Source organism: Sedimenticola hydrogenitrophicus, from assembly GCF_025175675.1.
In the GTDB taxonomy this organism is placed as follows: domain Bacteria; phylum Pseudomonadota; class Gammaproteobacteria; order Chromatiales; family Chromatiaceae; genus Sedimenticola; species Sedimenticola hydrogenitrophicus.
Genome location: NZ_JANIOA010000003.1, coordinates 1 through 57,671, shown reverse-complemented (window position 1 = coordinate 57,671; position 57,671 = coordinate 1). Strand labels below are relative to the sequence as shown.

The window sequence follows — 57,671 nt, the reverse complement described above, 5'->3', positions numbered from 1 at the left end:
CGCATTGACATAGAGCTCGCTGAGCAGGGTAAACAGTAGCCGACGATGTCGATGCAGTCCCTCCATTTCCTGGATATGGTTGATAAGCAGGGGGATGGGGTCGGTTTTGTTTAAACGACTACCGGGCAGGGTGATGGAAAACTCCAGCGGATCGCCCTCGGAACCCGCCGTTGTCGGCACGAATTCGCCTTTGATCGGCGCGCTGGAAGCAGGGGGGATCCGCCCGAGGCTGTTTTCTTTTTCCGCCCACCTGGGCAGAAGTTCTGGTACGCAGGGGATATCCGCAAGGCTGATATCGTCGTCCTGAGGGGCACCCGCACAGAACGCCGTAAGCGCACCGAGGACGCTGTCGAGGACCGACTTATCGGGTCGCTTATCGAGGAGTGCCTGTTCGAGGCGCGCCTTGCCAAAATAGGCATTGTCCCTGTTTCTCGCCTCGGTAACGCCGTCGCTCACCAGTAATATACGGTCGCCCGGGGTGATCCTGGCGCGGACAAACTGCTCCTGAAATTCCAATTCAGGCGCTATGCCAAGTGGGAAGGATTGCGAGCTGAAGCGCTGGCGGATGGTTCCGGACGCACCATCCAGAAGCAGGATGTCCGGCATGCCGCAATTTATTACTTTGACATAATCGAGATCGTGGTTGATGGCGATGAACTGGATGGCGAAAAACATGCCGGTCGGTAGCAGGCTGTAGAGTTTCTGGTTGATCCCCGAGACGATCTGCTGCGGTGAAAACCCTTTGGCGGTCATGGCGCGAAACACTTCCGCCGCCGGCAGCGCACCAAATGCCGCCGCAAGACCGTGTCCGGTGAAATCGCCCAACAGGATGTGAACGTTGCTGGACGGGGCATAGGCGCTTAACAACACATCGCCGTTGAATTCCTCGGCCGGCTTGATAATAGTATTCAGGCAGTCCCGTTTGATATTGTCCGCGATCACCGCACCGTTAAATACCGTCTCCGCCATTTCCTGGTCCATTCGCATCTGGCCATGCAGGCGCATGGCATCCGAATGGATCTGCCGCACCCGTTCGAAGGAGTGCAGCTTGGCTTGCAGCAGAATCGGCGATACCGGCTTGGTGAGAAAGTCGTGTCCTCCCAACTCGATGCAACTCGCATAGGCTTCTTCGTCCGTCTGTGCCGATAAGCAGATAAACGGGATGAACTTGCGGTCCCTGACAGAAAGCATTCGTCTCACCGCCTGATGGCCATCCTGCCCGGCGATTTCCTGGTCGATAAAAACGATGGTCGGTCTTTCGGTCGTGAAATAATCCAGCGCCACCTGCGGGTCGGCGGTCTCCAGCACCCGATAGCCGGCCGCCTCCAGGACCGGCCGAAGCGTTTTACGGCTCTGCGCTTCATCAATGAGCAATGCAGTCTGCCCGTCCCGTCTGCCTTGCTGACGCAGTGGAAAACATAGCTCAGGTATTGTCGGCATACGCGGTTACCTATACAGCCGGGAATAGATCGATGAGACCAGCGAAATACATGTGGCTGTATCGGCCTGGCGGGGGATTTCTTGACAGGAGTGCCGGATTACCCGCCTCGCTTCGGCCCCGGCGTAGAGCGGGTCGCATGGCGTGGCCAGGTACAGGTGGCCAGGCAGGCAAGCGCACTGGCGGCGGGCAAGGAGCGTTTCAGTCAATCCCGACAGACTCCGGGTCTACCCAAACAGACTGGAACTTATAAATACTGGAATATTGGCCCGTTATCGCCTGGCGGCGCTACGAACTAGGGCTAAGCATATATTTCCGCTATTTCTGGCGGCCTACACTAGTGCGGCAGCGCCGCAAAACCGCCGCCGTGTAACCGTGTATCGGCGGTGATTCCGGCATGCAGATGATCCAGGCGTATTCCGGGCCGCCGGCGATCCTGCTTGCGCTGCTCGTGGAGCGCATCGGGTGCCGTGGATGAGCGATCTCTTCTGTCCCGATGTATGGAGCGACGGAAGAATTTCCGCACCTCAACGCGCTTGTTTTTGAATATTTCGCCGTCGAGCCGGTGGATCAGGCTGAGGGCGGCCGACGCAGGGGTGACATGGGCGATGCCATGGTATTCAACCTGCCCGAGCTTGGGGTCCTCGATGCGGCAGATATCACAATGTCGAAGGGTTCCGAGCGGCGAAAATTGCAGCAGATACCACTTGGGATTCAGGGCCGAGGTAATGAACTGCATCAGGTCGAGCCGGGTGGTGGCATTGGGTAGCCTGCGAATGAAAATATCCATGATCCACTTCCTGTATGCGCGCTCTGGAGGTCACCGAATAATTAGACCATATTCTGGTCAAATCGATCCACTCCCGACATCGTCAGAAGAAAATTGCCTGTCCGGATACCATGCGGAATAGAGCAACGCCGGCCGGTAGGTCCTGTAAATAATATTACTACATAAGAGGTATACAGGGGACGGTCGGAGGTCGGCCGGGGAGGCGCGGCGACCGAAACATATCGGTCGCCGCCCCCATGATCCGGGTCAGCCCGCGGATCATCGTTTTCCCGGGTCAGTCCAGTAGCGGGGCGATGACCAGGCTGACAATCGCCATGACGTTGATGAGAATGTTCATCGAGGGGCCCGAGGTATCCTTGAAGGGATCGCCGACGGTGTCGCCCACCACAGCGGCCTTATGGACATCGGAGCCCTTGCCGCCGAAGTTGCCTTTTTCGATATGCTTCTTGGCGTTGTCCCAGGCGCCGCCGGCATTGGCCATCATCAGCGCCAGGAGCACACAGGCGAGCAAGGCCCCACCCAGCATGCCGCCGAGCGCCTCGGCACCCAATATAAAGCCGATGACCATCGGTGCCGCTACCGCGATGACTCCCGGCAGAATCATCTTCTTCAGGGCGGCCGTCGTGGCGATATCCACACAGCGTGCGCTGTCGGGATCGGCGGTGCCTTCCATCAGACCCGGTATCTCGCGGAATTGCCGACGGATCTCCTTGATCATATCGAAGGCGGCATCACCTACGGCGGTCATGGTGATCGACGCGATCAGGAACGGCAGGACGCCGCCGATGAACAGACCGATGAGCACATGCGGATTGTTCAGGCTGAGTGCGAAATCGGGTATGTTGGCGGAGACGGTCTCGACATAGGCGGTAATAATGGCCAGCGCCGCCAGTGCCGCGGCACCGATGGCAAAGCCCTTGCCGATGGCGGCCGTGGTGTTACCCAGCTCGTCCAGGGAATCGGTGATGGCGCGGGTGTCCGGACCCAGTCCGCCCATCTCGGCAATACCGCCTGCGTTATCCGCAACCGGCCCGTAGGCGTCGATCGCCATGGTAATACCCACCGTCGCCAGCATGCCGACGGCGGCGATGCCCACACCGTAAAGTCCTACCAGTGAGCTTGAGACGAAGATAATGGCACAGATGGTGAGGATCGGAATGACCACTGACTGCATACCGATGGCGAGCCCCGCGATCATCACGGTGGCCGGGCCGGTCTCACCGGCTTTTGCAATCCGTATGACGGGTTTGCCGGCAGTATAGTATTCGGTGACCAGTCCGATGATGATGCCACCGACCGCCCCGGAGAGTACCGCACCCCAGACGGCGGCGGATACCCCGATCACCTTGATCAATGCCAGGGAGGTGATGATAAAGAGGATCGTCGCCCCAATGGTGCCGATTCGCAACGCGACTTCCGGGCTCTTTGCCGAGTACTTGCGTACCAGCAGAATGCCCATGACCGAGCATATCAGTCCCAGCGAGGAGAGCGCCAGGGGCAGGAACATCAGGTCCGCCTGCTTGCCCAGTGGGTCGAGGAAGTCGGCCGTCATGGTGGAGGCGATGGCAATGGTGGCAATCATAGCGCCGCAATAAGACTCGAAGATATCCGACCCCATGCCGGCCACATCGCCCACGTTGTCGCCCACGTTATCGGCAATGACTCCGGGATTGCGTGGATCATCCTCCGGAATGCCCGCTTCGATCTTACCCACCAGGTCGGCACCCACATCGGCTGACTTGGTGAAAATACCACCGCCGACACGGGAGAACAGGGCCACGGTCGAGGCGCCCATGCCGAACCCGTGGATGGCATGGGCCGTTTCCGGATCGCCCCCGAAGAAGAGGTAGAGGGTACCAAGCCCAAGCAGGCCCAGCGAAGCGACCGAGAGACCCATAATGGAACCGCCGAAGAAGGCGATGGAGAGGGCTTCGGACGCACCCTTCTCGTGAGCCGCGGTGGTGGTTCTCACGTTGGCCTGGGTGGCCGCGAACATGCCGATATAACCGGCCAAAGCGGAGGCGCTGGCGCCCACGACGAAGGCAAATGCGGTTTTCACCCCCAGCATGAACAGCAGCAGTACCACAAGGATTGCCGAGAAGGCAGCCAACATTTGGTATTCGCGCCGCATGAAGACCATGGCGCCTTCATGTATCGCTTCGGCTATTTTGGTGACTTTTTCGCCGCCGGTCTCGTAGCGCATGACCAGCTTGTAGATTTTTAAGGCCACAAACAGGCCCAGTATCCCCAGTAATGGCGGTAGCAAGTTACTTAAACTCATTTCTCCCCTCGTTTTTTTTATTCAACATAAAAACAACTATCCGGGGTTAATGACAACGAGCGGCATTAACCCCTGAACAGACAGTCCTGACACAAGACGAATGGAACAACGGAACCGTACTGCTTCTGGTAACGCAAGATAAACTACCCGAATAGGCCAATTAATAAAAGCAATCAAGAGTATATCCGAATCCGTTTCTATTGACAGTCCCTTGGGAAGGTGAAAATTTGCGCTAAATCAACAGACCCGGCCGGCCCGTGGCGGAGTGCAGAGAGCACCCGGGGGAGGCGTTCGCCTCCCCCGGGTGGTTGCGGATCAATAGGCCGGTCTGGCTAGTTCTGTCAATAATCCCTGTTCTTCCTTCGGGTGACTGTTTTCCCAGTGGTCAACGTAGACCAGCTCCTCTAGTGGCAACCGCTCCCGCCAGCCGGCGCTCTTTAGTTCGGGCTCGCTGAAGAAGTGCTCGACGTAGCCCAGACAGAGATAGGCGACCGGGGTGACCTGTGCCGGCAGATTCAACAGTTGTTTGAGTTTTGACCGGTCAAATATACTGACCCAGCCGACACCGACACCTTCACTCCGGGCGGCGAGCCAGAGATTCTGCACCGCACAGACACTGCTGTAGATATCCATGGCCATATAATGGGTACGCCCGATGACAACCGGACCGGCACGTTCGCGGTCGCAGGTGATCACCAGGTTTAGCGGAGATTCCAGGATGCCCTCCAGCTTGAGTGAACTGTAGGTATGTCGTTTCTCGGCTGTTTCGAACATCGCCTCGGCTTCCCGGTTGGCTTCGAGGAACAACTGATGTACCTGTTGCCTGACCTCCCGGGAGCGTATCAACAGGAAATTCCACGGCTGCATGAAACCCACGGATGGCGCATGATGCGCCGCCTGTAACAGGCGGGCCAGGATCTCGTCCGGAATCGGATCCGGCTTGAACTGCCCCCGGACATCGCGGCGCGAGTAGATCGCCTTGTACAGGGCGTGGCGTTCGGCGTCACTGAAAACGTGCTCGAATTGGTGCTCAATAGATTGATTTTCCATCATATTCCCCTTGGCTGGAAAACCGAGGATAGGTGACCAGGTATCCTTCGTGATTGGGCTTCAGGCCGGTCTTCTGACTTAGGATCATCTTTATACAGATACCTTCCCGGGCAAGCAGCCCAGTGGCTGACCGCGTCCGCATGGACCGGTCCACCCGTAAAATCCCCATTACAGCGTTGGGCACGTAGCGGAGTCTCACCGCTTTCCCGATTCTCCCGGCCGCAAACCGGCCGGGCACCTGAAGTTGTATGGAAGCGGCGATTCTACAGGAATTGCGTTTCAAGTTTACCTTCGATTATTTGGCCTCCATAATGGGCGCTTTTTGATCCAGCGGGTAAGCATGGCGTGAAACAGCTGATTCTCGGGGGCGCCCGCTCGGGCAAGAGCGCCTTGGCGGAACGACTGGCAACGGAGTCGTCCAGTCGGGTGATCTATGTCGCCACGGCAGCGCTGGTAGAGGAAGATCTGGAGATGGAGCGGCGCATCAGGCGGCACCGTGAACGGCGTCCCGAGCGCTGGCAGCTGATCGAGGAGCCGTTGAATCTCGCCGCCACCCTCCGCCAGCACTGCACCGACGGACAACTGCTGCTGGTCGATTGCCTGACCCTTTGGCTATCCAATATCCTGCTGTTGGATGACGGCCGGCACTTTCAGGAACAGACCGAGGCGCTGTTGTCGGTAGTGCCGGATTTGCCGGGCGACCTGATTCTGGTCAGCAACGAGGTGGGGCTCGGCATCGTGCCGCTGGGCGAGATCACCCGGCGTTTTCAGGACGAGTCCGGTTGGCTGCATCAGCGCCTGGCACAGCTCTGTGACCGGGTCGTATTCACCGTGGCAGGCCTGCCACTGATACTTAAAGGGGAACCACTTTGAAACCAGACTGGCTGAATGACCCGGTAGCGGTACCGGACCGGACCTATAGCGATATCGCGACAGCGCGGCAACTGCAGCTGACCAAGCCGGCCGGATCGCTGGGCATGCTGGAGTCGCTGGCAATCCGCCTGGCGGTCCTGCAGGGCCGGGAGTCACCCCGGGTGGACAAGGTGTGGGTAACGGTGTTTGCCGGCGATCATGGGGTTGCCGCTTCCGGGGTTTCCGCCTTTCCCCAGGAGGTCACCGTACAGATGGTGGCCAATTTTTCCGCCGGCGGCGCGGCCATCAGCGTGTTGGCGGATTCCCTCGACGCCACCCTGGAAGTGGTCGATGTCGGTACCGTGGCCGAACCGGCGGATCTGCCCGGTGTCATCAGTCACCGCGCCGGGGCGGGCACCGCCAACCTGCAGCATCAGGATGCCATGACCCCCGCGCAACTGGCTATCGCCCTGGATGCCGGTCGTGCCGCGGCCCGCAGGGCATTGGCACAGGGGGCTGAACTGTTTATCGGCGGCGACATGGGGATCGGCAACACCACGGCGGCGGCGGCAGTCGGCTGCGCACTGCTGGAGGCCGAACCCGAAAAGCTGGCGGGGCCGGGGACCGGCCTCGACCAGCAGGGTGTCTCCCACAAGGTCAGGCTGCTGAGAGAGGCGCTGCAACGCTACGGGGACCTCACCCATCAACCCCTGGAGGCACTGCGTTGTCTGGGGGGGTTCGAGATCGCCGCCCTGGCCGGTGCCTACCTCTGCTGTGCCCAGGCGGGCTTGCCGGTGCTGGTCGATGGCTATATCACCACGGCCGCCGCGCTGGTGGCGGTACGCCACCGGCCCGAGGTGCGGGAGTGGCTGCTGTTTTCCCATCAATCGGCCGAGCCGGGTCATCAGTTGATGCTGCAGGCGCTGGACGCGCGTCCGCTGCTGAACCTGGGCATGCGCCTGGGCGAGGGCAGCGGGGCGGCGACCGCGGTGCCTCTGTTGCGTGCAGCCTGTGATCTGCATAACCGCATGGCAACCTTTGCCGATGCCGGTGTGGCCGGGGGATGAGTGTGCCGCGAGTGGATCCGGAAACGGGCGGTGGCCCGACCACGATCGATCTGATCCGTCATGGCGAACCGGAAGGTGGCGTGCTGTTTCGCGGCTGGCGTGATGATCCGCTGAGCGATCGCGGCTGGCGGCAGATGCGTGAGGCGACAGCCGGCCACGCCCCCTGGGACCGCATCATCTCCTCGCCGTTGTTGCGCTGTGCGCAGTTTGCCGCCGAGTTGAGTCACAAGGCGGGCATCCCGATGACAATCGATGAGCGCCTTAAAGAGATCGGCTTTGGTGACTGGGAGGGCCGCTCACCGGAGATCCTGTATCGGGAATCTCCCCAACTGGTGGGCGCCTTCTGGAATAACCCCGTGGACTGCCCGCCACCTGGGGGGGAACCGATGACCCGGTTTCAATCCCGGGTGGCATCGGCCTGGCGGGATATCCAGTCGCTGCATGAAGGCCAGCACCTGTTGATCGTTGCCCATGGGGGCGTCAATCGGATGATCATCGGCCAGGTGCTGGAGATCTCCCTGCGTCATCTGTTCCGGATAGAGCTACCCTATGCGGGAATCAGTCGAATCCGTATTGAGCAGGGCTGTCCGCGGCTGGTGTTTCATTGCGGATCAGCGGCCCCTGAAAACGATTGAATATATGATCCGGCAATTTCTCTTCGCATTACAGTTTCTGACCCGGTTGCCGGTTCCCGTGCCGGGTCCGCTGCCGGGTGAAGCGGAGCAGGGGAGAAGCCTGCTCTACTATCCGTTGGTCGGTCTGCTGATCGGGCTGTTGCTGATAGTCACCGACAGCTTGGCCGGCACGGCCGATCCTCTGCTGCGTGCCGTGCTGTTGCTGGTCGTCTGGGTGGTGGTGACCGGCGGGTTGCATATAGACGGGCTCGCCGATATGGCCGACGCCTGGATCGGCGGTCAGGGGAACCGGGACAGAACCCTGGAGATCATGAAGGACCCCACCTGCGGCCCCATGGCGGTCACTGGCGTGGTGCTGTTGTTGCTGGTCAAGCTGGCCGCGCTGCAGGCGCTGGCAACGCAGGGCGCCTGGGGCGTCCTTCTGGTGGCCCCGCTGCTCGGTCGGCTCAGTCTGATTGCGATCTTTCTCTACCTGCCCTATATCAGGCCGGTGGGCCTCGGTTCCACGCTCGCCGCGCATCTGCCGCGAGCGCAGGCCGTCCGGGTGCTGCTGGCCTCGGCACTCTTCTGTCTGGTGATATTGGGATGGTCCGCCGTGTGGATCCTGTTATCCTGCGCCGCGCTGTTTTATCTCTACCGCCAGGCCATCATGTCACGCATCGGTGGTTTCACCGGCGATGCGGCAGGGGCCCTCTGTGAACTGACCGAGGCGATGTCGCTGGTTGTGGCGGCCGTGCTGCTGTGAGTTTCGCGCTGATTCTGCCAGCGCTGTTGCTGGACTGGACGCTGGGTGAACCCAGGCGCTGGCACCCATTGATCGGGTTCGGCCGGATGGCGCACTCTCTGGAGAACCGCCTGAACAGGCGCAGCGGCAAAGCCATGCGGATCGCCGGCAGCCTTGCCGTTCTGCTGCTGGTGACGCCCCTGGCCCTGGCCGCCCATGGTCTCAGTGGCTGGCTGGGTCCCCTGTTCGATATCCTGCTGCTGTATCTCGCGATCGGCGCCAACAGCCTGGCGGGGCATGCGCGAGCGGTAGCCGAGGCACTGCAACTTCCCGACCCGGATGCCGCCAGAGAGCGGGTCGGCAGGATCGTTAGCCGGGATACCCAGGATATGCCGCACGCGGCCATCGTCAGTGCCACCCTGGAGTCGGTGCTGGAAAACGGCGCCGATGCGATCTTTGGTGCACTGTTCTGGTTTTTGCTGGCCGGCGCCCCGGGGGTGGTGGTCTATCGGCTGGTCAATACGCTGGATGCCATGTGGGGCTACCGTACCCCGCGCTTCCTGGATTTTGGCTGGAGTGCTGCGCGCCTGGATGACCTGCTGAACTGGTTGCCGGCCCGGCTGACCGCCCTGGCTTATGCCGTTGCCGGTGATTGGCGCGGAAGTATCCGCTGTTGGCGGGAGCAGGCCGGCATCCTCGACAGCCCCAATGCCGGGGTCGTGATGACGGCCGGGGCGGGTGCGCTCGGCGTGATACTCGGCGGTCCCTGTTGCTATGCCGGGTTGGTGAAAAACAAACCCCATTTCGGGACCGGGGCGGTCCCCGCAACGGGTGATATCTATCGTGCCATCGATCTGGTGCACAAAAGCCTGCTGTTGTGGGTGATTGGGATATTGATGGGAGGATGGCTGCTTGCTTGAGCATGGCGGGAGGCTGAGAGCTGCCGCGGAGGCCTATCGGATTCCGCTGGAGGAGTGGGTGGATCTTTCGACCGGCATCAATCCGGACGGCTGGGTCACCCCGCGGCCGCCCGATAAAGTGTGGCGGCGCCTGCCGGAAGAGGAGGACGGGCTGGAGCAGGCGGCGCGTCTCTACTATGGATGCCGCAGTCTGCTGCCGGCGGCGGGCTCGCAGCAGGCGATTCAGGTGCTTCCCGCACTCAGACCCGTTTCGAATGTTGGGGTGGTTGAGCCCTGCTACGGCGAACATCCGCACGCCTGGAGATACGGCAACCACCGGGTACGGATGATCGCCGCGGATGCGATAGAAGGCCGCATCGATGAGCTGGATGTGCTGGTTATCTGTAATCCCAACAATCCGGATGGCCGTGTTTTTACCCGGTCACAGTTATTGGCATGGCATAACAGGCTTTCAGCAAGAGGCGGCTGGCTGGTGATCGATGAAGCCTTTATGGATGCCACACCGGAACAGAGTCTGGCCGGCGTTACGCCCAGGGCCGGACTGATCATCCTGCGTTCGTTGGGAAAATTTTTCGGGTTGGCCGGGGTCCGGGTGGGATTTGTCCTGGCCGAAACAGCGCTGCTCGAGCGGATACGGGTGAAACTCGGTCCCTGGAGCATTGCGGGGCCGTCACGCTGGGTGGCTATCGGGGCGCTGTCCGACGAGGCGTGGCAGGTGAGGATGCGTGGTGAACTCTCCCTGGCCGGAGCCCGGCTGCAAACGCTATTGAGCCGTGCTGGTCTAAAACCCACGGGAGGGACATTACTGTTCCAGTATGTTAAAAGCGCGGCGGCCGATTCGATTGCGGATCGCCTGGCGCGCCACGGTATCCTGGTGCGACACTTCCCGGAGCAGTCGGCTATTCGTTTTGGACTGCCGGATGGAGAGCCGGCGTGGGATCGATTGGCGGATTGCCTGGCTCGGCGAGCTGAATGAAATCGCGCGGAGGAGATAACATGTCGGATTATTTTACAGCTCAGCACGAACTCGCGAATTATATTTCTTATATTACATAGAGATATATAAATGGCGAGAATATTGCATAAACGAGATTGACTGAAAAAATGGTTCTAAAATAATACAAAATCCAATTGTAGGATATCACTTACTCTGATTGTAGGGCTGGTCTCCAAGTGTACAAGGAATATCTTGCAAAAAGGGTAGTCCATAGGCTGATTTCATACTGACTGAGATTCGTGAAATGAGCACGCATCAGATCCGCAAGCGGACCGGTTTGGTTTAGGAAAGGGCAAGAGCATGAGAGTGGTGCTTTACTTTGTCGCCTTCGGTTTTTTGTTCGCATTCGTCATTCCGATGCTGGTCGGTAGCTTCATCGACGAGGACGATCAGGTTGCCCGGCAGCTGCGACAGGGTGCCGATCCAACTGCCATCATGGGGGGGACCGCTTCCGGCACAGCCGGTGATAGTTGCACAGCCGAAGGGTATCACTATCTGATGACGGGTGACGGTTATCCGTATGTTCAACAGCAAAATAGTCCGTACATAGCGGCACTTATAAATAATGATATCGTAATCATGATGGTCCACGAGAGTGACAATCTGGCTATACCGGTGTTGGCTTCAGGGCCGCTCCCAGAGGCGGTAGAGGGGCTTTCCGCTGTCTTGAAACGGTGTGTCCAGAGCGATACAAAACCTCGGGTTACCCCGCTGTCACTGCAGAATCGAGAGTGAATCCATTGCCTGATTAATGCCTGAAATCAGCCGGCGACAGGATGTTGCACGGGCTGCCGGGTCAGATTGTCCCCTGCCGAATCATGAATAAGCTTCCCTGTGCAAGTTTGCCGACCACTCCATGAAGAGCGGATATATGCGGATTTCAAGGGTGCCGGTCGCGCTAATATAGGCAGCGCTATGCCTTGGCTTGAATCGACCAGGCTAGGCATATCTCTCGCCAGGGTTTACTATTAGCAGGCGATAGAACGATTTTACCGGGGTATTCAAGGCAGAGTAATAATTCAACTGACACTGTTTTGCAGTTTTGCTGACACAAAACCCGGGTAGAGTAGAACAAAGTTCGCCAAGGAAAGAATAGAATAACCAGGGTGCAAGGGAGAATGTATGAGCGCTCAAGGCAGTCCTAAGATTACATTGATTCGGTCCGTGAATGAGCAGCCTATTTTACGGCATTCCGAATCCGAAGGTGTGTCTGCCGATGTCGTGACAAGCGACAAGATGAGTGTCTTTTCGCGCCTTCACTCGCTAAGAGGAAAGGTGCGGCTTTTCGGACACTTCTTTCATGCCCAGTTCCTCTTGCTCGCCGTAGTTGAATATCTCTCGTTTGTATCGGTATACCTGTTCGTGTCGCCCCTGCTGGATACCACCCGGCTTTCCTCTCCACTGGCCCAGCGTTGGCCGGAAGCGGCCTTCGCCGGCATGATTCTGGTCCTTGCCATCGCCTCCATGGGGCTGTACGACGCCCGCCAGCGGGAAGGTATCAAGGGAGCGCTGATCAGACTGATGGTGGCATGTCTCTCGGGTCTTCTGGCGATGATCCTGCTGGATGCGCTTTTTTCGCTGTTTACCACGGATGCCGCCTATATCGGCGAATTTGTTCTGCTGGCCATCGTCTATTCGATCGGGCTCAGAATCTACTTCTACAAATTTGTCGATGGTAATGTCCTGCAGCGGCGGGTCCTGGTCGTCGGGGCCGGCCGACGCGCCGCGTCCATCGATAAACTCAGGCGCAAGACCGATCAGCGGGGTTTTGAGCTGGTCGGTTATGTACGGACCTCCCCGGACGAGCCGGTTCAGGTGGGCAATCACAAACTGCTCGATATTGATGACGATATCCGCCATTTTGCCGTCGAGCATCAGATAGATGAAATCGTCATTGCACCGGATGACAGGCGCAGAAGATTGCCCCTTGAAGGCCTGATCGACTGCCGCATGAGCGGCATATCGATAACCGATTTGCTCGATTTTTTCGAACGTGAAACAGAAAAGATAAGGCTAGACCTTATCCAGCCAAGCTGGCTGATCTATGCGGAAGGTTTCAAGCGCAATATTCTCCGTTCCGTTGCCAAGCGGGCATTCGATATCCTGATCAGTTCGGTGATGCTGCTCATCTGTGCACCGCTGATGGCGCTGACGGCACTTGCCATTCTGCTGGAGGGCAAGGGGCGCGGGCCGGTGTTATACAGACAGGAACGTGTAGGGCGGGATGGGCGATGCTTTAATCTCTACAAGTTTCGCAGTATGCGCGCGGACGCAGAAAAGGATGGCGTGGCCCGCTGGGCGCAACCGAACGACTCAAGAATTACCCGGGTCGGTTCATGCATACGCAAATACCGCTTGGATGAGTTACCCCAGCTATGGAATATTTTTGTCAGCGACATGAGCCTGGTGGGCCCCCGCCCGGAACGCCCCGAGTTTGTAGAGCAGCTCTCTAAAGTGAATGCCCTGTACAAGGAAAGACACCGGGTCACGCCCGGGCTGGCCGGCTGGGCGCAGGTCTGCTACCCCTACGGAGCCTCCAGGAAAGACTCCATGGAAAAGCTTCAATACGACCTCTATTACGTGAAAAACCACGGCCTGTTGTTTGATTTCTACATACTGGTGCAAACAGCGGAGATTATTTTTTTCAAAAAGGGTGTGCGCTAGGAGTCTGTCGGACTTAACGCTGATCTACTGCGGAAAAGCCGGATTTGGCCATATTTTCCGATCTTTCTCGTTAAATAGGTCCACTATTCTCCTCGAAAGATCGAAAAATCTGGCTCAAACCGGCTTTCCCTCGCTACGATCGGTCAAGCCCGACAGACTCCTAGGCGTCTGTCACCCCTCATGGCTTGATATCGTATTTTTCCATCAGGCTGTAAAGTGTCGGGCGGGTGACGCCCAGAATCTTTGCGGTATCGGAAATATTTGCATCTGTATGGTTAAGCGCCCGCAGAATAGCCCTGCGTTCAGCCTCCCCACGAACCTGTTTTAAATTTAACGGCATCGCCTCCGCATCGGGCGCGACGAGCTCAAGGTCTTCCAGGGCTATCAGCGCGTTTTCCGCCATGATTACCGCCCGCTTTACCCGGCTCTCTATTTCACGCACATTGCCGGGCCAGTCATAGTGTTCGATAGCAAGAATGGCATTTTTATCGAAGCCGCTAATCTGCTGGTTATACTCTTTACTGAAGCGCTCAAGAAACGCCTTGGCCAATACCAGCGCGTCTCCCTCACGCTCCTTTAGTGCCGGTATTTTTATGGTCACCTCACTGATCCGGTAGTACAGATCTTCCCTGAAGCGGCCTTCTTCAATCAGCTGTTGAATATTCTGGTGGGTGGCACAGATGATTCGCACATCGATTGGGATCTCTTCGCGTCCACCGATGCGTTCCAGCACACGTTCCTGAAGAAAACGCAGCAGCTTGGCCTGAAGATCAATCGGCAGATCGCCGATTTCATCCAGAAACAGCGTGCCTCCGTTGGCGTATTCAATTCGACCCCGGGTCTGTTTCGCGGCGCCGGTGAAAGCCCCCTTTTCGTAGCCGAACAGTTCGCTCTCCAGCAGGTTTGCCGGTATGGCAGCACAGTTGATGGCGACCATCTTATGATCGGACCGCGGGCTGAGGTCATGCAGGGCCTGCGCAAAAAGCTCCTTTCCCGTGCCGCTGGCGCCAAGCAGTAGCGTTGTTATATTGGATGGTGCAACCTTCTCGATGGTCCTGCAAACCTTGATCATTTCCGGGCTGGTTGCAATGATGCCGTTGAGTGGGGTTCTGAACTGACCCTTCTGGAGTTTGATATTTTCCTGTTCCAATTCACTTACGTGGTAGGCGCGGTTGATTATCAACGACAGGATATCCGGTTCCACCGGTTTCTGGCAGAAATCGTAGGCGCCAAGCGCAATCGCCTTTACCGCATTTGTCCGGTCATTATCTCCCGTTACCACGATAATCTTCGTGCCCGGGGCAATGAAGAGTATCTCCTCCAGGGTTGCAAGTCCCTCGCTGACGCCGCCTGGGTCGGGCGGCAATCCCAGATCAAGCGTTACAACCGCGGGCTGGTGACGCCGGATCTGTGTAATAGCCTCTTCCCTGTCGCCTGCGATCAGCACCTCAAAATCATCGAAACACCACCGGAGTTGACTCTGTAGGCCAACATCGTCCTCAATGATTAACAGGTACTTACTCAAGTCCGTCACACGCTACCCCACTGTGGCTAGTCCGTTATTACTAAGGCACTCACGCAGGGCAGGGCGATACGAAAAATCGAACCTTCCCCCGGTGTACTTTTGACACTGATATCTCCGCTCAGGCTACGGATATACTCCCGGCTCTCATACACGCCGATCCCCATACCCGTCAGGCCCTTGGTGGAGTCAAAGGGGTGAAAAAGGCGTTGCTTGATGAACTCCTGATCCATGCCGGTGCCATTGTCTTCGACCTCCACCACGACCATATCCCCAGCAGGTGTCACGTTGATAATAACATGTCCGTCATTGGGTGTGGCATCCTGGGCGTTTTGGATAATATGGCCGAATACCGTCGCCAGCTGTTCCCTGTCTGCCCGGACAAAGAGTTTTTCCGGAGGCGGTCTGAGGAGAGGGGCGGGTTTTCCTGCAGCATGTGCGGTTGCCACTTCTTCCAGCAGTGCGCCCAGATTGATTCGCTGTGAAGTGTTGCCCCGCATACCGCTCTTCATCTGTTCCATCAGGTTGGTCATGCGCATGACCGAGTTTCTGACCGTACCGATCACATCATCTATGAATTCCGGCTTATGTTTATGTCGCTCGGCATTCGAAATGATCAGCGACTGTTGCGCAAGAATATTCTTGAGATCATGTACCACGTAGGCGGACAGCCGATTAAATGCCTCGAACTGCCGCGCCTGGGTCAGCGCCTTTTCGGAAAAATGCTGCGCCAGATGGCTGGCCGCCTGTTGACCGGCCATCTTCAGCAGATCCCTGTCCTCCCAATTGATGGACTGCTGTGACGTAGAGTGGGCGATGACAATGAAGCCAAAAATGCCGTTCTTGAACAGCAGTGGCACAACCAGCCAGGCATTCTGCATTCCAGTCAGCCAGGCGGGTGGAGTGAAGCCGCCATAAAGATCTGGATTCCTTTTGAATTCCTCCAGGTCAACCAGCCACTGATTCTTCTCCAGAAAGGTGCAGAGCGAGTCATTTTCCGCTGTGATCCCCTGCACCGGTTCGGGTATGTTCAGGCTGCTGGTGAATTCGTATCGGCCGTTGTCACGTCTGATCCAGAGCGCGCCCCCGGTGCTGTTGACCAGAGCCGACATCGCTCGCAGGATCCTGCCAGGTACCGCATCATCGCTATCGGCAAGCGTCTGGGTGAACCGCAGCCACTCCTCCCGGTAGTCATATTTGTAGTTGAAGAAGTGCTTGCTCAGGAAGACCCTGAGCTTGGCCCGTATGGTCCCGGAAAACAGGATAATAAGAAGCAGCGCACCGGTGCCGCTCAGGAACGCTATCTGCAGCGTGGAACCCCATGAGCCGCCGTAAAAGCGGATGTAATAACCTGCCGATGCCATCACCAACAGGTAAATCCCGGCCGCGATCAGGGTGACGGATTGAAAAACCACGTTGCGGGAGATGTAGATGTCCAGTGACCATTTGGGGTTGCGCGCTACCGAGATTGCTATCAGCGGGACCATTAAACCGTTGACTATACCCCTGGCATTCCACAGAGCCGGGTTAAGCTGCTTGAACAGAAGGGCATCCGCGAACATGAAAAAGTCATAGGAGAATATGCAGCCGATGCCGATGCAGAGATGCTTGATCGCCCAGCGTTGCTCAAGGGCGGAGTTTCTGAAGAGCTGCTCCAGCAACAGCAGGGCAATAATATTAAAGGCGACCCAAATTCCCAGTGTGGCATCATGGCCGATCAGGCCGGGGTTCGCTGTTAGCGTCCCGATCAGGGGAATGACGACCGTAATCACACTGGCTACGGCCAGAAAAGCGGTGAACAGATTTATCGGGGTGACACGCAACAGCCCGCTCAGCTTCTGACTGCTGTTGGACTGGACGCTTTTCAACAGGAACAGGCACCAGAAGGCATCCCGACCCAATTCCAACAGCTGCAAGATACCGGGAAAAGTTATGATGCGTAGCGCAGAGAGTGCGGAAATCCCCGCCCAGAGGCCGGAAAAACTGCTCGCCAGAATCAGCAATCGGCCGAGCGAACGGCCCCGCCAGGAGGTGATGAGCAGGCCCGTCAGCGCCGCAAAGGCTATAAAAGCAAATAGATAACTGAAGAATCCTATATTCAATGCAGCATGCTCTGGTTGTTTTAATTGCGATGCAGGGCAAGCGCAGCTGTGCTGCAACGGTGGTGCATCATCGTTTCAATTGTACTCCGGTGTCCGGGCGTAATTGAATACCCCGCGGAGTCGGAGGGGAGATAAGGAATTGTCACTCATGTTATCTTATTCCACTGGCCCCGGGGGGTGTTTGAAAGTACAATCTGCAGGATTATTAACAGCTTGTTATAAAATACCCAGGGCTGATCCACGGCACGCCCGGATGCCCCAGGACAGGGCGGCATCAGCAGGGTGAGGTAGGGCTAGAAAATGTCAGTATTCATGCAAGTTCGGGACGAACTTCGGGGCAATCCGCGTACCTGGTTGATTACCGGTGCCGCCGGTTTTATCGGTTCGAATCTTCTGGAAGAGCTGTTGCAACTCGACCAGACGGTGGTGGGCCTGGATAACTTTGCCACCGGTCATCGGCACAATCTGGAGAAGGTCCGTGGCCTGGTCAGTGACACACAATGGCAACGGTTTACCTTCCATGAACTGGATATCAGGAGCATTGAACAGTGCAGGATCGCCGCCGAGGGGGTTGACTATGTACTGCATCAGGCCGCCCTGGGCAGTGTCCCCCGCTCAATCAATGATCCGTTAACCACCAATGACACCAACAGTACCGGTTTTCTCAATATGCTGGTCGCGGCCAGGGATGCCGGGGTGAAGCGGTTTATTTATGCGGCCTCTTCCTCGACCTATGGGGATCATCCGGGCCTGCCGAAGCAAGAAGAACTGATAGGCAAGCCGCTCTCGCCTTATGCGGTGACAAAGTACGTCAACGAGTTATATGCGGATGTATTCGCCCGAACCTACGGCGTCGAGTCGATTGGTCTGCGTTATTTCAACGTGTTTGGGCCACGCCAGGACCCCAAAGGCGCCTATGCCGCGGTAATCCCGCGCTGGATAGAGGAGCTCTACCGGGGGGTTACCTGCCGCATCAACGGCGATGGTGAGACCTCCAGGGATTTCTGTTTCATCGGCAATACGGTGCAGATGAATCTGCTGGCGGCAACCACATCCAATCCGCAGGCAGTAAACCAGGTCTACAATGTGGCATACGGTGCCCGTACCACGCTGAATGAGCTTTTCAGCGAAATCAGGGAACGGCTTGCCAAGTGCTATGCGCGCGTCGCCGATGCACAACCGGACTATCTCGATTTCCGGGCCGGCGATGTCCGGCACTCGCAGGCGGATATATCCAAAGCGGCGTCGCTGCTGGGCTACTCCCCGTCCCACGATCTGCAGCAGGGACTGGACGTGACCACCCGCTGGTTTCTGGAGGAATTAGAGGCGGACGCCTGAAACGGACAATGTAAAAAAACGGACCTGGCTACACCGGTAAGGGCTAAAATTCTAACAGCTCCCTCTTTATCGAGTGCGAACCGGAAGAGTCGACTCAGGTCGCCATAATGACCGGCCCGCTGTAACGGGCTCAATAAATATCAGGAATGATGATGGACAAAATTGCAGTCGTGGGGCTTGGCTATGTCGGTTTACCGCTGGCAGTGGCGTTTGGTAAGAAGCGCGATACGATCGGTTATGATCTGGATGAGCGAAAGCTGACCAATTATCGGAACGGATCCGATCCCAGCGGCGAAGTCGAGCCGGAAGATCTGGCCGTTGCCTCCTACCTCGAATATACCAGTGATCCATCACGCCTTGTCGAGGCGTCAATCATTGTGGTGGCAGTACCGACCCCGATCGATCATGCCAGAAAACCCGACCTGAGCCCGGTTATCGGGGCTTGCCAAACGCTGGCTGCCTATCTCAAGCCCGGGGCCACTGTGGTATTTGAATCAACGGTCTATCCGGGCTGCACCGAAGAGGTCTGCGTACCGATTATCGAGCAAATATCCGGTATGCAGTGGGCCGGCCGTGACGGAACCGACGGTGGTGATCGCCATAGCGGATTCTATATTGGATACTCTCCCGAACGGATCAATCCCGGGGATAAGGAAAATCGGCTTGAGACCATTGTCAAGGTGGTCTCCGGAGATACACCGATTACCCGGGAACTGGTCGCCGAACTCTATGAAAGCGTTGTCACGGCGGGCGTATGCCGCGCCTCCACGATCAAGGTCGCTGAGGCGGCCAAGGTTATCGAGAACACCCAGCGTGACCTGAATATTGCCTTGATGAACGAACTGGCGATGATTTTCCACAAAATGGATATTGATACCGTTGATGTGCTTGAGGCCGCCGGTACGAAATGGAATTTTCTGCCATTCCGCCCAGGCCTGGTCGGGGGGCACTGCATCGGGGTTGACCCCTATTACCTGACCTACAAGGCAGAGGCGGTTGGCTATCACCCCCAGGTGATCCTTGCCGGCCGTAAAACCAACGACGGCATGGGCAAGTATATTGCCGAGCAGACGGTGAAGCGGATGATCCGTGCCGGTCATTCGGTAAATGGCGCCAAGGTGGTGATTCTCGGTCTGACATTCAAGGAAAACTGTCCGGACCTGAGAAACTCCCGGGTTGTGGATATTATCGATGAACTGAAAAGCTACAACGTCGATGTATACGTGACCGACCCCATGGCCGACCCGGAGGAGGCGGTCCACGAGTATGGCGTCCAGTTACATAGTTGGGATCAGTTGCCGCAGGCCCAGGCAGTGGTGCTGGCGGTAGGCCATAGTCAGTATCAGTCGCTCTCGGTAGCGGACTTTGCAGCAATCATGCATCAAGGTGCGGTAGTAATGGATGTGAAATCCAAGCTGGACAGAAGCGCATTCGCCAATGCCGGGATCGAGCTCTGGAGACTCTGATCCAATCCGGTCACACGGCGATATGCGGCAATGGCGAGGGTAACATCTGATCGCTGATCATCTGCTCCAGAACCGAATTGATCTCGTCCGGGCCGATGGAATGCAGACCTTCCGTCATCCCAAACAGAAGCATCTGACTGCAGATGAGATTGATCAGGCGCGGGATACCGTGGCTGTAGGTGTGAATGACCGGGAAGATATCATCCGCCAATTGTGGGTCGTTATCCCAGCCAACCTGGATTAGTCTGTGTCGGATATATTCACCCGTGCCGCGTTCATCAAGCGGTTCGAGGCAGAGCACGGCATTAACCTGTTGATAAAGCCGCTTAAGGGTTTCCGCGAGTACCAATTCACGCAACGGCTCTCTGCCAATAAGAAAAATCTGTATCAGCGGTTCCGATTGCCACCTAAGCTCCATCAGCCGCTCTATCTTGCGCAGAGCTTCATTCTCCAGATTTTGCGCCTCATCGATGAGCAACAGGAGACGTCGGCCGGCGTCGCGCATCCCCAAAAGCCGGGCCCCCAGTTCATCTATAATTTTCGACTCATCGCTGATCAGTGAGTCGACGCCGAAGCTGAAAGCGATCATCCTGATCAGGTCAGCAGATTGCAATTGGGTGGAGACCAGGTCTGCCGTGACGATATGCTCATCCTTGACCGAGTTGGTGAAGTCTCTCAGCAAGGCCGTCTTACCCGTTCCTGGCCTCCCGGTGACTAGTACAATGCCCTCGCCGCGACGCAATGCATAGAGCATGTAGGTTTTTGCCTGGATGTAACTGGCGTGCCTATAGATGGGTTTTGTGTTTGGACTGAGGCGGAAGGGGTCCGCTTCCAGATGATAGAACTTTTCATACATGGTTATGTTTATGGCAATGTCTGCCATCCTTGTTGTTGATACCGGCCAGCCCTTTTCCGCTTTCTGATACCCTGGTTAGTTGCTTCCCTGGCGAAATTTATTTCACACGGGTCCGCTGAGCGTAGCAGTTGACTCGCCTGTTGATTATACCCCAGGCATGCACTCTTTTACGGGTCTGCTATCCTGTTTACACAGCAATGTATTCGTGCCGTGTGGTTCACAGGACGTTATAGCAGTAACTGCCCCTACAGGTTAATACGCTAAATCCTGGAGTCTGCAGTTGTTCACATTGGAAGCTATTTCTTATTCGAACGTCCTTCATAATTTATGTGCCCGGATTTAGCCGGTATGATAAATATCACCCTAATGTACTATTGTATATATATAAGGTAACATACTGATTATCTGTAATTTGATCACATTTTTCCATGCCGTGAATTGATCCTGTTGTGTTGTTGAGTGGAATAGGGGATCCTGTGGCGGCAGCCGATTTATGGAGAGTCACCGGTCTTATCGCTTCCCGATTGGGATCTGCAACAATAGAACGAAGCGGTCGGGGAAAATAATGATTCAACAACGCGATGGCGTATGCCTGACAAAGGATTGATCGTGTCTTATGTATGAGTCTTTCTACAATCTGAAAGCCGAACCGTTCAGGCTGAGTCCGGATCATCGGTTCTGTTTCAGCCATAAAAGTTATGCCAAGGCCAAGGCATATATGCAGTATGCCATCCACAGGGCGGAAGGCTTTGTGATGGTGACAGGTAAACCCGGGACCGGTAAGACCACGCTGGTAAATGACCTGGTTGATGGATTGTCACAATCCAAGATCGTGGTGGCTACCATCGTCAGCACACAACTTGAGGCGGATGATCTGCTACGGCTTGTGGCATGTAATTTCGGACTTGACATCGATGCGCCGAACAAGGCGGTTGTGCTTCAGGGTCTCTCTGTGCGACTTCGACGTTTTCATGAAGAGGGCACCCGGGCACTGCTGATTATTGATGAAGCACAGGACCTCGCTGCTTCAGCACTCGAAGAACTCCGGCTATTAACCAACCTGCAACTGAACAATCAGCCGTTGCTGCAGATCTTTCTTATAGGCCAGGAAAATCTGCGTGACCTGATTCAGAAACCGAGTATGGAGCAGGTTCACCAGCGTCTGGTGGCTGCTTGTCATCTTGATTCACTAAATGAGCCGGACACCAAGGCCTACATCAGGCACCGCCTGGATCGTGTCGGCTGGAGGGATAATCCGACGATCGATGAGGGTGTCTACCCGCTCGTGTTCCAGTTCAGTAAGGGCGTACCGAGAAGAATTAATCTTATATGCAGCCGTTTCTTGCTCCACGGTTGCGTGGAGGAAAAACATCGTATCCGTGCCGCCGATGTAAGAACCGTGGTGGAAGAGTTGCAGCACGAGCAGTTGGCACCGGCCGGCTTTAAAGCGGAGCTGCCATCGCTGATGGATGATGAGGAGTCGGACCTGTATCCGGGTACGGATAATAATTCGCCAACCGCGCCTGCGATTGGGCGGACCGAAGCTGATGTGGCCATGGCAGATCGGGCTGCCGGGGAAGTCCCGGTCGCTACCGTACCGCCATCGGCGCCATCCCGCCAACAACCGCGCGACGGTGAGATCCCCCATATCTGCTCGCTTGAGGAACATACCGATCTGGAAGGGGGGCATTCTCCCGAGCTGACAGAAGACCCCGACGAGGATGTGATTCAGGAAAATTATTTCTCGCTCACCGATGCCCTGGACCTGCCTTCAGAGCCGATACCTATCCGCCAACCCGTTGAAGCAGTGGTTACCGAACAAGGTTATGGTGACCGGTTCGCCAAGGCGCAGCGTGATAAAATGACTGCCGACCCAAGGACTCACTATTACAACGAATATCAGGTCGACACCTATCCCCGCGGTGCCGCCGGCAGAAGGCGGAGTTTACTGGGTATAACGCTGCTGTTTCTGTTCATACTCGTTGCGGTATCGATAACGCTGTACGTGGTTCGTCCGCCGATAATTCAAGACAGTATAGAAAGAATTGAACAGAAAATCGGCGGCTCCATATCCAGCCGGAGTGAACTGGTGGCGGCGCTCACTCCGGACCGAAAACCGGCGAATATCAACACCAACAATAACAACGCGCAGGATAAAGAGGCGACGGACCTTACCAGGCAGGAAGGGGCGACGCTACCCGCGGAGAGCGTGCGGGAGACGGCTCCGCCGTTGCCCGCACGCACCCTTGTCGGTCAGACCGAACGCGACACACCGCTAGACGACAGGGTTGTCAATGAACAAAAAAAAACGGTGCCGGATATTGAGCTAAGTGTTATTTCCGCCCCTGCCATAGTGGATTCGGCTACGAATCCAGACAATTCCGTACCACCGAATCCGGATACGATGGCCGATACCCAGGTGCCACTTATCCCCGTTGCGCCGGCCCCTGTGGAACCCGGGAAAGTCGTCCCGGAGGAGCCATCGATTCCGCGCACACAAGCCACTGAACGGATTGCGGACACGGAGGAACAGCCCGTTATGGAGGGAGCGCCCACGGCGGGTGACCCGCTCCCCGTCGACAGTGTTCCGCCACCACCCGCGGATCAGCCGGCCTCCCTGGTAGCAGTGGACTCCATTACTGATGAGGGCTCCATCAACGGTGCGGTCAGCCCGGAGACGATACCGACCTCGTACGCTTTGCCGAAGAAGCGCGATGAGACCCCGCGCACGCGCGACAGCGACCGATTACGCTCCGATCAGCGCGCCCGGGAGACGGTCCGCCCCCCGGCTGAACAGGCCAGCGGACAGCGACCGGAGCAACAGGTTTTCTTCAGCAGCAACAGCATTGCCGTTGGAGAGGAGTATGCCGACCAGTTGTCCGAAGTGGTGGAGTGGTTGGAACAACACACCGAGGATACGGCCCGGATCATCGGCTATGCGGATAACAGCGGGAACCGCTATTATAATCTGGAACTCTCATTCAAGCGCGCTAACGCCGTCGCCGCCTATCTCGAAAAAAAAAAATTGCCAAAAGCCGCCTTTATGTTGAAGGACGCGGGGTTTATCCAGTGCTGAAAATCCCGGCCGACAATAGGGCAAGCGCACGACACATGCAGCGGCTTGTGAAGATAGTCATCGTCCCGCCGGGTGACTGAGCCGTCACCCATGTATGTTTTTGCACAATTCCTCCCTGCAGATACGAAAGGTAGGGTGGCGCGTGATATGGCATGAATAGAGCGTCAGCAGATGTTTTGCCGAAGTACCGCCAGCTGGTGACCGTCTACGAATCGGCGACGCGGGATCACCTGAAGAACAGTCTTGCGCGGATGTTTTCCGAGGTCGAACCCACGATGATCGATTTCGCCAGCAAGGCGGAGACGGATAATGCCCAGACACGCTTTTTTGACGCCATCAGTCACATACGTAACTTGAGCGGGGTCATCACGCGCAACTACTTGCACGCCCTGACAACTGGTTTCGGGGAGTTTATCAACGGCCAGCCGATTCATTATCCCAAACCGATTATAGAGACGGATAGTGCCGGTCAGATAGGCATTGTTGATGATAATGACCTGGAGGTGCACATCGCCATCCAGGCGATGATAGAGAAATCGAAAAATTTACACTACCAGTCGCTCTATCAGCTTGGCCAGCGTCTGGCGGTTATCCGCCAGGGCAGGAAACTCGCCCGACCCGATATTCCCGCCAGCCCAGACCATCTCGCGATAACCTTCCAGAACGTCGCCGCCGATTTTGCCCTGGAACATAAACTGTTGCTCATTCTCTACGTCCTGTTCGATAAGCGCGTACTGGGGAATGTCGGTGCATTATACGTGGAGATCAACCACCTGTTTTCCGAGGCCGGAATCTACCCGCATCTGGCGCCCATGGTTACCCTGATCCCGGGCAAAACAGAGAAACGACGCGGGCAGACATCGACCGACGAAAAAGCGGGGGAATCAACCCTCACGGAGTTTTTGCCGGCTGAACGTAGCGCGCCGTTGACCAATGAGGATTTTGCCATCGGGGCGGAGGTATTCCAGTCAATACTTTCGCTATTGACGGAGCGGCTCAAAGCCGATCCACGCTTTAAAAACCATCCGGAATATCGTCCGGACGGCAACCTGGCGCAGCTCAGAAGCAAGCCGGATCTGGTACGGGCGATTAACCAGCTTGATACGCCCAGACATTTGGACATGGGCGTGTATGCAACCGCCACGGCGGCTGCGGCGACGGCGGCCGATCGCAACGCGGTAACGATTGCAAACCTGCAAAAGCGGATTGCCAATGAACGGGAGGTAATCTACAGGCGGCTGGATACCAATACCATCCCGACGGCCGATCTGGACACGATAGAACTGGTCGGCATGCTGTTCGAACATGTGCTTGACGATCAGGATCTGGCCAGTATCACCAAGGCGCTTATTTGTCACCTGCACACGCCTTACCTGAAAGTGGCTATTCTTGATCAGAAGTTCCTGTCCAATCCTGAACATATCGCCAGAAAACTGCTGAATCTGGTGGTGAATGGCGGTCGCCGCTGGGTCGATGAAAATAATCTCGATGCGGGTATTTATCACACCATGCGCGACATGATTCAGACCATCATGGGTGATTTCAAGGATGACGTTTCAATATTTGAAAAGTTCCATGACGCATTCCTCGATCACCTGCGGGCACTGGAACATAAAACAAAAATACTCGAGGAGCGGACCAGGGAGGCCACCCAGGGCAAGGACCGGCTGGAGTACTCCCGATTGCGCGCCGATGCGGTGTTGCGACAACAATGTGCCGGGGTGCGGTTCCAGCCGGTGCTCTGGGGCTTTCTCTCATCGGTCTGGAAAAACTACATGACCCTGCTGCTGTTGCGGGATCAGAAGATAGAACAACAAAGGCAGTGGCGAACTGTCCTGATGGTGATCAACAGTATCATCAAACTGAATAACGCCTATGCGGATGCCCGTACGGCGGAGTGGCTGAAGCATGCCTGGCCGGGATTGAGGAAAAATATCGAGTCGGGGCTCAATTTTCTCGGCGACAACAATCCTTCGGAATATGTTGCCCTGCGTGAGGCAGTCCAGGGACTGCTGCAGGGGAGGGTGACCGCAGCCGTTGAGAAGGTGGCCGTCCGTTCCGACACGCTTGCCAGGGTTCATGCTGAAAAAACGGCGCTCAACACCGCGCACTCGAAAAGATTAGCGGCGTGCCGGGTGCAGGTGCAACAAACCGGTATCGGCACCTGGTTCGAAATCACCGCGCTGGATGGTAAACTACTGCGCGTGAAGAAGTCCTGGTTTAGCCCGATAACCAATAATCACATGTTCATTGATCGCTTCGGCTCCAAGGCCTTTATCCTCTCCACGGATGAGCTGGTCAAGCGGCTGGACAACGGGAACGTACGCATTATTACACCCAACCGGTACCCATTCGTTGATCAGACCCTGAAGAAGATCTACACGCTGTTGCGGACCGGAAAGTCTATCTCCGTTGTTGGTGACTGAAAGCGTTACGGTAATGTTGGGGTGAAATGCCGGTTTTACGCTTGAACAACTTCATAAATGAACTGCTGTCTTCATAACCCACATTCTGGGTAACCCGTTCAATCGGCATCCGGCTGGATTCCAGGATTTTTTTCGCCGCCTCTATCCGCAGTGACTGAAGGTAGGCGAGGGGCGTATCCCCCGTCGCCTGCTTGAACCGTCGCTTGAAGGTCCGGGAACTCATGCCAAAGCGTTCACCCAGCCGATCGATACTGATCTTCTCCGCCAGGTGAGCCTCCATCCACTGCTGGGCGGCGAGGACCGCTGCATCCTGGTGGTACTTCTGGCCCTGGCTGGTGGTGTACGGCGCCTGGGAGTGTTGCTTCCTCTCGATTACCAGCGCCTTGGCGGTCTGCACCGCAACGTCATGCCCGAAGTGCTGCTCAACGAGAAACAGGGAGAGATCCAGCCAGGCGCTGCCGCCCCCGGCGCACAACAGATCGATCTCATTGGTAATGAGCTGTTCCGGCCTGAGTCTTACCCGCGGGTAACGCTCGCGGAAGCGCTCCACATAGCCCCAGTGGGTGGTCGCCCGCTTACCATCCAGCAGGCCGGTTTCAGCCAACAGAAAACTGCCGGTGCAGCTGCTGACAATCTGGCTACCGTTACCGTGCATCTCCCGCAGCCAGGTGATGGCCGCGGCATTGTTTTCCAGCGTCCTGTCGATATTGGCGCCGATGGGCGGGATGAATATGATATCGCTCTCGCTTATTGCCGTGATGGCGGCATCCGGCTGCAGCGAGAGGTGATTCAGACAGCGAACCGCATGACCATCCTGGGATGCCAGTTGCACCTGAAAGCACGGCGCTGAAGTGGTTTCCTGAATCCTGTTCCAGGTAACCCCGACCAGGCTGAACAGATCCAGTACCCCGGTGATTACGGAGGAGAAGGCATAATCAAAGCAGTACAGGGTGATTTTTTTCATCGGGCAGCCATCATGGCATTAATAGCCAGTAAATTGTCATAAGTGACAATTGCACAGCGCGGCCAAGGATGCAATTCTTTGCACAGTGTAACTACTCGCCCGGTCTGTAAGTGATTGACCTGCCTTGTTGGCCGATCTTGATGGCGCCTCGAATCCGGTCCCTTTTTCAGATTCAAGCCTGCCCTTGTTTGAGCGAAGCGAGTTTGGGCAGGCGCTGAAAATGGGGCCGGATTCGAGGAGATAAGCCATCGTGTGAGGCCGGCAAGGCGGGCCAATCACCCCGTGAGTAGTTACTGCACTGTTTCTTTCCGCCAAGCAAGGTTACAACCCTGATCATGACAACCCCTTATCCCCATCTGCTTGAACCGCTCGACCTCGGATTCATCACCCTGAAAAACCGCGTCCTGATGGGCTCCATGCATACCGGACTGGAGGATAAAAAGACGGATTTCCCCAAGTTGGCGGCCTACTTTGCCGAGCGGGCGCGGGGCGGCGTCGGACTGATGGTGACCGGCGGCTTTGCCCCGACCCGGGCCGGCTGGCTGTCGCCGTTCGCCTCCAAACTGACCAATCGGCTTGAACTCGGCCGCCACCGGCTGGTGACCGACGCGGTGCACCGGGAGGGGGGCAGGATCTGCCTGCAGATCCTGCATGCCGGCCGCTATGGCTACACGCCGATCAATGTGGCGCCTTCGGCGCTGAAGTCACCCATCACCCCATTCAAACCCCGCGCACTCTCGGCCCGGCGGATACGCAAACAGCTCGACGGGTTCGTCCGTTGTGCCCGCCTGGCACAGCGCGCCGGCTACGACGGCGTGGAGGTGATGGGCTCCGAGGGATACTTTCTGAACGAATTCCTGGTCACCCATACCAATCGGCGCGACGATGCCTGGGGCGGCGCTTATCCGAATCGCATGCGCCTGCCGGTGGAGGTGGTAAAACGCATCCGGGCCGCGGTGGGCCGGGAGTTCATCATCATATTCCGGCTGTCGATGCTGGATCTGATTGAACAGGGCAGCAGCTGGGAGGAGGTGGTCACCCTGGCCCGGGCGATCGAGGCGGCCGGCGCCAGCCTGATCAATACCGGCATCGGCTGGCATGAGGCACGTATCCCGACCATCGCTACCATGGTCCCCCGCGCGGGCTTCACCTGGGTCACCGGACGCCTCAAGGGCGAGGTGGGGATCCCGTTGATCACTACCAACCGGATCAACACCCCGGAGGTGGCGGAAGCGGTGATTGCGCGGGGCGACGCCGACATGGTCTCGATGGCCCGTCCGATGCTGGCCGATCCCGCGTTCGTGCATAAGGCGGCGCAGGGCCGGGCCGATGAGATCAACACCTGCATCGCCTGTAACCAGGCCTGCCTCGATCATATCTTCTCCCATCAGCGGGCCACCTGTCTGGTCAACCCCAGGGCCTGCTACGAAACCGAACTCAACTATCCCCCCACCGAGCGGCGCAAACGCATCGCCGTGGTGGGGGCGGGGCCGGCCGGTCTGGCCTGTTCGACCCTGGCCGCCGGCCGCGGTCACGAGGTGCACCTGTTCGAGGCCGATAGTCGGATTGGCGGTCAGTTCAATATGGCCCGGCGCATCCCCGGCAAGGCCGAGTTCGACGAGACCCTGCGTTATTTCACTCGTCAGATCGAGCTGACCGGGGTGACCCTGCACGCCGGGCGGAAGGTGAACGTGGAGGAACTACTGGCCGCCGCCTATGACGAGGTGGTGATCGCCACCGGCGTCCTGCCCCGGACCCCGACAATCCGCGGGATCTCCCACCCCAAGGTGCTGAGCTATATCGATGTGCTGCGCGAGCGTAAACCGGTCGGTGAGCGGGTGGCCATCGTCGGCGCCGGGGGGATCGGCTTTGATGTCGCCGAGTACCTCACGCACGCGGAGACGGCGACGCCCCCGGAGGAGGTGGTCGATGCGTTTCTCGGCGAATGGGGCATAGACAAGAGCCTGGCCGCCAGAGGCGGCGTTGCCGGGGTACAACGGAAGGCGATAGTGCCGGGGAGAAAGATCTATCTGCTGCAACGCAAGGCGAGCAAACCCGGTGCCGGCCTGGGCAAGACCACCGGCTGGATCCACCGCACCACCCTGAAGCACCGCCAGGTGGAGCTGTGGGCGGGGGTTCAGTATGAGCGGATCGACGATCAGGGGTTGCATCTCCTGGTCGATGACAGGCTGCGGTTGCTGGAGGTGGATAATGTCATCATCTGCGCCGGTCAGGAGTCGCGAACGGGGCTTTATGAGGCGTTGCGGGAGCAGGGCGTAAGCGCACACCTGATCGGCGGCGCCAAACTGGCGGGTGAGCTGGATGCGAAACGGGCGATTCGTGATGGCGCGGAGCTGGCCGCGGTATTATGAGGAGTGCCCTTACGCCTCAAAGGATTTTAACGCATCGATATCCAGTACAGTGATGGCACCGTACTTCACGTCGACGATCTTCTCCGACTGCAGCACATGCAGCGCCTGATTGACCCGCTGGCGGGAGATGCCGGAGAGATTGCCCAGCTCCTCCTGGGAGATTTCCAGCTTGTAATGCATGCCGGGATAGAGCTCATGGTTGAACATGGAGGCGAGGGAGCGGGCGACCCGCGCTTCCGGCGACAGGAAACGGTCATACTCCATATAGCCGATAAACTGGCCGAGGCGCTCGTTGAAATGGGTGAGCAGGAAACGGTTGAAGCCGATGCTCTCTTCCAGCAGGGTGAAAAATGTCCGTGCCGGCATGAAGGCGATACGGGATTTGCGTAACGCGACAATGTCGTAGCGCCGCGGCTCTCGTTTCAGCAGCGAGCCTTCGCCAAACCAGCTGCCGGACGGGATGCCGGTGATAAAGGAGATCTGTTTGCCGGTGTGGGATTCACAGGAGATCTTGGCCAGGCCTTCAATAATCCCGACCCACTCTTCAGAGGGGGATCCTTTACGGCAGACGATATCCCCCGCATCGTAGTGCTTCTCATACAGCGTGCCCCTGACCAACTGCTGTTGGGCGGGCGTCAGGCTCGCCATCCAGGGGCTCGCGCCAAGAAACTGTTCCAGGGATTCCATGGCTCCAAATGTCATCTGAATGACAGAAAGCAGAGAAATGAGTTGTTATGATAGCAGAACACAACGGAATGAAGTATCTAAGCTGATATTACGCTTAATACAAATATTTTATAATAAAAACAGTAAGATGAGATGTGTCGGCCGTTTACGCCTGTGTGCCGTTTTGTCCGGGTGCTGAAGCTGGCCGTGATCAAAGGCGAATACTATGGAGCATTGTGATATGTCTGCACGTATGAGTTTTTCAGTCGTAAATGAGGCCTCTACCTTTATCTCTCCCCTTCCCATTGCACAGAACGATGCGTCCAGCGAGATGGATGATGCCGCCATCCAGATTCCCGATGATTGCTGGGAGCCGGTCGATTTTCTCGATGGCGATGAGACCGGGATACCGAGCCAGCTGCTGGCGACCCTCCATGTCAACACCTGTCCCATGCACTTTGAGGCCTACCTGGTGGATGAACAGGGCGAGATCTGTGATCCCCGCCACCAGCAGGCGATCACCCTGGTCAAGGCGGCCTTGCGGGATGACGAACCCTGGAAGAGCTTCAACTATGGCGGCCATGAATATGTGATGATCGCCATCCCGTTCGGCATGGGCCGCTGAACGACGACAACGGACCGTTACCGGGCGCCCGCAGGCGCCCCGTTTCCGGCTGACTCCATCCCGCCAGGGACGCCTGCCTCCCAAGGAGTTACGCTATCCTGACGCCTGTATGCCCGGCCTGATTCCAACCCCTCGGCACGCAGCCCTCATAGCGAAGCCAAAGGTCTGTGTTTATACTGCGGCTGCTTGTATGCTATGGGCCGATAAGTTGAACCACCGGTTTTTTATTCATGGTTTAACACAGCACCATCGCCGGAGGAGGGCGGCATGATCTGTATCAACTGCGGCAGAACCCATCGATTCATCGCCTCTTCCATTGATCAGGGTATGCACTGGCTGCGCCAGGATGAATCCACTCGGCTGGGTATCTGCTCGTTCTGTCAGGATGCCGTGGATGCCTGGGACCAGGGGGCCCGGGATGTCCGTGACCTGGCGAACGCCAAGTTGAAGAAGGAGCGTGAAACCGACTTGCCGGGCTGGTTGATCAAGCACGCAAAATTGCCGTCGCTGCCGCATGTGCTGATTGAGGTCTATAAAGAACTCGAGTCGGAGACGGCCGGCATCGAACGTATCATCCAACTGCTTGAGACCGATCCGGGGTTGACCGCCCGGGGGCTTCAACTGGGAAACTCCGCGTATTACGGTGCGGCGAGGCAGATCACCCGGGTGGAGGATGCCATCCTGCGTGTGGGGCCGTTCGACCTCTGGGCCCTGTTGATTTCAACCGAGGTCAAAAGCCTGTTTTTTGGCATCCGCCCCGATCTGTTGGACATGAACAGTTTCTGGCGGCACACCCTGTTCACCGCCTGCGCCTGCAGAATACTGGCGGAACAGCAGCGGCTGGGATCGGCCGGCGATCTGTTCATTGCCGGGTTGCTGCACGATGTCGGCAAGTTACTGTTTCTGCAGCTGATGCCGATCGAGTATGCGGAAGTGATTCATCGCCGGAACGGTGGCGATGAAGGGGCCGAACTGGAGGTGGAGCTGTTGGGAGTCAGTCACGCGCAAGTCGGGGCCCGGCTGTTCAAGGCGTGGCAGCTCCCGGAGGAGCTGATAACGCTGATCGCCGGCCACCACAACCCGGCACCGGCATCCGCACCGCTGGCGCTGCTGCGTCAGGCCGACGCGCTGGCACATAACTGTCTCGATCTGAAACCGGCCGGCGACGAGTCCCACGCACTGCCGGACCGGACCCTGCAACCGATACTTATGCTGTTTCAGCAACTCACGGATCTGGTGCTTTGAGCGTGGCTGGCGGCACCGCCTGACCGATTCCCAGAGCCTAACAATCGACAAGGAGATGATGATGTCATCTAATTTGCTGCTACTCTCCGGCGTTGCGGTGATCGGAGGTATTGCCGTGGCACTGCAGGCCCAGCTGATGGCACTGCTCGACCGCGGCATGGGGACGCTGGAGAGCGTGTTCATCACCTATGGCGGGGGCGGCCTGCTGATCGGCCTGACGATGCTGTTTCTGCGCGGCGGTAACTTGTCGATATGGCACACCATACCCTGGTACGCCTATCTCTCCGGCGCCGCCGGTCTGATTATTGTCGCCTCGATCGGCTTCAGTGTGCCGAGACTCGGGCTGGTCACCGCCTTCACGCTGCTCATTGCCGCCCAGTTCATTGTCGGCGCCCTGTTGGATCACTTTGGTTTGCTCGGCGCCGAGGTGCGGGAACTCGATCTCCGCAAGATCGCCGGTATGCTGATCATGCTGCTGGGAGTGTGGCTGACGGTGCGTAATTGACACCAACAGGACATCGCTGCAATAAATCGCTCGGTGACGGGGTCTCTATCTGATGAGGGTCTCCGCGCATGCGCCGGCAGAACCCGGATAAGGCCAATGCCGGAAAACATGGTACTTCGTTTGACAGAAATGGCCTAAACTCTTCCTCCCGCAATCTGTGAGGCACACCGATGTTACGCCGGTACCTCAACTTCAAACTGATGATTTTCCTGTTGGTGCCGCTCTCCGCCACTGCCGAGCGGATTGGCGGATTCGAGATTGCCGCGGATCAGGCCTCGATCCCGTTGCGCGAGATCCATTCGGGCGGCCCACCCAAAGACGGCATTCCGGCAATCGACCATCCCAGGTTCCTGCGGGCCGGAAAGGCCGATCTCAGGCTTGAGGAGCGAGTGCTCGGACTGAACCTGAACGGCATTGCCAAGGCTTATCCCATTGCGATCATGAACTGGCACGAAATCGTCAATGACCGGTTTGCCGATGAGCCCGTGGCGATCACCTACTGCCCGCTTTGCGGCAGTGGTGTGGCCTTTTCCGCGCGCGTGTCCGGTGAGACCTTGCAGTTTGGTGTGTCGGGTCTGCTCTATAACAGCGACGTGCTGCTCTATGACCGGAAAACGGAATCGCTCTGGTCGCAACTACTGGCTCGCGCGGTCACCGGAGAAATGAATGGCACCCGGCTGGAGGTGCTGCCGTTAATGACGACGACCTGGTCGGAGTGGCGCGCGCAGCATCCCGAAACGCTGGTTCTGTCACGCGACACAGGGCATGTCCGGAATTATGACCGGGACCCCTACGCCGGTTATGAAACCGATGAGGGGATCTACTTCCCGGTCAAACAGCAAGACCCACGCTACCATCCCAAGGAGCTGGTTTTCGGGTTGGAGATTGACGGTCGCTTCAAGGCCTACCCGGTTGCCGAACTGAGTCGTGCCGAAGGCGAGATCCGGGATCGGTTTGCAGGCCGCGCCTTTACCATACGCTACAATCCTGCCACGCAGAGTGCCCGCTTTTTCGATTCGCAAGGCGGAGAGATACCGGTGATCCAATCTTACTGGTTTGCCTGGTATGCCTTTCATCCCGACACCGAGGTGTTCCGTCCCTGATCGGGGCAGGCCCGACGGACGCTGATCAACGGTACTGGTCGATCCCGGTATCCCGCAGCCGGTCATAATAACGCGCCCGGTAGAGGTGCCGCACACCCTGCTCATCATCCTGAAACGCGGTACGGTCATGCAGGATGTTGTTGCTGATCAGGCCCATGCCCGGCTCCAGCCGGCCGCGGAAGATATAGGGTGAGTCACTGGCGAGGATCTCGCTCAGGGCATCCAGTGCCCGGCGGGTGAGCGGGTCATCGGACCAGATGACATGCCGGGTGCGTATGGTGTAACGCATGTGCAGGTTGCCACAGGGCATGATCGACAGGACCGGACCGATCTCCTCCTGCCGGGCCACCTCGCCCTGGTTCAGGCGCGGCGGGATGGTCATCACCGCCGGGCCCATCAGCGCCGTGATGAAGGCGGGATCCTGGTCTCGCAGCAGGATGTAGGCGATCTCGTGATCGAGCAGGGCATTTTCACCGCCGCTGCCGGCGCTCTGCACACAGTGCAGGATCAGCGAGTGGATCTGCTCGTCCGGGCGGTTGTAATAGCCGTCCGTGTGCCATTTGATGGGGCGGTTGGAGTAGGGGATGTACTGCTGCCTGATCCCGTCCGCGGCGACTTTCAGCGAGGTCAGGCCGGTGTCATCGGAAAGCCAATTGTGGTTCAGGTGCCGGGCGCCGAACTGGCGTCCCAGCGAGAGCGGAATCTCGGGGTCCGGATCACTCCCGGTCTCGCTGATATAGATGGCCATATTGGCCTTGCGCACCCGTTGGCTGATGGCCTCGAACTCTGCGCGGGTCAGTTGGCGGGGATCCCTGACCGGTACCAGCAGCGCCTCCAGGGAAGCGGGGTAGTCCGCCAGTTTCCTGGAGCGCCAACTCTGGTAAAGCGCTTCATTCGCCAGACTGAAAGGTGTTGCAAGCGGATTTTCGGCTACGGCTGTATGGGGCATCTGCGGAGTACCGTCGGGGTCATATTGGCGAAATATTAGCAATTACTAACGAATGCCGCCAGTCGCCCGTGCCGGAGAACCCTCACGCTATCGGTTCAGGTGGAAAATTATGGTACTAATTCAATAAGATACCAATACTTACCGCTAACCCTCCTGTTCCAGCATCGGGAACAGCGCATCAATCTTGGCCGCGCAAATGAAGTCATTTTCCGAAAGATTCTTGATCGCGTGGGTACTGTAATTCACCTTGCAGCGGTTATACCCGACCTCCAGGTCCGGATGGTGGTCCTCGCCATTGGCTATCCAGGCCACGGCATTGACAAAGGCGATGGTCTGGTAGAAGTTCTTGAAGCGGAACTCCCGGGCAATGGCCTGGGTTGAACCGAGCAGTTGCCATTCCGGGGAGAGCCGTGCCAACAGCTCCCTGCACTGTGCCTCCGACAGCGGCGGGGTCTGCGGGTTACAGACGCTGCAGTGTCTTTCCTGCAAAGGTTCCGACCTTTTCTGTGCCTGAGTCATCGTTACACCTCGCTGTTACCTGTCAGTAATAACGCCAGGGTTCATACGCTACGAGTATATATGACCGGGCCCTTAGTAGCTGATCATTCTGATGACGGGGTTGCCGATCACCGGATGGACCGCCTTGCGATAGTTGCGGGTGATGCGTTTAACATAGTTCCGGGTCTCTCGATAGGGCGGTACCCCGCGATAGCTCGTCACCGCGTTTTCCCCGGCATTGTAGGCGGCCAGTACCAGGGGGACATCTCCTTCAAAGCGCCGTACCAGCCATTGCAGATAGGCCATGCCGCCGTGCATGTTCTGCGAGGGGTCCCAGACGTCGCTTACGCCGAAGCGCCGGGCAGTGGCAGGGATCAGTTGCATCAGCCCCCGGGCGTCCTTGGGCGAGCGGGCTTGTGGATTGAAATTGGACTCGGCCCGGATCACCGCCAGCACCAGATCGGCTTCGAGACCGTAGGCCGGTGCCCAGGCCCTCACCCAGCGTTCAATCTGCTGTCGATCCGGCAGTGCTTCCAGCGGCAGGCTACCGCACCGGGGGTCCCGGCGGGGCGCTACGCCGGACAGCCGGGTCAGCATCCTGGCCGCCATGGGATCGCCGGCCGCGGCGGCTTTTTCAAACCACCCGGCAGCCACCGCCGGATCCTGCGCAATCCCGCGGCCATTGAAATGCATCCAGCCCAGCGCGTAATAGGCCTCGGAGTCCCCCCGGTCGGCCGCCAGGCAGTAGAGCCGGAACGCCTTTTGGTAGTCCTGTGCCACCCCGCGGCCATGCTCATAACGTAGCGCCAGTTGGCGCATGTCGCCCGCTTGCCGCGGGGTCTCTGCCGCGCAGAAGAGTGGCGTCAACAGAAGAAATATAAGAACCGAAGGAGCCCGGTAGTGCATGGCGTATTCACCCACATGACGATACCCATGCACTAGGCAAATATTATTCCATCCATCAATTAATCATTAATATCAACTGGTTAATTATTCACCGGAGATTCAGGAACGGCCCAGTGTAAAATTCGCTGACAACACCCTCCGCTATTCGTGTACCACCAATACATCGCAGTTTGCGGTTTCGATCACGCGCTTCGCGGTGGTGCCCAGCAGGATGTGGAGGCCCTGCAATTTGTACGATCCAATGACGATCAGCCCGGCCTGCTGCCGGGCCGAGTAGTTGGAAACCATCTGATCAACCGGCCCCGTGGTCACCACCACCTCTTGCTCCACTTCCAGCCCCTCGATGACCGAGGTGAACGCCTCCAGGCCTCGCATGCGGAGATTTTTCGCCGCGTTCTCTTCATCCTTGCCCGCGGTAAAATTGTCCACTACGTTCAGCAGGGTTAGTCGGGCATTGTAGCGTTTGGCCATGCGCACGGCCTTGTAGATGGTCATCAGCCCCTGGTCATCAAGGTCGGCGGCAACCACGATATGCCGGTAGTCAACGGGCGGGCGGTTGGCGTGCACCACCAGGACGTCGCACTCGGTCTGTTCGGGTATGGCTTCATCGTCGGCCTGAAGCAGCGGCTGCAGTTGTGCGAACCCGACATTGTCCAGCACCACCAGGTCGCCATTCACCGCGTTTGCCTGAGGGGCGAGCTGCAGCAAATCACCATGGGTACTTTTAGCCGCCGCGATCTCCGCATTCTCCGCCAGCAACCGGTCCATGGTCGCGGCCTCCGCTTCGACAGCGCTGCCGGCCGGGACGACATGGACCAACGTGACCTGGCTGTGGAGCTTGCTGGCGACATTGGCCGCCCGCAGCACGGCCGTTTGTTCGCTCGCTGTTGGTGAGTAGAGGGCCACGATACTGTGATAGCCGACGGATGGTTTGGTGGTCATGGTACGGTTACCTGTCTGGCGTAAGGGGGGCTGACAACGGCTGGCGCATGGCCACCGCACTCGCCGCTATGGCCCTGTTGCCAGTGGACGGGCGGGTTGCGCTAACGCCGCTCACACGGCCTCCCGGCAGGCCGTTCGCAACAGGGAATCGAGTCCCGGATAACTCTCCCGGGTCAGCTGATACTTGCGGCCGCAATCACCCCAGGAGTCGCCCTGGGCGATGGCGCGTTCAAGATCGCGCGGCCGGTCGATGATCACCCCGCCGCTGGAGCGGATGCCCAGATCGAACAGCAGATCGGGAAGTCCGCTGGCGCTGGGTCCGATCAGGTGGATCTTCGCCGGATTGCCGGCGGCCTGAACAATCGACTCGATGCTGTTGTTGATCAGGGTCGACGCGGTACACAGAACGGTGTCGCAGCGGGCCAGTGCCTGTGGTGTGGTGAACAGCTCCAGCCCCAAATCCGGCGGTACCCGTTCCGGCTGCTGCTCGATCACGATGACCTCCGTGCCCCGGGCCAGATAGCGTTCAACCAGGGGTCTGAAGAACCCCACTATTCCGACCAGGCCCTCGGGCTGGTCGGCGTCGTCCGGCTTGCCGGCGGTGGTCGGATCAAAACCGGCACGCTTCAGCAGGTACTGGCTGAGGGCATTGAACGCTCCCAGCGCCAGGGCGCTGCGCGGCAGGTCGATTCCGTCCAGCCCGCGGGCGATTTCGGAAGGCGATTCCCCGATGGAGTGGTGCGCGTTCTGGCGAAGCCATTCCAGGGTGTCGCCCAGGCAGCTATAAAAGGGGCCGGTGCTGCCGTCGCTCAGGACCACGAAACCGAAATTATCCTTGATATCCTCGGCCGCATCGGTGAGCGGCAGCAATATCCGGTCGATGGGCGGAAGCCGGAGGACGTTGTCGATTCGATTAATCAGTCGACGATAGTTGGAGAGATACGGCATTGAGTGTGACCCGGCATTGATTTTCTTAAACTATAGATGGTCCAGTCGCTGTGTGAGGGGTGAAATCGGAGCGCACGGTGATTGCCCCCGGGAATGCCGGGGGATACCATGATCCCGCCAATCCTGGCCCGTCCCCTGGATCGTTGTCTCCCATGAATGACGCCATTTCACAACTCCTGCCTCAGCCCGTCTGGAGACATTTTTACCAGCTGACCCAAATACCCAGACCTTCGCATCATGAGGCGGCGGTACAGGCCTATATCATGCAGGTGGGTGAGCGGCTGGGGCTGCAGACCATCAGGGATCCGGCGGACAATATCCTGATCAGAAAACCGGCCTCGGCCGGCATGGAGTCGGCGCCCGGCGTGATCCTTCAAGGTCATCTCGATATGGTCCCGCAGGCCAATGCCGATATCCGTCACGATTTCACCCGGGATCTGATCCGGGTACGCATTGAGCAGGAGTGGGTCAAGGCAACCGGCACAACCCTGGGGGCGGATAACGGTATCGGTGTGGCGGCGGCCCTGGCAGTGCTGGAGTCGCGCCAACTCAAGCACGGCCCGCTTGAGGCGTTGTTCACCAGTAACGAAGAGGACGGCATGTCCGGTGCATTCGGTGTCCGGCCCGATCTGCTCCAGGGAAAAATACTGCTGAACATGGATTCGGAGGATGAGGGGGTTCTCTGTATCGGCTGTGCCGGAGGCGCCAATGCCGGCGCGCACCTGCAGTACACCGCCGAGCCCATCGAGCCGGGCTGGATCGGCTACCGACTCTCGGTCGGGGGTCTCAGAGGGGGGCACTCCGGGGTGGATATTCACCGCGGCAGAGGCAATGCCAACAAACTGCTGGCCCGCTTGCTGTCGGCCGCGGCTTCGGCATGCGAAATCCGCCTCAGCTCCTTCATTGGCGGCAATATGCGCAACGCCATACCCCGCGAGGCGATCGCCAGGTTCCATGTTGCCGCCTCCCGCGCGGCCGAACTGCGGGCGCTGATAGAGTCGCATGCGCAGAGCATAAAGTCGGAACTGGCGGCCGCGGAGCCGGGGCTGTCGATGGATCTGCTAGCGGATGGCGAGGCGCCCGTACCAGTGCTGCCGCGCCCCCTTCAACAGGGGCTGCTGGATGCCCTGACGGCTTGTCCCGACGGGGTCATGCGCATGAGCGACAGCATGCCCGGGCTGGTGGAGACCTCGACCAACCTGGCCATTGTGCAGGTGGCAAATGGTGCGATCGAGATCAAAAGCCTGATTCGCAGTTCCATCGACTCGGCCCGGGACGCGCTGTGCGCGGTTCACCGCTCGCTGTTCCGGCTGATCGGTGCGGAAACCGCGATCGATGGGGAATACCCCGGCTGGAAACCCAATCCGGATTCGTCGCTGTTGCAGACCATGCGCCATGCCTACCAGGATATTTTCGACACCCCGGCCGAGATCGGCGCCATCCACGCCGGCCTGGAGTGCGGCATCATCGGCGGCCGCTATCCGGGTCTCGAGATGATCTCCTTCGGCCCCACCATCCGCTATCCGCATTCCCCGGATGAGTGCATGCATATCCCCTCGGTGCAGCGGTTCTGGGACCTGTTGGTGGCCACACTGGCGCGTCTGCAATAATCGGTCACAAACTGAAAAGTATCGATAAAACAGGGCGATATCCATAAGTGGCGGCGGTCTGGTGCATAAGAAAAATTGAATCTATGGCGCATTGCATCAATCGCAGCTGTGTATTACGGTTTCGCAATGTCTACTAAACATCCCATTATCGTCATCACCGGTTCATCGGGTTCTGGTTCGAACCGGGTGAGCGATGTGTTCAGCCATATCGCCTGGCGTGAGAAGATCAGCCACCTGATCGTGGACGGCGGCGCGTTTCACCGCTTTGCACGGGACGAGATGGCACGGCAGGTCGAAGAGGCCTGTGCCGATGGCCGTTATCTGAGCCACTTCAGCCCCGAGGGCAATCGGCTGGATCTGCTGGAATCCCTGTTCAGGGAGTTCTCATCCCACGGCACCGGCAAATACAGACACTACCTGCATACCGAGGAACAGGCGCAACAGCACCAACAGGAGGCCGGTACCTTTACCCCCTGGACGTCGCTGCCGCCGGACCTGGACCTGCTGGTCTATCAGGGCCTGCACGGCGCATTTGCCGGCCCTGGTGTCGATATACTGCAGCATGTGGATCTGACTCTGGGCGTCGCGCCCATTGTCAATCTGGAGTGGATTCAGAAGATTCATACGGATATCAGGAACCGCGGCTACACCCTGGATGCGGTACGTGCCGCCATCCAGCACCGGCTGCACGACTATGTCCATTACATCACCCCACAGTTTTCGAATACCGATATCAACTTCCAGCGCATTCCCCTGGTGGATACCTCCAACCCATTCGATGCCCGGGATGTGCCGGGGAATGACGAAAGCATGGTGGTGATCAGCTTCCGCGAACCCAGGAAGCATGATTTCGCCATACTGCTGAAACGGATCGAGGGTACCTTCATGTCACGGCGCAACTCCCTGGTGGTGCCTGGCGGCAAGATGGAGTTCGCCATGGAGCTGTTGTTGAACCCCCTGGTGCATGAGATGATGGAGCGGCGACGTCAGCTAGAGGAGTTCTGATTATCACTACCGACAACAGCAAAGACCGGGCGATACTCGAGGCGATGCGCAAGGTGCTGACCGCGGTCATCCGTGACACCACGCCGCCGCCGGGGATGCGGCACCCCCTGACCGATGAAACGATTCAGGATGTGAGGCTCTGCCTGGGACTGATTACGGCGCGGGAAAAAGAGCTGGGTGAGGAGGCGGGTGTTACGGCACAGCGTCCCTACTATGCGGATGAACGCCCCACCTCGACCGTGGTGCCGTTTGACCTGGGGAAGGGCAAGGGCAAGGACCCGGAGTAGGGGGCTGCCGCCACTCCCTGGCTGGCCTACTCGTCGATCTCGTCTATTTTGTCTATATAGCGCCGCCGCAGATCGGCGAAGCTGTCGATCCGGCGATCCCTGAGAAAAGGCCAGATGCGGCGCACCGACTCACTGCGCCGCAGATCGACATCCACCAGCAGGATATTCTCGTCGACGCCCGCCTCCCCGAGCAGCTCGCCCTGGGGTCCACAGATGAACGAGTTACCCCAGAAGCGGATCCCCTGGCTGTGGCCCGATGGGTCCGCTTCATGGCCGACCCGGTTGCAGGCCGCCACCGGCAGACCGTTGGCAACAGCGTGCCCCCGCTGCACCGTGACCCAGGCATCCCGTTGCCGCCGCTGTTCCTCCTCGCTGTCGCCCGGATCCCAGCCGATGGCGGTGGGGTAGAGCAGCAGTTCGGCCCCGGCCAGTGCCATCAGCCGGGCCGCCTCCGGGTACCACTGATCCCAGCACACCAGCACACCCAATCTGCCGAGGCTGGTATCGATCGGCCGGAACCCCAGATCGCCGGGGGTGAAGTAGAATTTCTCGTAGAAGCCGGGATCGTCCGGGATGTGCATCTTGCGGTAGCGCCCGGCCAGGCGTCCGTCGCTATCGAACACCACCGCGGTATTGTGATAGAGGCCGGCGGCGCGCTTCTCGAACAGCGAGCTGACGATCACCACGCCCAATTCCGCGGCCAGGGCGCTGAACAGTTCGGTGGAGGGGCCGGGGATCGGCTCCGCCAGATCGAACAGCCGGGTCTCTTCCGTCTGGCAGAAGTAGGGGGTGTTGTGCAACTCCTGCAGCAACACCAGCTGACCCCCCGCCGTGGCGGCCTGGCGTATCCGCTCACTGATGAGGGCCAGATTGTCATCCCGGTTGCTGGTGCAGGGGTGCTGGATCAGGGCGATCTTGATGGTTTTGCTACGATTCATGGCTATGGATTCACGGCTGGATTCTGCGCCCCCCTGAGCAAACGAGGCAATCGGGAGGCAAACGGGTCTGTGCTGATTTAACAGCATTGGATCGGCGCTCACAACCCCGCTGTTCAGGCCGGCAACGAAGCTTCCGCGGGGGAGAATGTCACCTGTCCGGGAAACTGCATGGTGATACAGTGCAGGCTGCCGTTTTGGCGAATCAACGGCAGGCAGTCGATCGGGATAATCTCACGCTGCGGAAAACAGGCCTGCAGCGCGCGGATTGCCGCCGCATCCTGCGGGATATTATAGACGGGGAGCAGCACCGCGCCGTTGATGATCAGAAAATTGGCATAGCCCGCCGGCAGGCGGTCGCCCTGTTTCGATAAAATCGGCGGAATCGGTGGCAGCGCTATCAGCCGGTAAGGTTGCCCATCCCGTTGTCTGAAGGCGCGTAGTTCGGCGGCCATGGCCTCCAGCTCCGGATAGTCGGGATCTGCCGATGTTACCGTGGCGTAGAGGATGGTCGCAGGGTCGGCAAACCGGGCCAGGGTGTCGATATGGCCGTCGGTGTCGTCGCCGGAGAGATGACCATGCTCCAGCCACAGGAAGCGATCGAATCCCAGCTGCCGGCAGAGTATGGACTCCACCTGGTCTGCCGTCAGGTCCGGATTCCTGCTGCGGGTCAGGATCGAACTGCGGGTGGCCAGCAGTGTCCCCTGGCCATCGGTCTCCACCGCGCCACCTTCGAGCACCAGGGGAACGCTACGCTGTTCGGTTTCAGCGAATACCCCGGCACGGAACAGCTGCCGATTGATCCGGTTATCCAATTCGGCCGGATACTTCCCGCCCCAGCCGTTGAACTGGAAATCCAGCAACAAGGCGCCTTTTCCGCCGATACAGGTCAATGGCGCGTGGTCCCTGGCCCAGCTGTCGTTGGAGGGAGCGAGGGCGAAGTGCAACCGTTCGGGAGCAATTCCCGCTGCGGCAAGCTTCCCGCTGATGAGCTGATGGTGTCGCTCGTTCTGGCAGACGATCAGCAGCCGCTGGAAACGGGTGACCTGCCGGCTGATCGTGAGGTAGACCTGATCCACCTCGACAAGATGGTCGGCCCAATCGGTCTGCCGATGTGGCCAGGTCAACATGATCGCGGATTGATCCGCCCACTCGGCGGGCAGGAGGTACTCGGATGTCAAGGATGTGGTCCCATAGGAGCAGCACCGGCGAGTGGCCGGTGCCTGATGGATCAGCGGTGAACGACAGTGTTGATCACGTACTCGTTTTCAAAGTAGACAGTGAAATCGCCATAGATCCAGCGCGTGATCGGCGGTTCACCGACCCAGGGCAGCTCTTGTTCGGGCTCCCCGAACCGGACGCGAACCGCCTCCATGGTCTGTCCGGGACGAGGACGCACCAAGCCCTCACTGCTGTTGGCGGGAGCCTGTTTGATGGCATCAACCAAGAGCACATCGGCTGGTGCCAACGGGGCGACGGACGAGAGCGCAGCAATCAGCAACAGTGTTGAAATGGGTTTCATGATATTGGAACTCCTGTCCTCTTATTCTCTAAAGTAAAATATAGCATTTTGATCTAGTTCCCGAAACACAAAGGTGTTTTTTTTGTCCAGGGATGGACTTAGGGCCCGCACAAGAATAATTCCGTAGTACCGAGGGTGTTCCTGGGCCACGCTGGCAAGGCACGCTTTGCAGGCATGGCTGTTCCCTTGCCAAAAAGCGTAACGCCGCCAGCGGGGTCCAGGGGCGACCGAATACAGGAACTTATTCTTGCGCGGACTCTTATGCCGCGGAAGCCATGGATGGCTGGGAGCGGCTTTCGGAATATGGTTTAATGCGCGCCTATGTATAAGCCTCTCGAACTGTATATCGGATTGCGGTACACGCGCGCCAAACGACGCAACCACTTCATCTCCTTCATCTCGCTGATCTCCATGTTGGGGATCATGCTGGGTGTGGTGGCGTTGATTGCGGTGCTCTCAGTTATGAATGGCTTTCACAAGGAAGTCCGTGAACGAATTCTCGGAATGACGTCTCATGCCACCATCTCCTCTTACCAGAACAACCTCAGAGAGTGGCAACAGGCGATGGAGTTGTCCACCAGGCACCCCAACGTGGTTGGGCAGGCGCCCTTCATCGAGGCCCAGACCATGCTGACCAATGGGCAGCAGGTGAACGGGGCCATCCTGCGCGGCATTCTGCCGGAATATGAACCGCGGGTCTCGGAAGTGGGCGAGCATATGCTGGCCGGGAGCCTGGAGCAGTTGCGCCCCGGGAGTTTCGACATCATCCTGGGCAAGGAGCTGGCCCTGCTGCTGGGGGTCGGGGTCGGTGACAAGGTGACGGTGGTCACGCCGCAGATACGCATCACCCCCGCAGGTGCCATGCCGCGGCTGAAGCGCTTCACGGTCAGCGGCATCTTCGAGGTCGGCATGGGGGAGTATGACAGGGGACTGGCGCTGATCCACATGCAGGACGCCGCCAGGCTGCTGAAACTTGAGGACGGCGTCACCGGTGTCCGGCTCAAGCTCGACGACCTCTACCTGGCACCCCAGGTCTCGCGTGAGCTGGCGAAACAGCTACCGGGGGTCTACCGGGTCAGCGACTGGACCTTCCAGCACCGGAATTTCTTCAGTGCGTTGCGCACCGAAAAGCGCATGATGTCGCTGATCCTGTTCCTGATCGTGGCCGTGGCGGCTTTCAATATTGTTTCCACGCTGGTGATGGTGGTGACGGACAAGCAGAGCGACATCGCCATCCTGCGCACCCTGGGCATCTCACCGCGTAGCATCATGGGGATCTTCATCATCCAGGGCGCCACCATCGGCTTTGTCGGGACGCTGCTGGGGATTGGCGGCGGCATCCTGCTGTCACTGAATCTTGAATCGATTGTCAAATCGGTCGAAGGGCTCTTTGATGTGAACTTTCTCGATCCCAATATCTACTACATCAGCACCCTGCCGTCGGACCTGCACTGGGACGATGTGGGCATGATCAGTATCAGCGCCTTCTTCATCACCCTGGTGGCCACTCTCTATCCCGCCTGGCGTGCCTCCCGTACCCAGCCGGCCGAGGCGTTGCGCTATGAGTGATCAGACCAGCGTGCTCGAATGTCGGGATCTGACCCGGACCTTTGCCGATGGAAAACTGACCGTAAAGGTGCTGAACGGCATCACCCTGCGCATCGGCCGCGGTGAACGGGTCGCCATCGTCGGCAGTTCCGGCTCGGGCAAGAGCACGCTGCTGCACTGTCTGGGGGGACTGGATCGGGCCAGTGGCGGTGAGGTCCTGGTCGACGGACACAACCTGGATCGCATGAACGAGAAGGCGCGGGGCCTGCTGCGCAACCAGGCTCTGGGGTTTGTCTACCAGTTTCACCACCTGCTGCCGGAGTTCACCGCCCTGGAGAATGTTGCCATGCCGCTGATGATCGGCAATCATCCGGTGCCTGAAGCCCGGCGGCGGGCGGCGCAGATGCTGTCACGGGTCGGGCTGGAACACCGGCTGGAGCATAAGCCGGCCGAACTTTCCGGTGGCGAACGCCAACGGGCCGCGGTGGCCAGGGCGCTGGTGAGCCACCCACGCTGTGTACTGGCCGACGAACCGACCGGCAACCTGGACCAGAAAACGGCAAGGCAGGTCTACGAACTGATGCTCGAGCTGAACCGGGATCTGCAGACCAGTTTTATCGTCGTGACCCACGACATCGCGCTGGCGGAAAGCATGGACCGGGTGCTGCACCTCTCCGATGGCGTGTTGAACGGCCAGCCCACCTCCTGAGAGCCTATTTCTGGCCCCGCCGGTTTTTCCAGTTCGAGATGATGTGCATGCGCCAGAGTCCGCGAATGGAGAGGTAGCCCAGGAGGGCGGCAATCAGCGCGCACACCAGGCTGCCCAGGTAGAGCGGCAGCCAGATATTTCCCATGCTGTGGCTGAACCACGCCATGGTCGGTTCAAAGTGGCCGTTGGCCGCCGGAGTGCCCAGGATCCAGGTGCCGACCAGATAGGTGAAATAAAACATCGGTGGCATGGTGAGCGGATTGGTGATCCATACCAGGGCCAGCGATATCGGCATATTGACCCGCGTCGGTATGGCGGTGGCCGCGGCGGCAATCATCTGGAAAGGGATGGGGATGAGGGCCCAGAACAACCCGACGGCAAAGGCGCCGGCGACCGAGCGGCGGTTCATGTGCCAGAGGTTCGGATCGTGGAGAAGCTGACCAAATACCTTGAGATGCCGGTGATTGCGAATCGTCTCGTGATTCGGGGTAAAACGTTTGATCAGGTTTTTCGGCATACAACCTCTTCTCAACCATGCAATCCCCTTGTAAAGGGCAGAGTATTGAATCACGCCCATACCGTTTTGACCAGTATTTGCACGGTAAATATCGATTGCCGGCGGGCAAATCAGTCCGGGTGGCCGGCGGCCTGAGGCCGGCGCGAGGAGCGGCCGGTTCAGCCGGCGACCCCACCCGCGGTTCGCGGTGTGCGAGGCCAGACAGCCGGCATGATATGACACGCTACAGATAGCGCTGGCGTTAAACTGCCATAAGACTTAATCTACTGACTCGTTGAATATCTGACCCAGGGAAGGGAGATGATTTACACCACGGTCGCCTTTGTGTCCGGTGTTGTACTGCTACAGTTTCAGTCGACACTGCCTCCGTTGTCCGCATTGCCGCTGTTATTGCCACTCTGTCTGCTTGCCTGGCGATACCGCGCCACTCCAGTCATTCAGCTACCCGTCACCCTGTTGGGTGGGTTCTTCTGGGCCGCCGTCATGGCCCATTCCGCACTGGACGCCACGCTGCCCGAGACCCTGGAAGGGGCTGATTTACTGGCCACCGGTGTCATCGAATCACTCCCGGATGTGACCGCAGATCGAACCCGCTTCTGGTTTCAGGTCGAGCAACTGGCCGACGCGCAACAGGCTTACCCCGTTCCCGGTCGGGTGCTGTTGAACTGGTATCGGCATGCCCCGGCGCTGTCGGCGGGTGACCGCTGGCAGTTCTCGGTGCGCCTGAAACGCCCGCACGGTCTGGCCAATCCCGGCGCGTTCGACTATGAAGCCAGCCTGTTCCAGAAGGGGATCCGGGCCACCGGCTACATTCGTGCCGGCGCTGTGAACCGCCGCCTGGGTAGCGTAGCTATCGGCTATCAGTTTGAGCGGATGCGGCAAGCCATCGCCGAAAAGATCGACTCGGTGCTGCCACCGGGAGAGCCGGCGGGTCTGGTGCGTGCCCTGATGATAGGCGATCGCAGCCGGATTTCACCGGCGGAGTGGGCGGTATTTCGCAAGACCGGCACCAATCATCTGGTGGCGATATCCGGACTGCATATCGGCATCGTCTCCGGCATCGGTTTTTTTCTCGCCGGCGGGTTATGGCGGCGTTCCGCCAGACTCTGCGGCCTGATGCCTGCCCCCCAGGCGGGCGCCGTTGCCGCCCTGATCAGCGGCTTCTGTTATGCCGGACTGGCAGGCTTCGCCATCCCCTGTGTCAGGGCACTGGTGATGTTGTCCGCGGTGCTCGGTGGCGTGCTCTGCCGCCGTCCCGTTCAACCGGCACGGAGTCTCTGTATCGCCTTGCTGTCGATCGTGCTGATCGATCCGATCGCGGTGATATCGCCCGGTTTCTGGCTCTCTTTCGGGGCGGTGGCGGTGATTCTGCTAGGCATCCTCGGCCGGCTCAGACTGACGGCCGCACTTATTGCGGGTCTGTTCAAGGTGCAGTGGGTCGTGGCCCTGGGCCTTGCCCCGATACTGCTGTTGCTGGGATTTGAGCTGCCGATCGTCTCTCCCCTGGTGAATCTCATGGTGGTCCCACTCTTCTCACTGCTGCTGGTGCCGCTTACGCTGTTCTCGGTGACCGCGCTGATGCTGTGGCCATCCCTGGGGACCCTGCTGCTGGCCGCCACCACCTGGTTACTGGGACAGACACAGTGGCTCCTGGCCCTGGTGGCGGAGCACAGCGACACCATCTCCCTGGCCGGCGTCCCTCCGCTGTGGATGCTGCTGGGCATGCTGTTGAGCATCCTATTGCTGTTGTTGCCGGCCGGCATCCCGGGAAGGTGGCTGGGATTGCTGCTGATCTGGCCGCTGCTGTTCTACCGGCCTGCGTCACCTCCCCGGGGCGAGGTCTGGATGACCATGCTCGATGTGGGACAGGGGCTGGCCATCGTACTGGAGACTTCGCGGCACGTGCTGCTGTACGATGCAGGACCCCGGTTTCCATCGGGATTCGATACCGGGGCGGCGGTTGTGGTGCCCTACCTGAGGAGCCGGGGGGTGGAGAAGATCGACCGGATCATCGTCACCAATGGGGATATGGATCATCGTGGCGGGTTGGCAACCGTGCTGCGGGAGCTTCCCTCGGGAACACTGTTGAGCGGTGAGCCGGGGCGTATCCCCAGCGGCAAACCGGTGCGCTGTGCGGCCGGTACGCACTGGACCTGGGACGGGGTACGCTTTGAGATACTACACCCGGACGGTGCTGCACACTGGCGGGGCAATGACGCCTCCTGTGTGCTTGCCGTCGCCACGGCCGCCGGGCAGCTGTTGCTGACCGGGGATATTGAGGCGGCAGCAGAGGAGCGCTTGATCGCGCACTATGGGGAGCGCCTGGCGTCGGCAGTGGTGACGGTGCCGCATCACGGCAGCGCTGGTTCTTCGGGTACGCAGTTCATCGCCGCGACCGGGGTACGCTATGGTCTGATATCGGCCGGCTACCGCAACCGTTATGGATTCCCCAAGGCGGTGGTACGGGAGCGCTGGCAGGGGCGGGCGGTGACTCTGCTGAATACCGCTGAAGCCGGTGCGATATCCCTGCGCTTCACGGCGGACGGCCGGATTGAAGGCCCCTTCAGTTATCGCAAGACCCACCGGCGCTACTGGATGACGACACCTTTCTGACAGTAGGCCGGGATGGGAAATGCAGGACGATGTCATCTAACTTCGGGCGGGGTGAGGATCTGACTGCTTGCTTGACGGGTGTCCGCGGCCATGGATGGACGTGGCAAGCCCCCAGGAGGAGTGGTACAGGGATGTACCGTTTACGGAGCCGAGGATGCAATGGGTTTATGGCGTCCCGGCAAGCAAGCAGGCAGATCATCTCTTTCAAGCATTTGCGCGTTTAGATGACGTGGCCCTGATGGGAAATGCCTAACAGCTTTCGATCACGGCATGGAATACAGTATGATACTGCTCATTTGGTGGGGCGGGTTGCCCTGATCCGCACAAACCAACTCCAGAGGGACTAGATAAGGTGTTTGAACTGGTTAAGGCCGGCGGCATACTCATGCTGCCTATCATCGCATGCTCCATTGTCGCCCTGGCGATCATTATCGAGCGGCTCTGGGCGCTTCGATCCCGACGTGTCATACCGAATAACCTGGTGGCCCAGATCTGGCAGCTGCATAGCAAGGGGCAGCTCACCAACGCCCACGTGGTGACGGTCAAGGAGGGCTCTCCCCTGGGACGTATCCTGTCCGCCGGCTTGGCCAATCGCCAGCATTCCAGGATTGTGATGAAAGAGGCGATAGAGGAGGTGGGCCGCCAGGTGGTCCACGAGCTGGAACGCTACCTGAACACCCTGGGCACCATCGCCTCCATCGCCCCCCTGCTGGGTCTGCTGGGTACGGTGATCGGCATGATCAAGGTATTCGCCGCCATCATGACCGCGGGTGTCGGCAATCCCACCGTGCTCGCCGGGGGCATCTCCGAGGCCCTCATCACCACGGCCGCCGGACTCTCCGTGGCCATTCCCAGTCTGATGTTCCACCGCTACTTCGGCGGTAAGGTGGATCGGCTGGTGATCAAGATGGAGGAGCAGGCGCTGAAAATGGTCGAGGTGATGCAGGGTGAGCGTGAGCAGGAGTAACCCAAGGTGAATCTACGCCCCCATCGCAAGGAGTCACCCGAGCTGAACCTCACCCCGTTGATCGACGTGGTGTTCCTGCTGCTGATCTTCTTCATGGTCTCCACCACCTTCGACAAGGAGTCGCGGATCAAGGTGGAACTGCCGACGGCCGCCACCCAGGATGAGCAGGTGGAGGCGGAGAAGGTCCTGGCGATTACCGTCGATGCCAGCGGACGCTTCTACGTGGACGAACGTGAGGTGGTGAACACCGAGGCCGACACCCTGAAGCGGGCCATCGAAAAGGCGGCCGGCATGCGCCGGGACCTGCCGGTGATCATCAAGGCGGATGCCCGCGCCCCCTTCCAGTCGGTGTTCAAGGTGATGGATGTCACTAGTCAACTGGGCTTTGTCAACATGACCTTTCCCGGCAAGCAGCCGGTAGAGGGCAACTGACCGATCCGTGAAACGCCTGGATCACTACTGGTATAGCTACAATCCGGTTTCCGTAGCCCTGCTGCCGCTCTCCTGGCTGTTTAGCCTGGTCAGCCGGCTCCGGCGGCGCGCCTACGCAGTCGGCCTGTTTACCACGAAAAAACTGCCGGTCCCGGTCATTGTCGTGGGCAATATCAGCGTCGGCGGTACCGGCAAGACACCACTGGTAATCTGGCTGGCGCGACACCTGCAGGATCTGGGTTACAAGCCGGGTATCATCTCCCGGGGCTATGGTGGCAAGGCAACCGAGTGGCCGCTGCCGGTGGTGCCGCAAAGCGATCCCACCCAGGTGGGGGATGAACCGGTGATGCTGGCCAGCCGAACCGGCTGCCCGTTGTGGGTGGGGCCCGACAGACCCGCAACAGCCCGGGCGCTGCTTGCCACGGCCGATTGCAACATCCTGATCTCCGATGACGGTCTGCAACACTACGCACTCCACCGCGACCTGGAGATCGTGGTACTCGACGGCGCAAGGGGGCTGGGCAATGGGTTGTCGCTGCCGGCCGGTCCGCTGCGCGAGGGTGCGTCACGACTGGCCCAGGCCGACCTGGTGATCGCCAATGGACCTTCGACGCTTGGGCGGACAACACTGGCCGACTACCGGATGAATCTGGTACCGGGACAACTGATCAACCTGGCGGCGCCGTCCCTCGCGGTCGGGTTGGACTACTTTAAAGATCAGCCGGTACATGCCATGGCGGGGATAGGTAATCCGGAGCGTTTTTTCGACACCTTGCGTACAGCGGGCCTGCGGCCGCGCACCCATCCGTTCCCCGATCACCACCGCTTCCGCGAGGCGGAAATAACCCCGGATGATGCCTTGCCGGTAATCATTACCGAGAAAGATGCGGTAAAATGCGCTCCATTCGCCCATCGGCGGCACTGGTACCTGGAAGTCAGTGCGCAACCGGATACGGGCTTCATACAACAGCTGGATCAGCGGATAAGTGAGATTGGAAATGGATAAAAAATTGCTTGATATCTTGGTGTGCCCCCTGTGCAAGAGCAAACTGACCTATAACAAGAAGGCGGCTGAGCTGATCTGCAAGGCGGACCGTCTGGCCTTCCCGATTCGTGACGGCATCCCGGTCATGCTGGAAGAGGAGGCACGGAGCCTGCCAGCGGACGAGGAAGTCGAATAATCCGTCCGTCGTCTCGCCTTTGGGAGTCCGCATGAACTTTAAAGTAGTCATACCCGCCCGCTATGCCTCAACCCGGTTGCCGGGTAAACCACTGCTCGAAATCGCCGGGAAACCGATGATTCAGCACGTGCACCAGCGTGCCGTCGAGAGTGGCGCCGAGCAGATAGTCGTGGCTACGGACGATCAGCGAATCGCCGCCTGTGTCCGGGGGTTTGGCGGCGAGGTCTGCCTGACCGATTCCCGTCACCGCAGCGGCACCGATCGCATTGCCGAGGTGGTGAAACAGTTTGCCTGGACAGCGGATCAGATTGTGGTCAATCTTCAGGGGGATGAGCCGGACATGCCCGCCACGCTGCTGCACCAGGTGGCGCTCGATATGGAACGGCATACGGATGCCGTGATGACCACGCTCTCCGCGGATCTGAGTGACGGGGCGCAGCTGTTTGATCCGAATGTGGTCAAACTGGTAACCGACGCCAAAGGTTACGCCCTCTACTTCAGTCGCGCACCTATCCCCTGGAACCGGGATGAGTTTGCCAGCCGGGAGCGGGTACCGGCAACGCTCCTGGGCTATCGCCGACACATCGGGCTGTATGCCTACCGGGCCGGATTTCTGGAACGCTATATTCACTGGCCACCCGCGCCCCTGGAACTGCTTGAGTCGCTTGAGCAGCTTCGGGTGCTCTGGCATGGCGAACGGATACACGTCAGCGCCGCCGGCGTGGTGCCGGGGCAGGGGGTGGATACGCCGCATGACCTGGAGCGGCTCAATCGGCAGTTCCGGCAGCAGAACGAATCCCATCACTAGATTAATGGTAACTACTCACCGGGTGAGTAGTTACCATTAATGAGCAGAGCCCGAACCGACCTTATTGGCAAGCAGTTCCATGAGTTCATCGGAAAGGGTATCCGGGCCCTTGCCGAACAATGGAATCAGGATGGTTTCCGGTCCTTTTCTGGAGGGTTCGCCAAACAGATTGGTCTGGATTACCGCCTTGTTCGAGGGATCGGCAAGCACCAGAACCCCTTCATCCGCCAACACCTCATGGAGCACCCACTCCTTGCCGAGATGGTTGAAATGGCTTCCGATCAGTGAGCGGATACGCTGAATAAAATCCCGATCGTGCAAAGTAATCTCCAGATTGTGGCGAAAATACCGGGGAATAGTGACCCTGTCAAAAACATATAAGTACGGATCCGGAGAATTCAACCACACGAAAATCACGCATAAGCGTGGCCTCGGGCTTAGCTGGGAAATTAGCCGGGCAGGGAAAGCAGGGACGTTATCAGCTAAAAATGGCCATAGGAGGCGAGTAGATCGCCTTTCCTGCGGCCATGGTTTTTGCGTCGCTCATCTTCGGCCCGCAGGCTTTTTCTGCGCTCCACCCGAAAGCGTCTTGATTTGGCAGCGCGACGATTGACAATGCCTTCATATACACAATGGCATTCGGGGGCATTACAACCAGGCAATGGTAGTTGTGGCGGTTGGTCGACCGGATATACCTGATCCATCTGATTGATCGCCGTTTTACAGCCGCAGCGGGCGATCCGCAGCAGAATAAAACGATCATAATGTCTGATCTTCGCCAATTCAGCCTTGCGCATTTCTTCGACGCTCAAAGGCCTGGTCTCTTCTTTGGAAAACCATTTCATCATATTTGCTTCCGGTCTAAACGCGGTCCGCCGCCTCCATTGATTATAGGTGATGTTTTACCAGGCGTCGGTAAAGATACGCGCAAACTCAATCCACCCGGCATGCAGCTGTGCGACCAGACTTCACCGCACGCGATACGGCCTATAATCATGTCAACCGCACGTGGGCATTTGTAATCATGCGCCCGGAAAGGTACTATTTTCTATCTGGAAACAATCTTTAAATAACAGTATATTTATTTGATAAATATGAAAAAAATATCAGTTCTCTTTGTCTGCATGGGCAACATCTGCCGTTCACCCACCGCTCACGGGGTATTTGAACGGATGGTTCGGGATGCCGGGCTCGCCGCCCTGATCGAGGTCGACTCCGCCGGCACCCATGCCTATCACATAGGTAAATCGCCCGATCCCCGCGCCCAGGAAACCGCCCGCGGGCGAGGCATAGACCTGAGCGGACAACGTGCCCGCAAAGCGGCGAGGGGGGATTTCGAGCAGTTTGACTATGTGATTGCCATGGACAGGGATAATCTGGACAACCTGTTGGAGATCGCGCCGGAAGCCCATAGAGCAAAACTGCATCTGCTGCTAGATTTTGCCCCCGAACTGGGAGTCCGGGAAGTACCCGATCCCTATTATGGCGGCAATGGCGGGTTCGACAGGGTATTCGACCTGGTGTCGGCCGCGACGGAAGCCCTGTTGGCGGCGATCAGAGAAGAGCATCACATCTGATCGGACGGAAGCGGATTCTGTAACAATTATGTAACTACTCACGGGGTGATTGCCCTGCCTTGCCGGCCTCACGTGATGGTTTTTCTCCTCGAATCCGGCCCCTTTTTCAGCGCCTGCCCAAACTCGCTTCGCTCAGACAAGGGCAGGCTTGAATCTGAAAAAGGGGCCGGATTCAAGGCGCCATCAAGATCGGCCAACAAGGCAGGCCAATCACTTACAGACCGGGTGAGAAGTTTCACGATTATTTCTTTTCACACCCTAAAGCAGAGAGGCGGCCCATGGGCCGCCTCTGTTTCAGTTGTTAACCCGGTGGGATGTCCCGGTTAGTCTTCCTTGTCCGACGCAGGCGGATTATCCGCTTGGTTGCCGGAAACCGGGTTCTTTGCCGGGGCGGTGGCGTCCGTGGACTCATCGGCCACGGCCGGTGCGGCCGGTTTGGAGTCCACCGCCGCTGTCTTGCCAGGCGGATTTGAAGATTCTGCCGAGCCGCTTGGCTTGGTCTCGACCTGGCGCAGGGGTTGTGCTGCGGTGAGTGGAGATTTGGGCGCTTCCGAGACCACGGGCGCCGGTCTCGCCGGGCGCTCCGCTACCGGTTTTGACGGGGTAGCGGCCTCTACAGGTGGTTTGACCGCCTCCGGCTTGGTCTCGACCTGGCGCAGGGGTTGTGCTGCGGTGAGTGGAGATTTGGGCGCTTCCGAGGTCACAGGCACCGGTCTGGCCGGGCGCTCCGCTACCGGTTTTGCCGGGGTTGTGGTCTCTACTGGCGGTTTGACCGCGTCCGGTTTGGTCTCGACCTGGCGTAGCGCGGGTTCCGGTGACTCGCGCTTCACTGGGGTGTCCGCTTTGCCCTCACTCTTCTGCTCGGTTTTCGCCGCTGTTTTAGGTTCAGCCTTTGGTTCGGTCGGCCGATCTTCCGATATGACCGGCGTCTTCTGCACCGCGATTGTCGGGGTGGATTCGGCTCTCGGACTTTTCTCGGACGGTGTCGGCTTTTCTGTCGTTTCAGCCGTTGCCGCGGTGGGGGTGTTGCGCGCCTCGGAGGTCGGTACCGGCTTCCCGACGCTATCCGAACCTGCCTTGTCAGCATCCCGTGCGACGGCGGGGGTCTCCGGTACCCGGGCTTCGCCAGACTCAGAAGCAGGCGCCGCGCCTTCATTGCCGGAGGTGGTTGAAACTTCCGTATCCGGTGCGTCACTTCCGGCACCCTGTTGGCTGGATTGGCGTGAACGCAATGCCCTGCCTTGTTGGCGTGACTGAACCGTCGACGATTCACCGCGCTCTTTCGTCACAGGCGTCTCCGCCACCGGCTCAGACTTCGCTTCTTCCCCATTTTCGGTCGTTACGGTCGTTGCCGTCTCGTTATCACCCGGGCTTGCCTTACGCCGACGCCGGCCGCCACGACGGCCGCGACGGGAGCTGCGCTTCTGCTCCTCGCCCGCCACTGCCTGCTCGGTCGCCCGGTTCTCTTCGGCGGTTGTAACCTTTTGACCGGTCTCGGGCTTCTCCCCGCCGGTTGCCACCTTCTGACCGGTCTCGCGCTTCTCTTCATCGCTTTCCGAGCGCTTGTCGGCCGGACTGCCGCCACTCTTACGCTGAACGGGTTGCTGTTGGCGACCGTCGTCGGCTCTCTTCTTTCCAGGCGACTTCGGTTTTCCGCCGCGGCCGGCACTCGAGCGACGACTCTCGTCCTGGCTCTCCCGGGTACGCTTGTCCCGTGTTCTGGGTTCTTCCGCACGCTTTTCGCTCGGCCGTGTTCTCGCCTTGGGCTGTTGTTGCGCGCTGGATTCGACCGCTTCGGTATCGCTGCCGATGATAGCCTTCCACAGCTTGCTGAAGAATCCTTTCTCACGCGGCAGTTCCGGCTGTACCTCCTGGGTCTGCCGCTGCTGCGGGGTCGGTGCAGGGGAGGAGGGGATAACCCGTTTGACGGTCGGTTCTTCCGTTTTGGTCTCCTTGGGTTTCGCAAAACCGGGGGTTCTATCCTCCGGTTCCATCATCATCTTGTAGCTGGCGGTCTCTTCGGCGCCTTCCTGAACATCCTGCTCACGAATGCGCTCGATTTCGTAATGTGGCGTCTCCAAATGGATATTTGGAATCAACACCACATCCACGTCCTGGCGCTGCTCGATATCATGGATCGCCTCGCGCTTTTCGTTCAGCAGGAAGGTCGCCACATCCACAGGCAACTGGGCGTTGATCCGCAGGGTATTTTCCTTCATGGCGTGCTCTTCGATAATTCGAAGCACGGAAAGCGCCAGGGATTCAACTCCGCGGATAAAGCCATGCCCGTCGCAGCGGGGGCAGACATGCAGCATCGATTCACCGAGGGAAGGACGTAGCCGCTGACGCGAGAGTTCGAGCAGCCCGAAGCGCGAAATCCGCCCCAACTGGACGCGGGCACGATCCTGTTTCATCGCCTCCTTGAGACGATTTTCAACCTCCCGCTGATTGCGGGTGGGGGTCATGTCGATGAAATCGATGACGAACAGGCCGCCCATGTCACGCATTCTGAGCTGGCGGGCGATCTCGTCCGCCGCCTCCAGATTGGTGTTCAGTGCCGTCTCCTCGATATCGGCGCCCTTGGTGGAACGAGCCGAGTTGATGTCGATGGAGGTCAGCGCCTCGGTGTGATCGATCACGATCGCCCCACCGGAAGGCAGACGCACCTCGCGCTGGAAGGCGGATTCGATCTGACTTTCAATCTGGTAACGACTGAACAGCGGTACTTCATCGGTGTAGTGGCGCAGTTTTCGGACATTGTGCGGCATCACCTGTTCGATGAATTCGCACGCTTCCTTATAGACCTCGGGGTGGTCAATTACGATCTCGCCAATATCCGCGCGCAAATGGTCACGGATGGAGCGGATGATGACATTACTCTCCTGGTAGATCAGGAACGGGGCGGATTTCTCTTTGGCCGAGGTTTCGATCGCTTCCCACAACTGCAGCAAGTAATTGAGATCCCACTGCAGGTCTTCCTGGCTCTTGCCGATCCCGGCGGTACGCACGATCAGGCCGGCCCCATCCGGGATCTCCAGGCCGGACATGGCGTCTCTTAACTCGTTTCGTTCCTGGCCTTCGATGCGGCGGGAAATGCCGCCGGCGCGCGGATTATTCGGCATCAGCACCAGATAGCGGCCGGCGAGGGAGATGAAGGTGGTCAGCGCAGCGCCCTTGTTGCCACGCTCTTCCTTCTCAATCTGGACTACGACCTCCTGTCCCTCTTTGATCGCATCCTTGATCTGTACGCGCCCGCCAGACTCTTTGGCGGCAGCGGTAAAGTAGTTTCGGGAGATCTCTTTGAGGGGGAGGAAACCGTGGCGGTCCGAACCATACTCTACAAAGGCGGCTTCGAGACTCGGTTCTACACGAGTGATTTTCCCTTTGTATATATTGGCTTTTTTCTGTTCTCTGCCGGCGGTTTCTATATCCAGGTTGTATAATTTTTGGCCATCCACGATGGCTACCCGCAACTCCTCAGGCTGAGTTGCGTTGATCAACATACGTTTCATATTGTGATATTCCCAGGGCGTGCTTTCTTCGTTCAGGAACCGGACAGGGTTGAATTTCACCTGGCATCACCGGGCTAATCCCAGTATCCAGATTCCTATCGAAAGCGAGAGCCACAGGCGTGATCGGAATAGGTGTTTGACCTGTTCAACACGCAGTGACTTTGAAGCACGCCGTTAATTATGTACATCGTGTGCATCCGCAATACGATGCGTTCTTCGTTATGCGTAGGGCAGGCAGTGGAGCTGCAGATCGATCTATCTCACCGGAGTGAGAGATCTGATCGCCCGGCAATAACAGAACGCCACCCGGTCGGGGGGGACGTTCGGTGATCAGTTTGCTTATAGCGGCAACAGATAGCCCCATTAGCTAAATTCACCGCTGACGCGTGATTATATCCGTCTTAAGCAGGTGCAGCAAATCGCGCGTTGCCGGAGCCTATCGACGACGGCCCCGGCGCGTTGCCCGGAACCCGATATAAGAATATTATTCTCATGGATAGGCCGGTAACTGCCCAACAACT

Annotated in this window: 51 protein-coding genes and 1 riboswitch (1 of these 52 running past the window's edge); of the genes, 29 read left to right on the top strand and 22 right to left on the bottom strand. The window is 58.6% G+C overall.

Annotated elements, in window-relative coordinates; genetic code table 11:
* The 4 genes from NPX02_RS03055 to bluB form a co-directional block, all read right to left on the bottom strand.
* Positions 1 to 1,374, bottom strand: the 5' portion of a protein-coding gene (locus NPX02_RS03055; protein WP_260291731.1) for an ATP-binding SpoIIE family protein phosphatase. It extends 351 nt beyond the left edge of the window; only the first 1,374 of its 1,725 coding nucleotides appear in the window; it begins with the start codon at positions 1,372 to 1,374; the stop codon falls past the left edge of the window.
* Positions 1,375 to 1,775: 401 nt separating this feature from the next.
* Positions 1,776 to 2,228, bottom strand: coding sequence for an RNA-binding protein (locus NPX02_RS03050; protein ID WP_260291730.1), 453 nt, complete (start codon positions 2,226 to 2,228; stop codon positions 1,776 to 1,778).
* Between the two features lie 274 nt (positions 2,229 to 2,502).
* Positions 2,503 to 4,509 (bottom strand): sodium-translocating pyrophosphatase, encoded by a 2,007-nt coding sequence (locus NPX02_RS03045; RefSeq protein WP_260291729.1) that lies wholly within the window; start codon positions 4,507 to 4,509, stop codon positions 2,503 to 2,505.
* Between the two features lie 315 nt (positions 4,510 to 4,824).
* Positions 4,825 to 5,559 (bottom strand): 5,6-dimethylbenzimidazole synthase, encoded by a 735-nt coding sequence (gene bluB, locus NPX02_RS03040; protein WP_260291728.1) that lies wholly within the window; start codon positions 5,557 to 5,559, stop codon positions 4,825 to 4,827.
* Between the two features lie 46 nt (positions 5,560 to 5,605).
* Positions 5,606 to 5,816, bottom strand: a riboswitch (cobalamin riboswitch).
* Positions 5,817 to 5,904: 88 nt separating this feature from the next.
* On the opposite strand from bluB, the gene cobU reads away from it, so the two are divergent.
* From cobU to NPX02_RS03000, 8 genes are all read left to right on the top strand, one after another.
* Positions 5,905 to 6,432, top strand: coding sequence for a bifunctional adenosylcobinamide kinase/adenosylcobinamide-phosphate guanylyltransferase (cobU, locus tag NPX02_RS03035; protein WP_260291727.1), 528 nt, complete (start codon positions 5,905 to 5,907; stop codon positions 6,430 to 6,432).
* Positions 6,429 to 7,478: a nicotinate-nucleotide--dimethylbenzimidazole phosphoribosyltransferase gene (gene cobT / locus NPX02_RS03030; RefSeq protein WP_418067315.1), complete on the top strand. Its 1,050-nt coding sequence runs from the start codon at positions 6,429 to 6,431 to the stop codon at positions 7,476 to 7,478. Before cobU ends, cobT begins: the two co-directional genes overlap by 4 nt.
* A complete protein-coding gene (locus NPX02_RS03025) occupies positions 7,475 to 8,113 on the top strand; it encodes a histidine phosphatase family protein (RefSeq protein WP_260291726.1) in 639 nt (212 codons plus the stop codon). Before cobT ends, NPX02_RS03025 begins: the two co-directional genes overlap by 4 nt.
* A gap of 4 nt (positions 8,114 to 8,117) precedes the next feature.
* Entirely contained in the window at positions 8,118 to 8,858 is a 741-nt protein-coding gene (locus tag NPX02_RS03020) for an adenosylcobinamide-GDP ribazoletransferase (RefSeq protein ID WP_260291725.1), read from the top strand.
* Positions 8,855 to 9,757, top strand: coding sequence for an adenosylcobinamide-phosphate synthase CbiB (gene cbiB / locus NPX02_RS03015; RefSeq protein ID WP_260291723.1), 903 nt, complete (start codon positions 8,855 to 8,857; stop codon positions 9,755 to 9,757). Before NPX02_RS03020 ends, cbiB begins: the two co-directional genes overlap by 4 nt.
* Entirely contained in the window at positions 9,750 to 10,733 is a 984-nt protein-coding gene (cobD, locus tag NPX02_RS03010) for a threonine-phosphate decarboxylase CobD (RefSeq protein WP_260291722.1), read from the top strand. Before cbiB ends, cobD begins: the two co-directional genes overlap by 8 nt.
* Before the next feature lie 321 nt (positions 10,734 to 11,054).
* Entirely contained in the window at positions 11,055 to 11,489 is a 435-nt protein-coding gene (locus NPX02_RS03005; protein WP_260291721.1) for a hypothetical protein, read from the top strand.
* A gap of 387 nt (positions 11,490 to 11,876) precedes the next feature.
* Entirely contained in the window at positions 11,877 to 13,418 is a 1,542-nt protein-coding gene (locus NPX02_RS03000; protein WP_260291720.1) for a TIGR03013 family XrtA/PEP-CTERM system glycosyltransferase, read from the top strand.
* Positions 13,419 to 13,596: 178 nt separating this feature from the next.
* Here the strand turns inward: NPX02_RS03000 and prsR are convergent, their stop codons facing one another.
* Together prsR and prsK are read right to left on the bottom strand one after the other, a co-directional pair.
* Positions 13,597 to 14,952, bottom strand: a complete 1,356-nt coding sequence (prsR, locus tag NPX02_RS02995) for a PEP-CTERM-box response regulator transcription factor (RefSeq protein WP_260291718.1) — start codon at positions 14,950 to 14,952, stop codon at positions 13,597 to 13,599.
* 17 nt (positions 14,953 to 14,969) lie between these two features.
* A complete protein-coding gene (gene prsK, locus NPX02_RS02990) occupies positions 14,970 to 17,099 on the bottom strand; it encodes an XrtA/PEP-CTERM system histidine kinase PrsK (RefSeq protein WP_260291717.1) in 2,130 nt (709 codons plus the stop codon).
* A 243-nt stretch (positions 17,100 to 17,342) separates the two neighbouring features.
* Between prsK and NPX02_RS02985 the strand changes: the two genes are divergently transcribed.
* The gene (locus NPX02_RS02985; RefSeq protein ID WP_260291715.1) at positions 17,343 to 18,380 is read left to right on the top strand and encodes an SDR family oxidoreductase; all 1,038 of its coding nucleotides are present in this window, start codon (positions 17,343 to 17,345) and stop codon (positions 18,378 to 18,380) included.
* 149 nt (positions 18,381 to 18,529) lie between these two features.
* Positions 18,530 to 19,846 (top strand): nucleotide sugar dehydrogenase, encoded by a 1,317-nt coding sequence (locus tag NPX02_RS02980; protein ID WP_418067314.1) that lies wholly within the window; start codon positions 18,530 to 18,532, stop codon positions 19,844 to 19,846.
* Positions 19,847 to 19,856: 10 nt separating this feature from the next.
* On the opposite strand, the gene NPX02_RS02975 is transcribed toward NPX02_RS02980, so the two are convergent.
* A complete protein-coding gene (locus tag NPX02_RS02975) occupies positions 19,857 to 20,702 on the bottom strand; it encodes an ExeA family protein (RefSeq protein WP_260291712.1) in 846 nt (281 codons plus the stop codon).
* Between the two features lie 616 nt (positions 20,703 to 21,318).
* On the opposite strand from NPX02_RS02975, the gene NPX02_RS02970 reads away from it, so the two are divergent.
* Together NPX02_RS02970 and NPX02_RS02965 are read left to right on the top strand one after the other, a co-directional pair.
* Positions 21,319 to 23,778 (top strand): AAA family ATPase, encoded by a 2,460-nt coding sequence (locus tag NPX02_RS02970; protein ID WP_260291711.1) that lies wholly within the window; start codon positions 21,319 to 21,321, stop codon positions 23,776 to 23,778.
* 152 nt (positions 23,779 to 23,930) lie between these two features.
* The gene (locus tag NPX02_RS02965) at positions 23,931 to 26,204 is read left to right on the top strand and encodes a DUF1631 domain-containing protein (RefSeq protein ID WP_260291710.1); all 2,274 of its coding nucleotides are present in this window, start codon (positions 23,931 to 23,933) and stop codon (positions 26,202 to 26,204) included.
* Here NPX02_RS02965 and NPX02_RS02960 read toward each other — a convergent pair.
* Positions 26,182 to 27,168, bottom strand: coding sequence for a GlxA family transcriptional regulator (locus NPX02_RS02960; protein WP_260291709.1), 987 nt, complete (start codon positions 27,166 to 27,168; stop codon positions 26,182 to 26,184). The two genes, NPX02_RS02965 and NPX02_RS02960, sit on opposite strands and share 23 nt — an antisense overlap.
* 335 nt (positions 27,169 to 27,503) lie before the next feature.
* On the opposite strand from NPX02_RS02960, the gene NPX02_RS02955 reads away from it, so the two are divergent.
* Complete coding sequence (locus NPX02_RS02955; protein WP_260291708.1) at positions 27,504 to 29,540, top strand: NADPH-dependent 2,4-dienoyl-CoA reductase; 2,037 nt, start codon at positions 27,504 to 27,506, stop codon at positions 29,538 to 29,540.
* Between the two features lie 9 nt (positions 29,541 to 29,549).
* Here the strand turns inward: NPX02_RS02955 and NPX02_RS02950 are convergent, their stop codons facing one another.
* Positions 29,550 to 30,227: a Crp/Fnr family transcriptional regulator gene (locus tag NPX02_RS02950; protein ID WP_260291707.1), complete on the bottom strand. Its 678-nt coding sequence runs from the start codon at positions 30,225 to 30,227 to the stop codon at positions 29,550 to 29,552.
* Between the two features lie 220 nt (positions 30,228 to 30,447).
* On the opposite strand from NPX02_RS02950, the gene NPX02_RS02945 reads away from it, so the two are divergent.
* The 4 genes from NPX02_RS02945 (at position 30,448) to NPX02_RS02930 (ending at position 33,684) form a co-directional block, all read left to right on the top strand.
* On the top strand, positions 30,448 to 30,831 hold the full coding sequence (locus NPX02_RS02945; RefSeq protein WP_260291706.1) for a hypothetical protein: 384 nt from the start codon (positions 30,448 to 30,450) through the stop codon (positions 30,829 to 30,831).
* A 267-nt stretch (positions 30,832 to 31,098) separates the two neighbouring features.
* Positions 31,099 to 32,076, top strand: a complete 978-nt coding sequence (locus NPX02_RS02940) for an HDOD domain-containing protein (RefSeq protein ID WP_260291705.1) — start codon at positions 31,099 to 31,101, stop codon at positions 32,074 to 32,076.
* Positions 32,077 to 32,137: 61 nt separating this feature from the next.
* The gene (locus NPX02_RS02935; RefSeq protein WP_260291704.1) at positions 32,138 to 32,581 is read left to right on the top strand and encodes a DMT family transporter; all 444 of its coding nucleotides are present in this window, start codon (positions 32,138 to 32,140) and stop codon (positions 32,579 to 32,581) included.
* A 170-nt stretch (positions 32,582 to 32,751) separates the two neighbouring features.
* Entirely contained in the window at positions 32,752 to 33,684 is a 933-nt protein-coding gene (locus NPX02_RS02930) for a DUF3179 domain-containing protein (protein ID WP_260291702.1), read from the top strand.
* A 25-nt stretch (positions 33,685 to 33,709) separates the two neighbouring features.
* Here the strand turns inward: NPX02_RS02930 and NPX02_RS02925 are convergent, their stop codons facing one another.
* From NPX02_RS02925 to NPX02_RS02905, 5 genes are all read right to left on the bottom strand, one after another.
* The gene (locus NPX02_RS02925; protein ID WP_260291701.1) at positions 33,710 to 34,633 is read right to left on the bottom strand and encodes a TauD/TfdA family dioxygenase; all 924 of its coding nucleotides are present in this window, start codon (positions 34,631 to 34,633) and stop codon (positions 33,710 to 33,712) included.
* A 144-nt stretch (positions 34,634 to 34,777) separates the two neighbouring features.
* Complete coding sequence (locus NPX02_RS02920; RefSeq protein WP_418067313.1) at positions 34,778 to 35,152, bottom strand: 4a-hydroxytetrahydrobiopterin dehydratase; 375 nt, start codon at positions 35,150 to 35,152, stop codon at positions 34,778 to 34,780.
* A 72-nt stretch (positions 35,153 to 35,224) separates the two neighbouring features.
* The gene (locus NPX02_RS02915) at positions 35,225 to 36,070 is read right to left on the bottom strand and encodes a transglycosylase SLT domain-containing protein (RefSeq protein WP_260291699.1); all 846 of its coding nucleotides are present in this window, start codon (positions 36,068 to 36,070) and stop codon (positions 35,225 to 35,227) included.
* Positions 36,071 to 36,178: 108 nt separating this feature from the next.
* A complete protein-coding gene (locus tag NPX02_RS02910) occupies positions 36,179 to 36,979 on the bottom strand; it encodes a universal stress protein (RefSeq protein WP_260291698.1) in 801 nt (266 codons plus the stop codon).
* 111 nt (positions 36,980 to 37,090) lie between these two features.
* Positions 37,091 to 37,927 carry a Rossmann-like domain-containing protein gene (locus NPX02_RS02905; protein ID WP_260291697.1) on the bottom strand — a complete coding sequence of 279 codons (837 nt, stop codon included), beginning with the start codon at positions 37,925 to 37,927 and terminating at the stop codon, positions 37,091 to 37,093.
* A gap of 152 nt (positions 37,928 to 38,079) precedes the next feature.
* Here NPX02_RS02905 and NPX02_RS02900 point away from each other — a divergent pair, with 152 nt between their 5' ends.
* The 3 genes from NPX02_RS02900 to NPX02_RS02890 all read left to right on the top strand — a co-directional run bounded on the left by NPX02_RS02900 (position 38,080) and on the right by NPX02_RS02890 (position 40,829).
* The gene (locus NPX02_RS02900) at positions 38,080 to 39,537 is read left to right on the top strand and encodes an aminoacyl-histidine dipeptidase (protein WP_260291696.1); all 1,458 of its coding nucleotides are present in this window, start codon (positions 38,080 to 38,082) and stop codon (positions 39,535 to 39,537) included.
* Between the two features lie 126 nt (positions 39,538 to 39,663).
* Positions 39,664 to 40,542, top strand: a complete 879-nt coding sequence (locus NPX02_RS02895; RefSeq protein ID WP_260291695.1) for a phosphoribulokinase — start codon at positions 39,664 to 39,666, stop codon at positions 40,540 to 40,542.
* Positions 40,543 to 40,586: 44 nt separating this feature from the next.
* Positions 40,587 to 40,829: a segregation and condensation protein A gene (locus NPX02_RS02890; protein WP_260291693.1), complete on the top strand. Its 243-nt coding sequence runs from the start codon at positions 40,587 to 40,589 to the stop codon at positions 40,827 to 40,829.
* A 26-nt stretch (positions 40,830 to 40,855) separates the two neighbouring features.
* On the opposite strand, the gene NPX02_RS02885 is transcribed toward NPX02_RS02890, so the two are convergent.
* The 3 genes from NPX02_RS02885 to NPX02_RS02875 form a co-directional block, all read right to left on the bottom strand.
* On the bottom strand, positions 40,856 to 41,767 hold the full coding sequence (locus tag NPX02_RS02885) for a carbon-nitrogen hydrolase (RefSeq protein ID WP_260291691.1): 912 nt from the start codon (positions 41,765 to 41,767) through the stop codon (positions 40,856 to 40,858).
* A gap of 113 nt (positions 41,768 to 41,880) precedes the next feature.
* Positions 41,881 to 42,945, bottom strand: coding sequence for an agmatine deiminase family protein (locus tag NPX02_RS02880; protein WP_260291690.1), 1,065 nt, complete (start codon positions 42,943 to 42,945; stop codon positions 41,881 to 41,883).
* Positions 42,946 to 42,995: 50 nt separating this feature from the next.
* Positions 42,996 to 43,286, bottom strand: coding sequence for a hypothetical protein (locus tag NPX02_RS02875; RefSeq protein ID WP_260291689.1), 291 nt, complete (start codon positions 43,284 to 43,286; stop codon positions 42,996 to 42,998).
* A gap of 321 nt (positions 43,287 to 43,607) precedes the next feature.
* On the opposite strand from NPX02_RS02875, the gene NPX02_RS02870 reads away from it, so the two are divergent.
* Together NPX02_RS02870 and lolD are read left to right on the top strand one after the other, a co-directional pair.
* A complete protein-coding gene (locus tag NPX02_RS02870) occupies positions 43,608 to 44,855 on the top strand; it encodes a lipoprotein-releasing ABC transporter permease subunit (protein WP_260291688.1) in 1,248 nt (415 codons plus the stop codon).
* Complete coding sequence (lolD, locus tag NPX02_RS02865; protein WP_260291687.1) at positions 44,848 to 45,543, top strand: lipoprotein-releasing ABC transporter ATP-binding protein LolD; 696 nt, start codon at positions 44,848 to 44,850, stop codon at positions 45,541 to 45,543. Before NPX02_RS02870 ends, lolD begins: the two co-directional genes overlap by 8 nt.
* Positions 45,544 to 45,547: 4 nt before the next feature.
* On the opposite strand, the gene NPX02_RS02860 is transcribed toward lolD, so the two are convergent.
* On the bottom strand, positions 45,548 to 46,060 hold the full coding sequence (locus tag NPX02_RS02860) for a DUF2062 domain-containing protein (RefSeq protein WP_260291686.1): 513 nt from the start codon (positions 46,058 to 46,060) through the stop codon (positions 45,548 to 45,550).
* A gap of 300 nt (positions 46,061 to 46,360) precedes the next feature.
* On the opposite strand from NPX02_RS02860, the gene NPX02_RS02855 reads away from it, so the two are divergent.
* From NPX02_RS02855 to kdsB, 6 genes are all read left to right on the top strand, one after another.
* Positions 46,361 to 48,673, top strand: a complete 2,313-nt coding sequence (locus NPX02_RS02855) for a DNA internalization-related competence protein ComEC/Rec2 (protein ID WP_260291685.1) — start codon at positions 46,361 to 46,363, stop codon at positions 48,671 to 48,673.
* A gap of 352 nt (positions 48,674 to 49,025) precedes the next feature.
* Positions 49,026 to 49,640 carry a MotA/TolQ/ExbB proton channel family protein gene (locus NPX02_RS02850; protein WP_260291684.1) on the top strand — a complete coding sequence of 205 codons (615 nt, stop codon included), beginning with the start codon at positions 49,026 to 49,028 and terminating at the stop codon, positions 49,638 to 49,640.
* 6 nt (positions 49,641 to 49,646) lie between these two features.
* On the top strand, positions 49,647 to 50,072 hold the full coding sequence (locus NPX02_RS02845) for an ExbD/TolR family protein (RefSeq protein ID WP_260291682.1): 426 nt from the start codon (positions 49,647 to 49,649) through the stop codon (positions 50,070 to 50,072).
* A gap of 7 nt (positions 50,073 to 50,079) precedes the next feature.
* Positions 50,080 to 51,078, top strand: a complete 999-nt coding sequence (gene lpxK / locus NPX02_RS02840; protein WP_260291680.1) for a tetraacyldisaccharide 4'-kinase — start codon at positions 50,080 to 50,082, stop codon at positions 51,076 to 51,078.
* Positions 51,071 to 51,253 carry a Trm112 family protein gene (locus tag NPX02_RS02835; protein WP_260291679.1) on the top strand — a complete coding sequence of 61 codons (183 nt, stop codon included), beginning with the start codon at positions 51,071 to 51,073 and terminating at the stop codon, positions 51,251 to 51,253. Before lpxK ends, NPX02_RS02835 begins: the two co-directional genes overlap by 8 nt.
* Before the next feature lie 31 nt (positions 51,254 to 51,284).
* Complete coding sequence (gene kdsB / locus NPX02_RS02830) at positions 51,285 to 52,061, top strand: 3-deoxy-manno-octulosonate cytidylyltransferase (protein ID WP_260291677.1); 777 nt, start codon at positions 51,285 to 51,287, stop codon at positions 52,059 to 52,061.
* Positions 52,062 to 52,097: 36 nt separating this feature from the next.
* On the opposite strand, the gene NPX02_RS02825 is transcribed toward kdsB, so the two are convergent.
* Positions 52,098 to 52,382: a hypothetical protein gene (locus NPX02_RS02825; RefSeq protein ID WP_260291676.1), complete on the bottom strand. Its 285-nt coding sequence runs from the start codon at positions 52,380 to 52,382 to the stop codon at positions 52,098 to 52,100.
* 161 nt (positions 52,383 to 52,543) lie between these two features.
* Complete coding sequence (locus NPX02_RS02820; protein ID WP_260291675.1) at positions 52,544 to 52,909, bottom strand: hypothetical protein; 366 nt, start codon at positions 52,907 to 52,909, stop codon at positions 52,544 to 52,546.
* A gap of 246 nt (positions 52,910 to 53,155) precedes the next feature.
* On the opposite strand from NPX02_RS02820, the gene NPX02_RS02815 reads away from it, so the two are divergent.
* Positions 53,156 to 53,638 (top strand): low molecular weight protein-tyrosine-phosphatase, encoded by a 483-nt coding sequence (locus NPX02_RS02815; protein WP_260291674.1) that lies wholly within the window; start codon positions 53,156 to 53,158, stop codon positions 53,636 to 53,638.
* A gap of 68 nt (positions 53,639 to 53,706) precedes the next feature.
* Here NPX02_RS02815 and NPX02_RS02810 read toward each other — a convergent pair whose 3' ends face one another.
* Complete coding sequence (locus tag NPX02_RS02810; protein ID WP_260291673.1) at positions 53,707 to 53,877, bottom strand: hypothetical protein; 171 nt, start codon at positions 53,875 to 53,877, stop codon at positions 53,707 to 53,709.
* A gap of 84 nt (positions 53,878 to 53,961) precedes the next feature.
* Entirely contained in the window at positions 53,962 to 57,150 is a 3,189-nt protein-coding gene (rne, locus tag NPX02_RS02805) for a ribonuclease E (protein ID WP_260291672.1), read from the bottom strand.
* Positions 57,151 to 57,671: the final 521 nt, after the last annotated feature.

Coding starts and splice junctions, on each gene's coding strand:
- NPX02_RS03050 (WP_260291730.1), bottom strand. CDS start 2,228: ATGGATATTTTCATTCGCAGGCTACCCAATGCCACCACCCGGCTCGAC.
- NPX02_RS03045 (WP_260291729.1), bottom strand. CDS start 4,509: ATGAGTTTAAGTAACTTGCTACCGCCATTACTGGGGATACTGGGCCTG.
- bluB (WP_260291728.1), bottom strand. CDS start 5,559: ATGGAAAATCAATCTATTGAGCACCAATTCGAGCACGTTTTCAGTGAC.
- NPX02_RS03025 (WP_260291726.1), top strand. CDS start 7,475: ATGAGTGTGCCGCGAGTGGATCCGGAAACGGGCGGTGGCCCGACCACG.
- NPX02_RS03020 (WP_260291725.1), top strand. CDS start 8,118: ATGATCCGGCAATTTCTCTTCGCATTACAGTTTCTGACCCGGTTGCCG.
- NPX02_RS03005 (WP_260291721.1), top strand. CDS start 11,055: ATGAGAGTGGTGCTTTACTTTGTCGCCTTCGGTTTTTTGTTCGCATTC.
- NPX02_RS03000 (WP_260291720.1), top strand. CDS start 11,877: ATGAGCGCTCAAGGCAGTCCTAAGATTACATTGATTCGGTCCGTGAAT.
- NPX02_RS02985 (WP_260291715.1), top strand. CDS start 17,343: ATGTCAGTATTCATGCAAGTTCGGGACGAACTTCGGGGCAATCCGCGT.
- NPX02_RS02980 (WP_418067314.1), top strand. CDS start 18,530: ATGATGGACAAAATTGCAGTCGTGGGGCTTGGCTATGTCGGTTTACCG.
- NPX02_RS02975 (WP_260291712.1), bottom strand. CDS start 20,702: ATGTATGAAAAGTTCTATCATCTGGAAGCGGACCCCTTCCGCCTCAGT.
- NPX02_RS02970 (WP_260291711.1), top strand. CDS start 21,319: ATGTATGAGTCTTTCTACAATCTGAAAGCCGAACCGTTCAGGCTGAGT.
- NPX02_RS02965 (WP_260291710.1), top strand. CDS start 23,931: ATGAATAGAGCGTCAGCAGATGTTTTGCCGAAGTACCGCCAGCTGGTG.
- NPX02_RS02960 (WP_260291709.1), bottom strand. CDS start 27,168: ATGAAAAAAATCACCCTGTACTGCTTTGATTATGCCTTCTCCTCCGTA.
- NPX02_RS02955 (WP_260291708.1), top strand. CDS start 27,504: ATGACAACCCCTTATCCCCATCTGCTTGAACCGCTCGACCTCGGATTC.
- NPX02_RS02950 (WP_260291707.1), bottom strand. CDS start 30,227: ATGGAATCCCTGGAACAGTTTCTTGGCGCGAGCCCCTGGATGGCGAGC.
- NPX02_RS02945 (WP_260291706.1), top strand. CDS start 30,448: ATGTCTGCACGTATGAGTTTTTCAGTCGTAAATGAGGCCTCTACCTTT.
- NPX02_RS02940 (WP_260291705.1), top strand. CDS start 31,099: ATGATCTGTATCAACTGCGGCAGAACCCATCGATTCATCGCCTCTTCC.
- NPX02_RS02935 (WP_260291704.1), top strand. CDS start 32,138: ATGTCATCTAATTTGCTGCTACTCTCCGGCGTTGCGGTGATCGGAGGT.
- NPX02_RS02930 (WP_260291702.1), top strand. CDS start 32,752: ATGTTACGCCGGTACCTCAACTTCAAACTGATGATTTTCCTGTTGGTG.
- NPX02_RS02925 (WP_260291701.1), bottom strand. CDS start 34,633: ATGCCCCATACAGCCGTAGCCGAAAATCCGCTTGCAACACCTTTCAGT.
- NPX02_RS02920 (WP_418067313.1), bottom strand. CDS start 35,152: ATGACTCAGGCACAGAAAAGGTCGGAACCTTTGCAGGAAAGACACTGC.
- NPX02_RS02910 (WP_260291698.1), bottom strand. CDS start 36,979: ATGACCACCAAACCATCCGTCGGCTATCACAGTATCGTGGCCCTCTAC.
- NPX02_RS02905 (WP_260291697.1), bottom strand. CDS start 37,927: ATGCCGTATCTCTCCAACTATCGTCGACTGATTAATCGAATCGACAAC.
- NPX02_RS02900 (WP_260291696.1), top strand. CDS start 38,080: ATGAATGACGCCATTTCACAACTCCTGCCTCAGCCCGTCTGGAGACAT.
- NPX02_RS02895 (WP_260291695.1), top strand. CDS start 39,664: ATGTCTACTAAACATCCCATTATCGTCATCACCGGTTCATCGGGTTCT.
- NPX02_RS02890 (WP_260291693.1), top strand. CDS start 40,587: ATGCGCAAGGTGCTGACCGCGGTCATCCGTGACACCACGCCGCCGCCG.
- NPX02_RS02885 (WP_260291691.1), bottom strand. CDS start 41,767: ATGAATCGTAGCAAAACCATCAAGATCGCCCTGATCCAGCACCCCTGC.
- NPX02_RS02875 (WP_260291689.1), bottom strand. CDS start 43,286: ATGAAACCCATTTCAACACTGTTGCTGATTGCTGCGCTCTCGTCCGTC.
- NPX02_RS02870 (WP_260291688.1), top strand. CDS start 43,608: ATGTATAAGCCTCTCGAACTGTATATCGGATTGCGGTACACGCGCGCC.
- lolD (WP_260291687.1), top strand. CDS start 44,848: ATGAGTGATCAGACCAGCGTGCTCGAATGTCGGGATCTGACCCGGACC.
- NPX02_RS02860 (WP_260291686.1), bottom strand. CDS start 46,060: ATGCCGAAAAACCTGATCAAACGTTTTACCCCGAATCACGAGACGATT.
- NPX02_RS02855 (WP_260291685.1), top strand. CDS start 46,361: ATGATTTACACCACGGTCGCCTTTGTGTCCGGTGTTGTACTGCTACAG.
- NPX02_RS02835 (WP_260291679.1), top strand. CDS start 51,071: ATGGATAAAAAATTGCTTGATATCTTGGTGTGCCCCCTGTGCAAGAGC.
- kdsB (WP_260291677.1), top strand. CDS start 51,285: ATGAACTTTAAAGTAGTCATACCCGCCCGCTATGCCTCAACCCGGTTG.
- NPX02_RS02820 (WP_260291675.1), bottom strand. CDS start 52,909: ATGATGAAATGGTTTTCCAAAGAAGAGACCAGGCCTTTGAGCGTCGAA.
- NPX02_RS02815 (WP_260291674.1), top strand. CDS start 53,156: ATGAAAAAAATATCAGTTCTCTTTGTCTGCATGGGCAACATCTGCCGT.
- rne (WP_260291672.1), bottom strand. CDS start 57,150: ATGAAACGTATGTTGATCAACGCAACTCAGCCTGAGGAGTTGCGGGTA.